The sequence below is a fragment of the Agromyces larvae genome, assembly GCF_022811705.1.
GTDB classification, from domain to species: Bacteria; Actinomycetota; Actinomycetes; order Actinomycetales; family Microbacteriaceae; genus Agromyces; species Agromyces larvae.
In genome coordinates this window covers 398,639-455,437 of record NZ_CP094528.1, presented here as the reverse complement: position 1 = coordinate 455,437, position 56,799 = coordinate 398,639, and the positions used below count along the sequence as shown (strand labels likewise).

The following is a 56,799-nucleotide window of genomic DNA, read 5'->3' as shown; positions in this document are numbered from 1 at the left end:
GAAGCGCTTCGGCGGGTAGAGCGCCGACGCGTCGACACCGCCCGACAGCACGCGGCCCGAGGCCGGTGCCGCGAGGTTGTACGCGCGGCCGAGGCGGGTGATCGAGTCGAGCAGCACGACCACGTCGTGGCCGAGCTCGACGAGACGCTTCGCCCGCTCGATCGCCAGCTCGGCGACCGTGGTGTGGTCTTCGGCCGGGCGGTCGAAGGTCGAGGCGATGACCTCGCCCTTCACCGTGCGCTCCATGTCGGTGACCTCTTCGGGGCGCTCGTCGACGAGCACGACCATGAGGTGCACCTCGGGGTTGTTGATCGAGATGGCGTTCGCGATCTGCTGCAGCACGATCGTCTTGCCGGCCTTGGGCGGCGCGACGATGAGGCCGCGCTGGCCCTTGCCGATCGGGGCGACCAGGTCGATGATGCGCTGCGTGAGCTTGGTGGGCTCGGTCTCGAGGCGCAGGCGGTCCTGCGGGTAGAGCGGCGTGAGCTTCTGGAACTCGACGCGCGTCTGCGCCTCGTCGGGGGTCTGGCCGTTGATCGAGTCGATCTTCACCAGCGCGTTGTACTTCTGCCGACCGGGCTGCTCGCCGTCGCGCGGCTGCTTGATCGAGCCGACGACCGCGTCGCCCTTGCGCAGGTGGTACTTCTTCACCTGGCCGAGCGAGACGTACACGTCGCTCGGGCCGGGCAGGTACCCGGTGGTGCGCACGAACGCGTAGTTGTCGAGGACGTCGAGGATGCCCGCGATCGGGATGAGCACGTCGTCGTCGAGGATCTCGGGCTCGACCTCGTCGGTCGGGCCGCCCTGACCGCGGCGCTTGCGGTCGCGGTAGCGGCTGCGGCGGCCGCCCTCGCCCTCGGCCTGCTGGCCGTCGCGGGGCTGCTGGCCGTCGCGGGACTGGTTCTGGCGACCGCCCTGGCGCTCCGCATCGGTCTCGACGTCGCCGCGGCGCTCGTCGCCCTTGCGCTCGTCGGACTTGCGCTCGTCGGACTTGCGCTCGTCGGACTTGCGGTCATCCGCCTTGCGGTCATCCGCCTTGCGGTCGTCGACCTTGCGGTCGTCGCCCTGGCGACGGCCGGCGTCCTGACCGTTGTCGGACTTCTGCGCTTCGCGGTCGCCGTTGCCGCCGTTGCCGCCGCGGCGGCCACGACGGTTGCGGCCGCCCTGGCGCGGCTCGTCGTTCGACGGCGTCTCGGGCTGCTCGGCGTCGGCGCGACGCGGCGCCTCGCCGGTCGCCGCGGCGAGCTCTTCGCGCACTGCGGCGCGCGCGGCCTCGCGGGCTTCGTCGCGGCTCTCGTCGGCCGCGGGCACGAGCGCGACGCCGGCTCCGGCGCCGTTCACGTGCTGCGCGGCGGCGGTCGACGCGCTCGTGGCGCGACGCGGCTGACGGCCGCGACGGGCCGGCGCGACGGGTGCGTCGGCCACCGGCTCGGCCGCTGCGGCGGGCGCGTCGGGCTCGGAGGCGTCACCGGGCGTCGGTTCGGCGGTCGGTGCGACCGGCTCGGACGGAGCGGATGCCTCGTCGAGCGCCGATTCGACGGCTGCCGCCGACTCGGGCGAGGCCGACTCGGGCGAGGCCGACTCGGGCGACGCCGACTCGGCCTCGGCATCCGCGGCCGGTGCGGCGGCGGGCTCGGCCGACTCGACGGCACCGGATTCGGCGGCGGCGGCCTGGTGCGCGGAGATCAACTCGACGAGTTCGCCTTTTCGGCGCTTCGCGGCGCCGGCGATGCCGAGGGTGGCGGCGAGCTCCTGGAGCTCGGCGACCTTCAGGGTGCCGAGGCGCGCGGAATCGAGCGCTCCCTCGACGTGTTCGGGTGCGTTGGTCACTGGGATGTGGTCCTTTCCCCTGGCGAACATCGGGGGTACCGGCCAGGAGAGCTGGTCGCCCGGCGCTGGGAATGAACGCGCGACGAGCGCGCGGGCCCGCGCAGGGCGAGAGCATTGAACTGCTGGGAATCGCACAATGGGCAGTGACGCGTTCGATGCGTCGTCTACCGGGTGCGCGGCCAGTCTAACACCGCGTCAGCCGACGAATGCCCGCATGACACGGATGTCACGCACACGAGCGTCGCGTGCATGACCCGGATGTCACGAGCCGCGTGCCGGCGCGGGTCGCGTCATCCGTCGACCGGGGCGACCGTCGCGCCCTTGAAGTCGACCGCGAGCGGAAGCGCCTGCCATACCGTCTCGGCCTCGGCCTCGACGAGCCGCACCGCGTCGGCCCGCTCGCTGGGGTCGCTGGCGAGCACGAGGATCGACGGCCCGGCGCCCGACACGACCGCGGGGTGGCCCGCGGCGCGCAGCGCGCGGATCAGCCGATCGGTCTCGGGCATCGCCGCGGCCCGGTACGCCTGGTGCAGCTTGTCCTCGGTGGCGGCGAGCAGCAGCTCGGGCGACTGCACCAGTGCGGCGACGAGCAGCGCCGAGCGCGACACGTTGAACACCGCGTCGGAGTGCGGCACCGACTCGGGCTGCAGCGACCTGGCGAGCGCGGTCGACATCTCGTGCTCGGGCACGAGCACGAGCGGCGAGACGCCCCGGTGCACGATGAGCTTCTTGTGCCGCGGCCCCTCGGGCGTGACCCACGCGATCGTGAGGCCGCCGAACAGCGCGGGCGCCACGTTGTCGGGGTGACCCTCGAGTTCGGTCGCGAGCTCGAGCAGGTCGTCGGCGTCGAACGCCTCGACCCCCTCGAGCAGGCCCTTGGCGATCATCACGCCCGCGACGATCGCCGCGCCCGAGGACCCGAGGCCGCGCCCGTGCGGGATCGCGTTGCGGGCCACGAGCCGCAGCCCGGGCAGCCCGAGACCGCGGCGCGCGAAGGTGTGCGCGATCGAGCGGACCACGAGGTGCGAGGCATCCAGCGGCACCTGGCCTTCGCCGACGCCGTGCACCTCGACCTCGAGCGCACCGCCGGGCAGCACCTCGACCTCGAGCTCGTCGTAGCGCGCCAGCGCGAGCCCGAGCGTGTCGAAGCCGGGGCCGAGGTTGGCGCTCGTCGCGGGCACCTTGACCTGCACCCGGCGGCCGACCAGGTCGGGCACCGGCCCCGCGCTCATGGCGGGGTCGGCGACCTGCGCGGTCATGACGTGAGCCCGAGCACCGCGGCCACCTGGGCCGTGTCGACGGGCACCACGGTCGGCTGCACGTCGGCGCCGTCGGCGCCGCGCAGCGCCCACTGGGGGTCCTTCAGGCCGTGGCCGGTGACGGTGAGCACGACGCGCGAACCCTTGGGCACCGCCCCGGCCTCGGCGCGCTCGAGCAGGCCGGCGACCGAGATCGCCGAGGCCGGCTCGACGAACACGCCGACCTCGGCCGAGAGGATCCGCTGCGCCTCGAGGATCTTCTGATCGTCGATCGCACCGAAGTACCCGTCGGTCTCGTCGCGCGCCTCGAGCGCGAGCTGCCACGACGCGGGGTTGCCGATGCGGATCGCGCTCGCGATCGTGTCGGGGTCCTTCACGGGCTCGCCGCGCACGATGGGCGCCGACCCGGCCGCCTGGAACCCGAGCATGCGGGGCATCCGCGTCGAGTTGCCGGCCGCGAGGTCTTCGCGGTAGCCGCGGGTGTACGCCGTGTAGTTGCCGGCGTTGCCGACCGGGATGAAGTGCAGGTCGGGTGCGTCGCCGAGCACCTCGACGACCTCGAACGCGGCGGTCTTCTGCCCCTCGATGCGGTCGTTGTTCACCGAGTTGACCAGGTGCACGGGGTAGTTCGCGGCGAGCTCGCGGGCCAGGTCGAGGCAGTCGTCGAAGTTGCCCTGCACCTGGATGAGCTGCGCGTTGTGCGCGATGGCCTGGCTGAGCTTGCCCATCGCGATCTTGCCCTCGGGCACGAGCACGGCCGCGCCGATGCCCGCGTGCGTCGCGTACGCTGCGGCGGAGGCCGAGGTGTTGCCGGTGGAGGCGCAGATCACGACCTTCGCGCCGTGCTCGACGGCCTTGGTGACCGCCATCGTCATGCCGCGGTCCTTGAACGAACCGGTGGGGTTCATGCCTTCGAACTTCACCCACACGTCGGCGCCGGTGCGACGGTTCAGCGCGGGCGCGGGGATGAGCGGTGTGCCGCCCTCGCCGAGGGTGACGACCGGCGTCGCGTCGGTCACGTCGAGCCGGTCGGCGTACTCGCGGATGACGCCGCGCCACTGGCGCGAACCGGTCTTGGGTGCGGGGTGGTTCACACTGCTCCTTCGATTCGGAGGACGGATGCCACGGATGCCACGACTGGGCTCTCGGCGAGGGATGCGACGGTGTTCGCGAGGGCGGACTCGGCCGCCTCGTGCGTTCCGATGACCAGCGTAGCCCGACCGGTCGACGCCTCGACCGTCTGCTGGAGCTGCTCGACCGACACGCCGTGCTCGGCGAACACGTGGGCGACGGTCTCGAGCACGCCGGGCTCGTCGGTGACCTCGAGGGTCACCGAGTAGCGGGTGGTGATGCGCCCGATGGGCAGCAGGGGCAGGTCGGCGTGGGTCGACTCGCTGGTGCCCGGTCCGCCGATGACGTGCCGGCGGGCGATCGCGACGAGGTCGCCGAGCACGGCCGAGGCGGTCTGCACGCCGCCGGCGCCGGCGCCGTAGAACATGAGCGGGCCGGCCGCCGACGCCTCGACGAAGACCGCGTTGTTCCCCCCGCGCACCGCGGCGAGCGGGTGCGTGCGGGGGACGAGCGCCGGGTAGACGCGGGCCGAGACGCCCTCGGCGCCGGACTCGGCGTCGGCGAGCCGTTCGCAGATGGCGAGCAGCTTCACGACGTAGCCGGCGCGTTTGGCCGACTCGACCTGGTCGGCGGTGACGCCGGTGATGCCCTCGCGGTGCACGGCGTCGACGGGCACGGTGGTGTGGAAGGCGAGGCTCGCGAGGATCGCCGCCTTCTGCGCCGCGTCGTACCCGCCGATGTCGGCGGTCGGGTCGGCTTCGGCGTAGCCGAGCTCGGTGGCGGTGGCCAGGGCGTCCTCGAGGGTCGCCCCGGTGGAGTCCATGCGGTCGAGGATGAAGTTGGTGGTGCCGTTCACGATGCCGAGGATGCGCTCGACCCGGTCGCCCGCGAGGCTCTCGCGCAGCGGCCGGATGATCGGGATCGCGCCGGCCACGGCCGCCTCGTACGAGAGCTGCGCGCCGACCTGCTCGGCGGCGGCGAACAGCTCGGCGCCGTGCGAGGCGAGCAGCGCCTTGTTGCCGGTGACGACGTCGGCACCCGAGTTGATCGCCTGCAGCACGTACTCGCGGGCCGGTTCGATGCCGCCCATCAGTTCGATGACGATGTCGGCGCTCACGATCAGCGAGGCCGCGTCGGCGGTGAAGAGGTCGCGGGGCAGGTCGACGTCGCGTTTCGCGTCGAGGTCGCGCACCGCGATGCCGACCAGTTCGATCGGCGCGCCGATGCGCTTGGCGAGCTCGTCGCCGTGCTCGAGCAGCAGCCGGGCGACCTGCGAGCCCACCGAGCCGGCTCCGAGCAGGGCGACGCGGATGGCACGGTACTCGATCATGCGTGGGCTCCTTCGGTGGGGTCGTGGTCGGCGGATGCCTCGAGGCCGGCGTCGCGCGCCAGCAGATCGTCGACGGTCTCGCCGCGCACGATGACGCGGGCCCGCGCATCGCGCACCGCCACCACGGCGGGCCGCGGCTGGTGGTTGTAGTTGCTGGCGAGGGACCAGCAGTACGCGCCCGTCGCGGCCACCGCCAGCAGGTCGCCGGGTGCGGTGTCGGCGGGCAGCAGCTCGCGGTCGACGACGATATCGCCGGACTCGCAGTGCTTGCCGACCACGCGCGACAGCGCGGCCGGGGCGTCCGAGCTGCGGGACGCGATGCGCGCCGTGTACGCCGCGCCGTAGAGCGCCGTGCGCGCGTTGTCGCTCATGCCGCCGTCGACGCTCACGTACCGCCGCTCGCCGCCCTCGATCGGCACGGCCTTGACTGTGCCGACGGTGTAGAGCGTGACGCCCGCCGGGCCGATGACCCACCGGCCGGGCTCGAACGCGAGCTTGGGCACCGGCACGCCGAGGCGTGCGCAGGTCTCGGCGACCCGCCCCACGATGCGCTCGGCGATCTGCTCGATCGGGTCGGGGTCGTCGGCCTCGGTGTAGGCGATGCCGAACCCGCCGCCCAGGTTGAGCTCGGGCACCGGGGCGGTGCGGCTGAGCTCGGCGTGCGCGGCGAGCAGGCGCTCGGCCGATTCGGCGAACCCGGATGCGTCGAAGATCTGCGACCCGATGTGGCAGTGCAGCCCGACGAACTCGAGCGACGCGTGCGAGCGGATCCGTTCGCCGAGCTCGACGGCGCGCGCGAGCGGCAGCCCGAACTTCTGGTCCTCGTGCGAGGTGGCGAGGAAGTCGTGCGTCGACGCGTGCACCCCGCTGTTCACGCGGAGCCGCACGCGCTGGATGCGCCCGGCGCGCGCCGCGGCATCCGCGACCCGCTCGATCTCGATCTCGCTGTCGATGACGATCGTGCCGACGCCGACCGCGACTGCGCGCTCGATCTCGGCGACCGACTTGTTGTTGCCGTGGAAGCCGAGCGCGGTCGGCTCGGCGCCCGCGGCGAGCGCCACCGCCAGTTCGCCGCCGGTGCACACGTCGACCGCGAGGCCCTCGGCGCGCATCCAGCGCACCATCGCACCCGAGAGGAACGCTTTGCCGGCGTAGTACACGGCGACCTCGGTGCCGGCCTCGGCGGCGGCGCGCTCGAACGCCGCGCGGATGCGGGCGGCGCGCCCGCGCACGACGGATTCGTCGACGACGTACAGCGGGGTGCCGAACCGTTCGGCCAGCGCCGTCGCGTCGACGCCGCCGATCACGAGCCGGCCCGCGGCGTCGCGGTGCGCTCCGGCCGGCCACACGACCGGGGCGAGCGCGTCGGGATCGACGGTCGCGCGCGGGTCGTCGGGCGCGACCGACGTCGATGGACGGGAGACGTTGGATGCCACGGGAACCTCACGGGACGAGTCGAGGAGCACGAGTCGGCGAGCGAACCCGGGTCGGTTCCTGAAGCCTGTGCGGATCCGCCGAAGCGGACTGGCTGATTCTACCGGCGGGTCATGCGCGGGCGGGAATCCGTGACGTCACCCGCAGTCACCCGTGCGTTCGAGCGACTCGGCCGCCATCGGCACATCGGCCGCCGACGCCTCGATGCGCACCCGTTCGGGCGTGACCTGCACGCTCGTGAGCTTGGCGCCCTCGGGCAGCCGGTCGGCCACGCAGACCTCCAGCGGATCACCGCCCAGCAGGCGCGATACGAGATCGCCGGCATCGACGGACACTCCCCCGGCGCCGATCTCCACGCCGACGGGCGTGAGCAGCACGCGATCGCCCGCGGCCTCGGCCCGCGCGGTCGCCTCGTACGACACCGTCACGCCGAACACGTCGAGCGTGCCCCGGTATCCGACGGTGCCGTCGCCGAGCGAGAATCCGCCCGGTGCGTGCTGCGCCCGCACGAGGGCGTTCAAGGAGTCCTCGTCGAGCGTGAGGGTCGCATCGACGGTGTCGATCACGCCCTCGCCGCGCAGCGGCACCCCGCGGGCGACGACCTCGACTCCGACGGGGGCGCCCTGCACGGTGAGCCCCTCGGAGGTGAGCGCGACCTCGGTGGCGGTGCCGGTGACGAGCTGCCAGAGCACCGACGCGCCGCCGACCTGCGCCCGCACGTCGCCCTGCACGGTGGCGGGCAGCCGACGCTCGATCGTCTCGGCGAGCTGCGCCTCGGTGGCCGACCTCGCGAACGCGTCGGCCGCTGCGAGCAGCACGGCGATCACGACGACGACGACCGCCGCGACGATGACGGCCCTCGCGCCGCGGCGCGGCCGTTTCGGGCTCGGCTCGCCCCAGCCGTCGGGGATGACCGCGGTGTCGGCGGCACCGGCGTTCGGGTCGCTCGTCGCAGCCACCGGCTCACATCCGCTCGGGAGCGGAGACGCCGAGCAGGTCGAGGCCGTTGCGGATGACCTGACCGGTGGCGTCGTTCAGCCAGAGCCGGGTGCGCTGCAGGTCGCCGATCGGCTCGTCGCCGAGCGGCAGCACCCGGCAGTTGTCGTACCAGCGGTGGTAGAGGCCCGCGAGCTCTTCGATGTAGCGGGCGACGCGGTGCGGCTCGAGCAGCTCGGCGGCCTGGGCCACGATACGGGGGAACTCCTGCAGCGCGCCGAGCAGCGCCGACTCGGTCTCGTGCTCGAGCAGCTCGGGGGCGAAGCTCGAGCGGTCGACGCCGACGGACGCCGCGTTGCGGTCGACGGCGGCGGTGCGCGCGTGCGCGTACTGCACGTAGAAGACGGGGTTGTCGTTGGTGCGGCGCTGCAGGATCTCGGGGTCGATCGCGATCGGCGAGTCGGCGGGATACCGCGCGAGCGTGTACCGCAGCGCGTCGGTGCCGAGCCAGGCCTGCAGGTCGTCGAGCTCGATGATGTTGCCGGCGCGCTTGGAGAGCTTGGCGCCGTTGATGCTCACGAGCTGGCCGATGAGCACCTCGATGTCGCGCTCGGGGTCGTCTCCGGCGGCGCCCGCGAGCGCCTTCAGCCGGTGCACGTACCCGTGGTGGTCGGCGCCGAGCAGGTAGATCTTGTGCGTGAACCCGCGGTCGCTCTTGTCGAGGTAGTACGCGGCGTCGGCGGCGAAGTACGTGTACTCGCCGTTGCTGCGACGGATCACGCGGTCCTTGTCGTCGCCGAAGTCGGTCGTGCGCACCCACACGGCGCCGTCGGCGTCGAACACGTGCCCCTGCGTGCGCAGCCGTTCGACCGCGGTGTCCACGTCGGAGAGGCCGTCGTCGCCGCGCTGCTGCAGGCGGCGTTCGCTCGTCCACACGTCGAAGTGCACGTTGAACCGCTCGAGCGATGCGCGGATCTCGGCGAGCTGCAGCTCGTACGCGATCTCTTTGGCGGTGTGCAGCGCCACCTCGTCGGGGAACTCCAGCAGGTGCGGCTCGCGCTCGAGCACGCGCTGCGCGAGGTCGGCGACGTACTGCCCCGGGTAGCCGTTCTCGGGCGTGGGCTCGCCCTTCGCGGCCGCGAGCACCGACGCCCCGAAGTTGTCCATCTGCGTGCCGGCGTCGTTGATGTAGTACTCGTTCGCGACCTCGGCGCCCGCCGCGCGGAGCACACGGCTCATGGCGTCGCCGAGCGCCGCCCACCGGGTGTGGCCGATGTGCAGCGGGCCGGTGGGGTTGGCCGACACGAACTCGAGGTTGATGTGCCGGCCCGCCTGGGTGGTGCCGTGGCCGTACGCGTCGCCCGCCTCGACGATGGTCTTCGCGAGCGCACCCGCGGCCGCGGCATCCAGCCGGATGTTGATGAAGCCGGGCCCGGCGACCTCGGCGCTCGCGACGCCCTCGACGGCGGCGAGGCCCTCGGCGAGCTCGCCCGCGAGCTCGCGCGGGTTCGTGCCGAACTGCTTCGCGATGCGCAGTGCGATGCTCGAGGCCCAGTCGCCGTGCTCGCGCAGCTTCGGGCGCTCGAGGACGATCTGGTCGGGTGCGAGCTCGAGCGAGACGGATGCCCCGGACGCGCGACGCCGCTCCGCCGAGGCGGTCACGAGGTCGAACAGGGCACGCGAGAGATCGGCTGGAGTCACTCCCCGATCCTACCCGGGCGTGCCGGTGCCCGGTGATGCCGGAGCCCGTTGGTAGGGTGCCTGCATGTTCCGCTCCGCCCGTCGCCGTCTCCGCCCGCCCCTGGTCGTCGCGGCGGCCGCCGGAGCCGCGATGCTGCTCGCCGGCTGCACGCCCGCGTCGCCGACGCCGACCGGCTCGGCGTCGGCCACGGAGCATCCGACCGAGACGACCCCCGCGACCGGGGACCCGACGCCGGGCGAGACGACCGCGCCCGAAGAGACCTCGCCGCCGTTCGCGATCGGGTGCGACGAGCTGCTCACCCCCGACCAGGTCTACGCGTTCAACCCGAACTTCGGCGCGGCGCCCGGCTACGAACCGGCGTCGGCGGGCATCCGCGCGGTGGTCGACGCCGGCGGCACCGCGTGCGGGTGGCTCAACCAGACCAGCGGCGAGCTCATCGAGGTCGCCGTGGCCACGCCGTCCGCCACCGCGATCGCCGCGGCGGCGAACGGCGCCGCGAGCCGACTGCAGGCGGTGCCCACGTACGGCACGCCGCCCGACGTGGAGGGGTACTTCGGCCGCTCGGGCCAGGCCGGCTCGGCGCAGGTGTTCTCGGGCCGGTACTGGGTCGTCGTCGAGTCGGACGCGCTGTTCGAACCCGGCGATGCGACCGCGCTCGTCGGCTCGGTGCTGGGCAATCTGCCGGCCGCCTGACGCGCACGGAGCACCGAGTCCGAAGTGATAGTGTCTCTAGCTGTGCGCCTCCGTAGCTCAGGGGATAGAGCGCCGGTTTCCGGTACCGTAGGTCGGGGGTTCGAATCCCTCCGGGGGCACGCTTCGACGCCGTAGGGCGTCGCGAACGGCTGGATCCGCGGCAACGCGGATCCAGCCGTTTTCCGTCGCACCGCCGCGACCCCAACCGAATCGGTGCGTCGGTCGTCTGAAGAGATGACGGCGCAGACGGCGCCGTCGCGGAGGAGGAACGTGAGCGGCACCTGGGACGCGATCGCGACGACGCTCGTCGCCGAACGCGGCGACGCGCTGAACCGGTACGCCTACCTGCTCACCGGCAGCGCCGACGACGCCGCCGACCTGGTGCAGGAGGCGCTCGTGCGCACCTTCGGACGACCGCGGATGTCGCTCACGCTGCCGCGCGCCGAGGCGTACGTGCGACGCGCGATCCTGAACCTGGTGATCGACCGCTCGCGGCGCGACGGCCGGTGGCGCGACGTGCGTCACCTGGTCGCCGAGCCCGACCGCGCCGATGCACCGGACCGGGCCGTCGACGACCGCATCGACGTCGCGGCGCGCGTGCGCGCGCTGTCGCCGCGGCAGGCGGCCTGCGTCGTGCTGCGCTACTACGACGACCTGCCGGTCGAGCAGATCGCGCGCACGCTCGGCATCAGCTCGGGCGCGGTGAAGCGGTACCTCAGCGACGCCCTGCGATCGCTCTCCGCCCAGTTCGACGCCGCCGACGGCGGCACGCCCACGGGAGGCGATCATGTCCGATCCTGACGACCGCATCGGCGAAGCCCTGCGGCACGACGCCGACCGCTCCGCGCCCCGGCCGATCGACCTGGACGCGGTGCTGGCCGGCAGCCGTGCGGCCAGGCGTCGCCGCCGCCGCACGATCGTGGGCGGCTCGGTCACGGCGGTCGCGTTGGTCGCGATCGTCGGCATCGCGATGGGCCCGCCGCTGGGCTTCGGCACGGCGAGCATCTCGGATGCCCCGGCGTCGGAGACCGCGACCGGCGAAGCGGCGACGGATGCCTCGGGCGACCGCGGCGACGATGCCGCCCCCGATGCGGTCGCCCCGCAGGACGGGCCCGAACCGGGCGACGTCGCGCTCGGCACCCTCGAGCAGGCGACCGCGTGCGGTCGTCCGGCGCCGCAGGCGGCGAGCGTCGACGGACTCGAGCTCGTCGTGACGTCGGCCGTGCTCGATGCCGAGGGCGTCGGCGAGGTCACCGCCGAGCTGTCCACCGCGCTGGGCGCCGCCCGCACGGTGCGGATCTCGGGCGCCCCGTCGGCGATGGTCGCCGCCGACGGGTCGGTCGTGTGGCTCGCCTCGGGCGCCGGGGTCGAGGAGGTCGTGCTCCGGCCCGGGTCGCCCGCCGTGATCTCGGTGCCGGTGCAGGCGGCCGACTGCACCGCCGGCGACGAACCGCTCGCACCCGGCGCGTACGACGTGGTCGTCGTGGTCGACGTCGCGATCGACGGGCGCGTGAATCCGGTGCGGCTCGTGTCCGCAGCGGTGCCGGTGGCCTGGGCGGGCAACTGAGCCGGGCGGGCGCCGGGGCGGGCGGGCACCGGGGCGGGCGGGCCCGGCGTGGACGAGGTGGCGGACTCCCCCTAGACTCGGCAGCATCCGGGCTGGAACGGGGGATGCGCTGGTGCTGACGGTTCGACACCGGATTCCGGTCGTGGTGGCACTCGTGCTCGGTGCCGTGCTCTGGGCCGGCACGCCGGCCGCCGCCGAGGATCCGGTCGATTTCGGGTCCTCCCCCGTCGTCGACACCGTCGGCGCGCTCGGCGACCGCGTCGACGAGGTCGAACAGGCCATCGACCAGGCGGCCGACCGCAGCGGGCGCCAGCTGTTCGTCGCGTACGTATCGGAGTTCACGAACCCCGAGCGGGCCGACCAGTGGGCCGCCGACACCGCGATCTCGAACAACATGGGCACCGAGGACTATCTGCTCGCCGTCGCCGTCGACGGTCGCGCGTACTTCCTCTCCCGAGACGACAACGCGTCGCTGTCCGCGGGCGAGATCGAGCGCATCAGCCAGGACGTGATCGAGCCGCACCTGCGCGACGAGGACTGGGCGGGCGCCGCGATCGCGGCGGCCGACGCGATCGGCGGAGGTGCCGGCGGCGGCTTCCCGTGGGGGCTCGTGTGGTTCCTGCTCATCGCCGCGGCGATCGTGGTCGTCGTGGTGATCGTGCTCGCGCGGCGGCGCAAGCGGGGCGGGTCCGGCGGCGGCGGTGCGGGCACCGGGGCTCCCCCGGTGTCGATCGAGGAACTGCGCCGGCAGGCCGGCAGCGCGCTCGTCGCCGTCGACGACGCGCTGCGCACCAGCGAGGACGAACTCGGTTTCGCGGTCGCCTCCTACGGCGACGAGGCCACCGAACCGTTCCGGGCCGCGCTCGCTGAGGCGAAGGCGAAGGTGGCCGAGGCCTTCACGCTCCAGCAGAAGCTCGACGACGCCGACCCCGACACCGACGAGCAGCGCCGCGAGTGGTACGGGCGCATCATCGCCCTCGCCGGCGAGGCCGATGCCCTGCTGGACGAGCAGGCCGACCGGTTCGACGACCTGCGCGGGCTCGAGCAGAACGCGCCGGCCGAGCTCGAGCGCGTGCGGGGGCTCGCCGCACAGCAGCAGGCCGCCCTTCCCGCGATCGGCGAGCGGCTGACCGCGCTCGGCGCCGTGTACGCGGCATCCGCCCTGTCCACCGTGGCCGACAACCCGGCCCAGGCGGCGGCGCGCGTGTCGTTCGCGCTCGCGGCCGTCGACCGCGCCGGGGCCTCGCTCGACGCGGGCGAGACGGGGCCGGCCGCGGTCGCGATCCGCGGCGCGGAGGAGGCGGTCGATCAGGCGAAGCTGCTCGCCGAGGCCGTCGACCGGCTCGGCGCCGACCTGGAGCAGGCCGACCAGGCGATCGCCGCAGGCGTCGCCGACCTCGACGCCGACGTGCGCACCGCCCGGTCGCTCGACGCGGCGAATCTCGGCTCGATCGCCGACGCGACGCAGGCCGAGGCATCCGCGCTCGGCGCCGCCCTGGCGCAGCCGGGCCGCGACCCGCTCGCGCTCGGCGCCCGCCTGAAGCAGGCGAACGACGCGATCGACCAGGCCATCGGCGCCGCCCGCGACGCCGCCGAGCGGGCCGCGCGCGCCGCCGCCGAACTCGACCGCGCCCTGCTCAGCGCCCGCAGCCAGGTCGATGCCGCCGAATCGTATCTGACCGCCCGTCGCGGCGCCGTCGGCCCCGAGGCGCGCACCCGACTCGCCGAAGCGGCGCGCCTGGCCGCACTGGCCGAGCAGCAGCGCGCGGCCGACCCCGCGGCGGCGCTCCAATCGGCGCGTCGGGCCGAGCAGCTGGCCGCCGAGGCGAGCCGGCTCGCCCAGCAGGACGTCGGCGGGTTCGACGCCGGCTTCGGCGGCGGCGCCCAGGGCCGCAGCAGCGGCGGCGGCGACATGCTCGGCGCGGTGCTCGGCGGCATCGTCATCAACTCGGTGCTCGGCGGCGGCGGGGGCGGATTCGGCGGCCTCGGCGGCGGCGGTTCGCGACGCAGCTCGGGGGGCGGCTTCGGCGGATTCGGCGGCGGCCGGTCCACCGGCGGCTTCGGCGGCGGCCGGTCCACCGGCAGCTTCGGCGGCAGCAGCACCCGCGGGCGGCGGAGCGGCGGCAGCGGCGGCAGGTTCTGACCGCCGCGCATCCACTCGAGCGACGGCACGACCCACGACGTCACGACTCACAGAACGACCAGCGAAGAAAGGGAACCACCATGGCAAAGCAGTCCATCTTCGGGCGCATCTCGCAGCTCGTGCGGGCGAACGTGAACGCGCTCATCGATCAGGCCGAGGATCCGCAGAAGATGCTCGACCAGATGGTGCGCGACTACACCAACTCGATCGCCGACGCCGAGGCCGCCATCGCCGAGACGATCGGCAACCTGCGGCTCCTCGAGGACGACCACCGCGAGGACGTCGACGCCGCCGCCGAGTGGGGGCAGAAGGCGGTCGCGGCCAGCCGGAAGGCCGACGAGCTGCGGGCCGCCGGCAACACGGTCGACGCCGACAAGTTCGACAACCTCGCCAAGGTCGCGCTCGGCCGTCAGATCGACGCCGAGCGTGAGGCGAAGGCGGCCGAGCCGCAGATCGCGTCGCAGACCGAGGTCGTCGACAAGCTGAAGGCCGGCCTCAACGGCATGAAGGAGAAGCTCGAGCAGCTGAAGAGCAAGCGCAGCGAGCTCATCGCGCGCGCGAAGACCGCGCAGGCGCAGCAGCAGGTGCACGACGCGGTGAAGTCGGTCGACATCCTCGACCCGACCAGCGAGATCAGCCGCTTCGAGGACAAGATCCGCCGCGAAGAGGCCAAGGCCCGCGGGCAGGCCGAGCTGGCGGCGTCGAGCCTCGATGCGCAGTTCAACGAGCTCGACGACCTCGGCGAGCTCACCGAGGTCGACGCGCGGCTCGCGGAGCTGAAGGCCGGCAACGCGGGCCAGTCCGCGATCGGCGGCTGATCCGCGGATGCCGGCGAGATTCATCGTCGTTCCGGTCTGGCAGGGCGGGGGTTCGGCGCGGGCGATGAGTCACGCCGACGGGGCGTCGGCCATCCAGGGCGACCTGCCCGCCTCGGCGACCATCGCGGTCGAGGTGCCCGTCGAGGCGGGCGAGGCGCTCGGCACCGGGGTGCGGCGGTACAGCTCGCTGCGGCGCGTCCGGGAGCGCACCGAGGCGGCGCTGGCCGGCGTCACCGGGCTGGCGATCACGATCGGCGGCGACTGCGCGGCGGCGGTCGCCGCCGTCGCGCACGCCGCACGATCGGGCGACGGCCCGCTCGCGGTGCTCTGGCTCGACGCGCACCCCGACCTGCACACCCCCGAGACCTCGCCGTCGGGCAACTTCGGCGGCATGGCGTTGCGCGCCGTCACGGGCGAGGGCGCCGATGGACTCGCGCTCGGCCCCGATGAGCGCGTGGAACCCGGGCGCATCGTGCTCGGCGGCGCCAGGTCGATCGACGACGAGGAACGGCGCTTCATCGACGAGCACGGCATCGCCGCGCTCACCGTCGGCCAGCTCGGCGACCCCGCCACGGTGATCGCCGCGCTCGAGGCGACCGGAGCGGCCCGGGTGTTCGTGCACGTCGACCTCGACGTGCTCGACCCCTCGGCCCTCGCCGGGCTGTCGTACCCCCTTCCCTTCGGCGTCGACACGCCCGAGCTCGTCGCGCTGCTGCGCGCGGTGACGGGGCGATTCCCGCTCGCGGGGGCCGCGATCGCCGGGTTCGCGCCGGGTTCGCCGGCCGCGGCGGGCGACGATCTGCCCGCGATCCTGCGCATCGTCGGTGCGCTCTCGTCGGCGCCGCAGGCGACGACGGGCTGAGTCGCCCCGGGGGCCGAAGACCAGGGCACTGGTCGTGCCCGCAAGGCCTGTCCCCCGTCGCAGCCGGTGCCTAGGCTGGCGACGGCGGCTGCGTGGGCGACTGTCGGGAAGGAACGGGTGATGGTGCGCGAGGTCGATGTCGTGGTGATCGGAGCCGGGCCGGTGGGCGAGAACGTCGCCGACCGGGCGAAGGCCGGCGGGCTCGACGTGGTGATCGTCGAGCGCGAACTCGTCGGCGGCGAGTGCTCGTACTGGGCGTGCGTGCCGTCGAAGACGCTGCTGCGCAGCGCCGCCGCACTGCGCGCCGCGCAACGGGTGCCGGGGGCCGCCGAGGCGGTGACCGGCGAGCTCGACGTCGCCGCGGTGCTCCGCCGACGCAACGAGTGGGTCTCCGACTGGAGCGATGCGGGCGGCGAGGAGTGGCTGCGCGGCGCGGGCATCGGGCTCGAGCGCGGGCACGCGCGGCTCGCGGGGCTCCGCCGTGTCGTGGTCGAGCACGCCGACGGGTCCACGACCGAGCTCGCCGCGCGGCACGCCGTGGTGATCGCGACCGGCACCGACGCCGCCGTTCCCGATCTGCCCGGGCTCGCGGACGCGCGGCCGTGGACGAGCCGTGAGGCCACCAGCGCCCAGACCGCTCCCGCCCGGCTCGCGATCATCGGCGGCGGAGTCGTCGCGGTCGAGATGGCGACCGCCTACGCGGGGTTCGGCTCCGAGGTGACGGTCCTCGCCCGCAGCAGCCTGCTCGGCGGTATGGAGCCGTTCGCCGGCGAGGCGGCGGCCGACGGATTGCGGGGGCTCGGAGCATCCGTGCATCTCGGCGCACGACTCGTCTCGGCGGCGCGCGACGACCGCGACCAGGTGGTGATCGAGGTCGAAGGCGGCGAGCCCGTCGTGGCCGACGAGGTGCTCGTCGCGACCGGCCGCGCACCGCGCACCGCGGACCTCGGCCTCGACACGGTCGGACTCGCGCCGGGCGACTGGATCGAGGTCGACGACACCCTGCTCGTCGCGGGCGAACCCGCAGGCGAGGCCGGCTGGCTGTACGCGGTCGGCGACGTGAACCGCCGCGCCCTGCTCACCCACCAGGGCAAGTACCAGGCCCGCGCCGCGGGCGACGTGATCGCGGCGCGCGCCGCGGGCGGCCTGGTCGACGACGCCGACTGGGGCGTGCACGTCGCCACCGCCGACCATGCCGCGGTGCCGCAGGTCGTGTTCGCCGAACCCGAGTGCGCGTCGGTCGGGCTCACCGAGGCCGCCGCCGAGCGGGCGGGGCGACGCACCCGGGTGCTCGACGTGCCGCTCGGCTCGGCGTCGGGCTCGGGCATCCACGGCGACGGCCCCGGCGGCCGAGCCCGCCTGGTCGTCGACCGTGATCGCGAGACGGTGATCGGCGCGACGTTCGTGGGACCGGATATCGCCGAACTGCTGCACGCCGCGACGATCGCGATCGTCGGCGAGGTGCCGATCCGTCGGCTCTGGCACGCGGTGCCCGCGTTCCCGACCGTGAGCGAGATCTGGTTGCGGCTGCTCGAAGCGCTCGGGCGACCGGATGCTCCGGGCGACCGGGGCGCTTCGGCCCCCGACGAGGGCGCGGCCGCATGAACCGCACCGTCCGCGTGCGACCGCTGGACTCGTGGATCAGCCGGGTCGGCTACTGGTGGGCGACCGCCGTCGGTTTCGTGTGGGGGTTCGTGTGGAGCACCGGTCGCATCGAGGTGCGCCACGGGCTCATCGTGTTCACGGGGATGCCGAAGTGGACGTTCGGTCGCGGCGGGGCGTGCGTGGGCCGCTGCTACCTCACCGACCGCAACACCGGCGAGCGGGTGCTCGGCCATGAGGCGGTGCACCGGCGCCAGTGGCAGCGGTACGGCATGCTCTTCCCGCTGCTGTACCTGGCCGCCGGACGCGACCCGTTGCGCAACCGGTTCGAGATCGAGGCCGGGCTCGAGGCCGGCGGCTACGTTCGGGCGGACGGGACCCCGAGGGTTCCCGCCCGCCCGCGACGCCGCTGACCGGAGCGGTGCGTCAGCCCGCGAGCACCGAGGCGATGTCCGCGACGAGCGTGGGCCACCCCGCCTGCCAGCCGAAGCTGAGCGCGGTCGGCGGCGAGACCGACGACACGGTGACCGGGTCGACGACCTGCACGACCTTGCCGGCCGCGACCGCGGGGATCGCCTGGAGCTCCGGCTTGGCGAGCGAGGCCGCCGCCGCGTCCTCGCTGGCGGCGAAGAGGATCACGAAGTCGGCGTCGAGCTGGTCGACCTGCTCGTAGCTGAGGTCGTAGTAGAAGCCGCCGTCGCTCGAGTCGAGCTCGGCGACGGACGGCGCGACCTCGAGTCCGAGGCCGGTGAGCACCGAGACCCGGGCATCGGCCTCGGTGTAGACGGAGACGACGCCGTCGCCGTCCCAGATGCTGACGAAGGTCGCGCCCTCGAACTCGGGGTGGGCGGCCGCGTCGTCGGCGATGCCCTGTTCGATGTCGCGCAGCACCTGGTCGCCCGCGGCCGAGCGGCCGAGCGAGTTCGCCGTGATCGAGATGGTGTCCTGCCAGCTCGTCGTCCATGGCGCGTCGGGGTACGCGACCACGGGGGCGATGTCGCTCAGCAGGTCGTACTGCTCTTCGGTGAGGCCCGAATACGGCGCGACGATCAGGTCGGGGTCGGCCGCGACGAACTCCTCGTAGGGCATGGTCGCGCCGCCGTCGGCGTCGGTGAGCACGGCGGGCTTCGGGATGCCGGCCTCGTCGTAGGCCTCTTCGACCCAGGGCAGCAGGTTGCCCTCGCCGACCGTCCAGCTCTGCTCGGCGACGGCGACCGGGTAGACGCCGACCGAGATGGCCGCTTCGGTCGATCCCCAGCCCCACGTGGCGACCCGCTCGGGCGCTTCGGCGACCTCGGTCTCGCCGAACGCGTGCTCGATCACCAGCGGGAACTCGTCGGTCGCCTCGGTGGTGGTGAACCCGCCCGACTCGGGCGCGGCTGCGTCGTCGCCCGAGGCGGTGCCGGCGCACGCGGTGAGCAGGGTCGCGGCGGCGGCGAGGCCGGCGATGGCGGTCAGGGATCGGCGAAGACGCACGGATGCTCCTTGTTCGAAGAGTTGGGATTGAGGAAAGCCTAACCTAACTCATCGCATCAGTGCAGCGCGGCGATCGGCCCGACCGGCACCACGCCCGGTCACGCGCCGTCGTACCGCTGCTGGTTCGCGGTCACGGCGTCACGATTGGCTTCGGCCCAGCGCTTCAACTCTCGCACGGTGCGGTGCAGGGAGAGCCCGAGATCGGTGAGCTCGTAGCTGACCGTGACCGGAACCGTCGGCGTCACGGTTCGGGTCACGAGCCCGTCGCGCTCGAGGGATCGGAGCGTCTGGGAGAGCATCTTCGGGCTGACGCCGGCCAAGATGCGGGCGAGTTCGGAGTTGCGCAGAGGACGCGGCTCGCCGTCGCAGTCGGGGCCGCTGCCGAGGGCGGAGAGCACGAGCGCGACCCATTTGCCGGAGATGCGGGCGAGGAGCCGCTGGCTCGGGCACGCGGCCAGGAACGCGTTGTACTGCGTCTTGGCGTGCGCGCGTCGGTCGGCGGCGGTGGTCGTGGTCACAGAGCGCTCCTCGAATCGAGAGTTAGGCACCTTCAGGTAACTCCTTCCGAAAGGGTAGCGGCGAGCCCAGAGTGGAGGTCATCCGATTCCGTTCCCCTCACGAAAGGCTTCAGATGAGCTCGACCCTCGTCCTCCCCGGCGGCACCTGGACCCTCGGCGACCGGACCGTGACCCGCTTCGGTTACGGCGCCATGCAGCTCGCCGGCCCCTGGGTGATGGGACCGCCGAAAGACCGCGACGAAGCGCTGGCGGTCCTGCGCGAAGCGGCGAACAGCGGCATCACCCATATCGACACCGCCGAGACGTACGGACCTCGCGTCGTCAACGACCTCATCCGCGAAGCGCTCCACCCCTACGCAGCCGATCTCCTCATCGCGACGAAGGTCGGCGGCCGTCGTGACGCACAGGGAGGATGGCCGGCCGCACGCACGCCCGACGAGTTGCGCCGGCAGATCGACGACAACCTCGAAACCCTCGGCCTGGACGCGCTCGACCTGGTGCACCTGCGCCTGGGCGACGCGAGCGGCACCGTGCCGGAGGACATCGAGGAAGCCTTCGGCACCCTCGTCGACCTGCAGCGACAGGGAGTCATCCGTCATCTCGGCGTCAGCAACGCCACCGCGGAACAGGTCGCTCAGGCGCAGTCGATCGCGCAGATCGTCTCGGTGCAGAACCGGTACAACCTCGCCAACCGGGGTGACGACGACCTGATCGACCGCCTCGCTGCGAAGGGGATCGCGTACATCCCGTTCTTCCCGCTGGGCGGCTTCAGCCCGCTGCAGTCCGACGCGCTCAGCGGTGTGGCGACGCGGCTCGGATCCACGCCGCTGTCGGTGGCGCTGGCCTGGCTGCTGCACCGCTCCCCCAACATCCTCCTCATCCCCGGCACGTCGTCGACCGCGCACCTGCGCGAGAACATCGCCGGCTCCCGGCTCACCCTCGTCGAAGAGGATCTGCGCGAGCTCGACGGCATCGCCGGCTGAGCCCCGGTCGAGCGGATCCGGTGGGCGAGGTTCACGCGGGAACGCCGCGTTGCGCGGCGATCGGCCCGACCGGCACCACGAGCGGCGACCCGCTCACCGGGTCCACGACGATCTGCGCCTCGAGGCCGAACGCGTCGGCGACCGTACGGTCGGTGATGACCTCGGCAGGCGCCCCCTCGGCGACCACGCGCCCCTCGCACATGACGACCATGCGGTCGGCGTAGCGGGCGGCGAGGTTGAGCTCGTGCAGCACCATCACGACCGTCGTGCCGCGCTCGCGGTTCAGCGTGCGCAGCAGGTCGAGCAGTTCGATCTGGTGCGTGAGGTCGAGGTAGGTGGTCGGCTCGTCCAGCAGCACGATGTCGGTCTGCTGCGCGAGCACCATCGCGATCCAGACCCGCTGCCGCTGGCCGCCCGAGAGCTCCTCGAGCCTGCGGTCGGCGAGGTCGGCGATCCCGGTCGCGGCGAGCGCCTCGGCGACCACCGCGTCGTCGTCGCTCGAGTGCCGGCCGAACCAGCCCTGGTGCGGGAACCGACCGCGGGCGACGAGTTCGGCGACCCGCACACCGTCGGGGGCGACCGAGGTCTGCGGCAGCACGCCGACGAGCTTCGCGAAGCGTCGCCGGCCGAGCGACCGCGCATCGGCGCCGCCGACCGTGACCCGCCCGGCCTCGAGCGGGTGCAGCCCGGCGAGCCCGCGCAGCAGGGTCGACTTGCCGCACGCGTTCGGTCCGACGATGACGGTGACCCGGCCCTCGGGGATCTCGAGGTCGAGCCCCTCGATCACCCGGCGCCCGTCGTACCCGATCGAGACGGCGTGCGCGCGCAGGGTGCGGTCGCCGTCAGAGGCGGGCGCGGATGACTCGGCGTTCGCGTTCATGCGCGTCGCCTCCTCTCGGTGGTGGCCAGCAGCCACAGCAGGTAGGGGGCACCGATCACGCCCGTGACGATGCCGACGGGGGCCACGATGCCGGGCAGGGCGTACTGGCCGATCACGTCGGCGGTCAGCGTGAGCGCGGCACCGGTCGCCGCGGACGCCGCGAGCGCGGCGCCCCCGCCGGTGAGGGCGCGGGCGATCGCCGGGGCGACGAGGGCCACGAACGCGATCGGGCCCGCGGCAGCGGTCGCGAGCGCGACCAGTGCGACCGCGACCAGCAGCAGCACGATGCGGGTGCGGTCGGCGGCGACGCCGAGCCCGCGCGCATGATCGTCGCCGAGTGCGAGCACCCCCAGCCGGCGGGCGAGCGCCGCCACCACGATGCATCCGACCGCGACCGCGGCCGCCAGCCATCCGAGCTCGTCGCCGCGCACGTCCGCGACGCTGCCGACCGTCCACGCGAGCGCGGACTGCGCCTGGCGCACCTCGGCGCGGGTGAGCAGCCACGCGACGAGCGACCCGGTGACGTACGCGAAGCCCACGCCGACCAGCACGAAGCGGATGCCGTGCAGCCCCTGACGCCAGGCGAGCGCCCAGATGGCGACCGCGACGGCGAGCGCCGCGACGAACGCGATGCCCGACACCGCGGCCCCGCCGAGGCCGAGGACGAGCAGCGCCCACACGGCGCCGAGACTCGCGCCGCCCGAGATGCCGAGGATGTCGGGGCTCGCGAGCGGGTTGCGCAGCACCGCCTGGAAGACCGCGCCCGCCAGGGCGAACGCCACACCGCACACGATCGCGGCGAGGATGCGCGGCACCCGCAGCCGCATCACGACGAACCGGTCGCCCTCGTCGCCGAGCCCGATGAGGGCGAGGAAGACCCGGTCCGCCGAGACGTCGGCCGCGCCGAGCACGAGGGCGATCGCGCCGACCGCGAGCAGCAGCGCGAGGCATCCGGCGAGCACCCAGGAGACCCGCCGGCGCCGGGCGCGACGCACCGCGGCGATCGTCGCGAGCGTCTCGGACGCCCCGGGCCGGGCCGCATCGGAGATCGCGCCGGGTGCGCCTCCCGACGGCCGCGTCGAACGCGGCGCAGGAGCGATCGGTGCCGTCATCTCACACCCCCACCACGCTGCGGCTGCGGGCGACCGCGATGAGCACGGGGGCGCCGATCACCGCGGCCACCACACCGGCCTCGAGCTCGCCCGGCGCACCGACGAGGCGGCCGACGACGTCGGCGATGAGCAGCATCGCAGGCCCGAGCACGATCGAGCAGGCGATCACCCAGCGGGCATCCGACCCGACGAGCCGACGGGCGGCGTGCGGCACGACGAGCCCCACCAGTGCGATCGGGCCGGCCAGGGCGGCCCCGGTGCCGGCCAGCACGACGATCGCGACCGCGGCGACGGCCCGCGTCGTGCCGACCCGCTGCCCCAGCCCGCGCGCGACGTCGTCGCCCAGCGCGAGCCCGTTGATGCGGTGCGCGAGCGCGATCGCCAGCACCGCACCGACCACGACGAACGGCCACAGCACCGCGGCCGTCGACAGGCCCCGCCCGGTGAGCGAGCCCACGACCCAGAACCGGTACTGGTCGAACGTCTCGATGTCGCCGAGCAGCACGAGCGTCGTGAGCGGGGTGATGAGCGCGGTCATCGCCGCACCGACCAGCGCGAGCCGGTCGGGGCGGGCGGCGCCGATCGCGAACACGGCGGCGGCCGCCGCCGCGGCACCCGCGAACGCGAACCACACGTACGCGGCCGGCTCGGTGAGCCCCAGCAGCTGGATCGCGAGCACCACGGCGAACGCGGCGCCCGAGTTGATGCCGAGCAGACCGGGGTCGGCGATCGGATTGCGGGTCACGCCCTGGATGAGGGCCCCGGCGAGCGCGAACGCGACGCCCGCGAGCAGGCCGATGACGGTGCGCGGCACGCGGAGCTCGAGCACGATCTCGTGCGCCCGATCGCCCTCGACGGGGGCGACCAACGCCTGCCAGACCGCGCCCGGGTCGATCGCGCGCACGCCGAACGCGAGGCTCGCCCACACGGCGGCCACGAGCACGACGAGCGACAGCGCCACCGCGAGCAGTCGCCGCGCCGCGCGGGGGGTCCGGCGGGCGCGACCCGGCGCCGCTGCGGCGCCCGGCGCGGAGACGGGATCGAGGGTGCGGGACATCCGCTCAGTCGAGCTCGGAGCGCCCGAGCCGCCAGTAGCCCATGAACGCGACGCGGCGGCGGTCGAGGCCCGCCTCGGAGACCAGGTAGCGGCGGATCGATTTCACGACGGATGCCTCGCCGGCGACCCAGGCGTAGACGCCGCCGTCGAGGCTGCGCCCCTCGGGCACGTCCCACAGCAGTTCGGCGTCGACGTCGACGTCGTCGAGGTCGACGACCTCGCCGGGTGCGCTCATGATGCGGGCCGCGCCGTCGCGCACCGCCGGCACGAGCCGGTCGCCGTGGGCCGCGTGCTCGCCGCGCGGCAGCCAGCGCACCGAGACGCCGTCGGGTGCGTCGACGTCGAGCACGTCGCCCTCGCTCGGCACCTCGATGAACGCGCAGCCGCGCGCGTCGCGCGGCAGAGCTTCGAGGATCGCGCAGATCGCGGGCGCGGCGGTCTCGTCGCCGGCCATCAGCACGGTCTCGACCTCGCCGGGCCGCCAGTCGATGCCGAGCGCGCGGCCCGTCGAACGCTCGTCGGGGCCGATCAGCACCGCCTCGTCGCCGGGCTGCGCCCGGGAGACCCACCGCGACGCCGGGCCGGTCTCGCCGTGCAGCACGAAGTCGACGTCGACCTCGCGCTCGGCGGGCCGTACCGCGCGCACCGTGTAGGTGCGGAACGTGTTGCGCCGCGCCTCGGGCAGTTCGCGCCAGCGCGTGTACCAGTCGTCGCCGGTCGGGAACGACGCGAACCCGTCGCCGGTGGCGACCAGGTCGTCGGGCAGCGGCAGCACGACTTTCACCCGCTGGTCGAGCCCCGCGGTGCCGAAGAGCCCGAGTTCGTCGCCCGTGAACGTGACGCGGACGAAGCTCGGCGCGATGCGCTCGGCACGTCGCACGGCGACGCGGTACGAGCGGTAGGCGGGACGAACCTCGGTGCCGACGGCGAGTGAGGTGAGCATTACCTAAGTGTCGCACACGCGGTGCGTGGGTCGCATCGTCGTTCGCCGCCGACGCGCACGGGCGGGCGCCGCCCGCTCACCGCAGGAGCCGACGCCGCCGCTCACCGCATGAGCCGACGCCGCCCGCTCACCACACGGGCGGGCGCCGCCCGGCGAGCCGCGCCACCCGCTCGAGCTGCGCGGCGAGCGCGAAGAGGGTCGCCTCGCCGCCCGGGCGCCCGATGAGCTGCACCGACATCGGGAACCCCGTCGCGGTCGTGTGCACCGGCAGCGAGATCGCCGGCAGCCCGGCGACGTTCACGAACGAGGTGAACGGCGTGAACTGCACCTGCTGGGCGAAGTTGCGCTCGCCGTCGGCCGCGTCGTACCAGCCGACCGGCCGCGGGGTGAGCGCGAGCGCCGGCGTGAGCACCGCGTCGTACGCCGCGAACCGGCCGATGGTGCGGCGCTCGAACCCCGCGAGCCAGGCGAGCGCGTCGGCGAGATCGCGGGCGCCGAGCGCGCGGCCCCGATCGACGAGCCAGGCGGTGAGCGGTTCGACGAGCCCCAGCGCCTCGCCCTCGAGCGGGATCGTCGCCGCCGACGCCTGCCAGATCGTGCGGAACGCCGCGGGGTACCCGGGCTCGGGCGCGCGCACGAGCTCGTCGACGCCGTGCCCGAGCCGGTCGAGCAGGGTGACCGCGTGCGCGAGCGCGTCGCGCGACTCGGGGGCGATCTCGATGTCGTAGGCGTCGTCCCAGGGTGAGTCGGTCAGGACCCCGATCTGGAATCGCCCCTCCCCGCACAGCGCGTCGCCGAGGTACGGCCCGTCGCTGCCGGGCGCCCGCACCGCGAATCGGTGCTGGACGGGGTATCCGGCCGGCGCCATCACGCCGTCGAGCAGCAGGGCCGCGTCGGCGACCGTGCGGGCGAGCGGCCCGACGACGCTGAGGCCCGCCAGCCCGCCCAGCCCCGAGCCCGACGGGACGCGACCGCGCGACGGCTTCACCCCGACCAGGCCGCAGGATGCGGCCGGGATGCGCACCGACCCGCCGCCGTCGGAGCCGGTCGCGAACGGCAGCAGGCCCGCCGCGACGGCGGCGGCCGCTCCCCCGCTCGACCCGCCGGCGCCGAGCCGCGCATCCCACGGCGAGCGCGCCGGCGGCGCGCCGACGGGCTCGGTGTACGAGGGCAGGCCGAACTCGGGGGTGGCGGTCTTGCCGAGGCTCACCGCGCCCGCGCGATCGAGATCGAGCACGAGGTCGTCGGACTCGTCGGGCACGTGGTCGGCGAACGCCCGCGACCCGAACCGGGTCGGCACGCCCGCGCGCGAGTGCAGGTCCTTGTCGGCGAGCGGCATGCCCCACAGCGGCGCGGCCTTCGGCACCTCGCGTTCGACGTGGCGGGCGCGCTCGAGCGCCCGCTCGGGGGTGATCTCGGCGAACGCGCCGACGTCGTCACCGAGCCGGTCGATGCGCTCCAGGAACCATTCGGCGACCTCGGTCGGCGACAGCCGGCCGCGCTGCAGCGCGGTGTGCAGGTCGAGCGCGGTCCGCTCGTGCGGCGCGGCGGCGCCGGGTGCGCCGGGCGCAGCGCCGGCGCCGGCCGCGGCGCCGGTCGCACCGCGCACGTCGTCGCTCACTTCAGCGACCGCTGCATGAGCACCGTGCCGAGCCACCGGTCGAACTTGAAGCCGACCTTGCCCATGCGGCCGATCTCGGTGAACCCGAACTTCTCGTGCAGCCCGATGGACGCCTCGGCGCCCTGGTCGGCGATGACGGCGATCATCTCCTTCAGCCCGGCGGCCTTCGATCGGGCGATGAGCTCGGCGAGCAGCGCCTTCCCGAGTCCCTTGCCCGAGGCCGCGGGGCCGAGGTAGATCGAGTTCTCGACGGTGAACCGGTAGGCGCGCTTCTGCTTCCACGGCTGCACGAGCGCGTAGCCGAGCAGCTGCCCGGTGGGCGACTCGGCGACGAGGAACGGCATGCCGAGCTTGTGCAGGTACGCGAATTTCTGCTTCCACTCGCGCAGGGTCATCGCGTCCTCGTCGAAGGTGACGGTGGAGTTGGCGACGTAGTAGTTGTAGATCTCCCGCACGCTCGGCAGGTCGGCGGCGACGGCGTCGCGGATCGCGAACGCGAACGGCCGTTCGGCCGGCTCGGGCGCGCGCAGGTGGGGCGGCAGCACCCGGCGCTCCTGGTATTCCTCCTCGAGCATGGCGCCCACCCTACTCCGGACGGCCGGCCCGGCAGGCGGCCGGGCCGGCGGGGGCGATCGGATGCTCCGCGGTCACGGTTCCAGGCTCCAGTCCACGGGTCGCCCGCCGCGCTGGGCGAGCAGCGCGTTGGCGCGGCTGAACGGCCGGGATCCGAAGAAGCCGCGCGAGGCCGACAGCGGGCTGGGGTGCACCGACTCGATCGCGGGCGTGCCGTCGAGCAGCGGCTTCAGCGACTGCGCGTCGCGCCCCCAGAGGATCGCGACCATCGGCGTGCCTCGCGCGACGAGGGCGCGGATCGCGTGGTCGGTCACGGCCTCCCATCCGGCGCCGCGGTGCGAGGCGGGCGCACCCGGCCGCACGGTGAGCACGCGGTTCAGCAGCATGACGCCGTTGCGGGTCCAGGCCGACAGGTCGCCGTGCGCGGGCGGGTGCACGCCGAGGTCGTCGGCGAGTTCGCGATAGATGTTCTGCAGGCTCCGCGGGATCGGGCGCACGTGCTGCTCCACCGCGAAGGACAGGCCGATCGGATGCCCCGGGGTGGGGTACGGGTCCTGGCCGACGATGAGCACCCGCACGTCGGAGAACGGCGCCGCGAACGCACGCAGCACGTGGTCGCCCGCGGGCAGGTACCCGCGGCCGGCGGCCGTCTCGGCGCGCAGGAAGTCGCCCATCCGGGCGATGTCGCCCGCGACCGGAGCGAGGGCGTCGGCCCAGCCGGGATCCATGAGCCCGGCCTCGGCGAGCTCGGGCAGCGTCTTCGGCACGCCTCAGGCTCCCATCGTCGCGACGACCACGCCCTGCTCGCCGGGCAGCACCCGCCAGACGCTCCCGGCCCCGACGACCCGCAGCCCGCCGTCGCCGACGACGAGCGCGGTGTCCTCGTCGATGCCGAGCCCGCCCTCCACGAGCCCGGCCTCGACCGCGGCGACGAGGCGCGAGAGCGCGCCCCACTGGGCGACGTGCACCTCGATCGCGACGTCGACGAGCCCGATGCCGGGCGCGATCGTGACCTCGTCGAGTTCCTGATCGCCCGGCTCGGGCGAGACGACGACCCCGCCGATCCGGCGCCCGCCGATGATCGCACGCTCGGCGGCGATCATCGCACCCGCCGAGAAGCCCAGGTACGGCACGCCGGCGGCGACCTGGCGGCGCAGCTCGCCGAACACCGGCTCGACCGCCGCACGATAGCTCGGCGCATGCCCGCCGCCGACCACGACGCCGTCCACGTCGGCGAGCGCTGCGGCCGACACCGCCGCCTCGGCGGCCAGGACGACGGTGGTGCGCGCCTCCACCGGCCCCGCGCCCTCCAGCAGGGCGACGATCTTCACCGCCTGCGCGGCCGGGTCGCCGCTGCGCGCGGTGATCACCGCGATCCGCGGCACCTCGCGCCCGGCCCGGGCGGCGTGCGCCGCCGCCTCGTCGCGGAATCCGGCCCAGATCGGCGCCGTCGCATCCGTCGGTTCGAACGTCCCGCCGCCGACCAGATGCACGCTCATGCCCGACCCGCCGATCGCACGGTGAGCGGGCCCTTGGCCACCAGGTGCGGCGCCGACTGCGCGACCGGCTTCACGACGATCAGGTCGAGGTCGACGTGCCGGGGCTTCGTCGCAGCATCCACGATGATCTCGGCGATGTCCTCAGCGACCAGCGGCTCGGGGACATCCGAATAGACCGCGTCCGCCCGCTCGCGGTCGCCGCCGAACCGCACCAGCGCGAACTCGTCGGTCTTGACCATGCCCGGCGCGACCTCGATCACCCGGATCGGCTCGCCGTTCAGCTCGAGCCGCAGCACCGCGGTGAGGGCGTGCTCGGCGAACTTCGCCGCGTTGTAGCCGCCGCCGCCCACGTATGCGACGTGCCCCGCGATCGAGGTGAGGTTCACGATGTCGGCGACGCCGCGCTCGACCGCGCCCTCGCGCAGCAACGGCAGCAGCGCGCCGATGACCCGCTTCGTGCCGAGCACGTTCACCTCGAACATCCACCGCCAGTCCTCGGGGTCGGACGCCTCGACGCTGTCGAGACCCTTCGCCCCGCCCGCATTGTTCACCAGCGCATGGATCGGGCCGATCTCGCGCAGCCGGTCGCGCAGCGCGTCGACGTCGCCCTGGTCGGTGACGTCGGCGACCACGACGGATGCCCCGGTCTCGGCCGCGAGCACCCGCAGGCGCTCCTCGCGGCGGGCGACCGCCACCACCTCCCATCCGGCTGCGCGGAAGGCGCGCACCGTGGCGGCCCCGATCCCCGAACTGGCTCCCGTCACCACGGCTCGCAACTGCGTCATGCGCCCATTCTGCCGCGCACGGTGGGGATCGCGCGTCCCGGCCGGTCAGGGAAGAATGGTCGGATGCACCACCCAGCGCCGACCGCACGACCGATGCCGAAGCGGCGCGTCCCTCTCTGGGACAACGCGCGCTGGATCGCGATCACCCTCGTGGTCATCGGGCACGGCATCCTGCCCCTCATCGGCGAGGACGACGCGGCCTACAGCGCGTACCTCTTCATCTACTCCTTCCACGTCGCCGTGTTCGTGACGGTGTCGGGGTACTTCGCCAAGTCGGGGCCGCCGACGGCGCGGGCGCTGAAGCAGATCCTCACCGAGATCGTGTTCCCCTACCTCATCTTCGAAACCATCTGGACGGTGATCCGATGGGTGCTCGGCGGCGAGTTCGCGCTCGACTTCACGACCGCCTCGTGGACGCTGTGGTTCCTCATCGCGCTCGCGATCTGGCGCATCGTGCTGCCGTACCTGGTGCTGCTGCGCTGGCCGCTGCCGATCGCGATCCTCATCTCGATCGGCGCCGGCTACACCGAGACGATCGACTCGACCCTCGCGCTCAGCCGCACGTTCGGCATGCTGCCGTTCTTCGTGTTCGGCTGGCAGCTGCGGCAGTGGCGCATCACCGGGCGCTGGCTCGCATTGTCGACCGCGGCGGCCTGGCGCTGGCGCGCCGGGGCGATCGCGCTGTTCGCGGTGCTGCTGGCGGTCATGCCCGCCGCGATCGAGACCTGGCGCGACCTCAAGCTGCGCCGGTTCATGCTCTACGACGAGTCGTACGTCGCGATCGGCTACGAGGAGCCGTGGTCGGGACTGATCCGGCTCGGGCTGCTGCTGCTCGCCATGGTGCTCGCGGTGGCCTTCCTCGTCCTCATGCCGCGCGGCCACCGCTGGTTCACCGCGTTCGGCGGAGCGACCATGTACATCTACCTCCTGCACTCGTTCGTGCTGTACCCGCTGCGCGAGACCGAACTGCTCGCCGGGCAGCAGCCGTGGTGGGTGCTGCCGGCCATGATCGTCTTCTGCATCGGGGTGTCGATCGTGCTGTCGCTGAAGCCCGTGCGGCGCGTGTTCCGCCCGCTCGTGCAGCCGCGCGCACGGTGGCTGTTCCGCCCCGCACCGGCCACCCCGACCGGCACCATCGTGCTCCCCCACGACGACCGGCCGAACTGAGCGACGCGCGTCGCGGCATCCGACCGCCCTCGAACCGTTCCACCCGGTGACCGGCGGTTACGCCCCGTGACCGGCCGCGTTGCCGGGCATCCGACCCCCTCCTACCGTGGTCGGATCACGACGCCGCCGCGCGCCGCACGAAGGAGACCACACCCATGAGCCGCAACCCCGCCGACTGGCAGTTCGAGACCAAGCAGGTGCACTCGGGCGCCGCACCCGACCCGGTCACGAAGGCCCGTGCCACGCCCATCTACCAGACCACCTCGTACGTGTTCGACAACGCCGAGCACGCGCAGAACCTGTTCGCGCTCGCCGAGTTCGGCAACATCTACACCCGCATCCAGAACCCGACCCAGGCGGTCGTCGAAGAGCGCATCGCCGCGCTCGAGGGCGGCACCGGGGCGCTCCTGCTCGCGTCCGGCCAGGCGGCGTCGACGTTCGCGGTGCTGAACATCGCGCAGGCCGGCGACCACATCGTCTCCTCCTCGTCGATCTACGGCGGCACGTACAACCTCTTCAAGTACACGCTCGCCAAGCTCGGCATCGAGACCACGTTCGTCGAGAACCAGGACGACGCCGACGAGTGGCGTCGCGCGATCCGCCCGAACACGAAGCTGTTCTTCGCCGAGACGATCGGCAACCCGAAGATCAACGTGCTCGACATCCGCGGCGTGGCCGACATCGCGCACGAGGCGAACATCCCGCTGATCGTCGACAACACCATCGCCACGCCGTACCTGATCCGCCCGTTCGAGCACGGCGCCGACATCGTGGTGCACTCGGCGACGAAGTTCCTCGGCGGGCACGGCACCACCATCGGCGGCGTGATCGTCGACGGCGGCACGTTCGAGTGGTCGAAGCACGTCGACAAGTTCCCGGGGCTGACCGAACCCGACCCCTCGTACCACGGCGCGAGCTACACGACCGCGGTCGGCGACGGGCTCGCCTACATCATCAAGGCGCGCGTGCAGTTGCTGCGCGACCTCGGCTCGGCGATCTCGCCGAACAGCGCGTGGCTGCTGATCCAGGGCATCGAGACCCTGTCGCTGCGGGTCGAGCGCCACGTCCAGAACGCGCAGGAGATCGCCGAGTGGCTCGACTCGCACGCCGACGTCGCGAGCGTGAACTACTCGGGGCTGCCGTCGAGCCCGTGGTACGCGGCCGCGAACACCTACGCGCCGAAGGGCGTCGGCGCGGTGCTGTCGTTCGAACTGAAGGGCGGGGTCGACGCCGGCCGCGCACTCGTCGACAACCTGCACCTGTTCAGCCACCTCGCGAACATCGGCGACGTGCGTTCGCTGGTCATCCATCCCGCGTCGACCACGCACTCGCAGCTCACGCCCGAGCAGCAGCTGACCACCGGGGTGACCCCGGGCCTCGTGCGCCTCTCGGTGGGCATCGAGAACATCGACGACCTGAAGGCCGACCTCGAGCAGGCGTTCGCGGCCGCGCGGGCCGCGACGGAGGCGGCGCGCGTCTAGCCGGTCGCCGACAGAATCGACGGATGCCACGGGCCCTCGCCCGTGGCATCCGTCATGTCCCCCCGCCCCGCCGCCCCGCCCCGCCCTCCCGATGTACGCAATTCAGGTCGCCACCGGCGTGTCGCCCGCCCGGAACGGCGTGTCGGGCCCGCGACACGCCTCCCGACCTGAATTGCGAACCTGGAGCGGGGGCGGGCGGGACGGGCGGGCGGGACCGGCGGGCGGGCGGGCGGGACGGGCGGGCGTAACAATGGCCTGCGGCGGGGCCGGCTCGGGAAGAATCGGATGCATGGACTGGCAGTCGACCGCCGAGACGGCGCCCGCTCGGGTGATCCCCGATTTCCCGGCGACCCAGCTGCCGGGTCGGGCCCCCGCGACCGGCGCGTGGCGGGTGGGCGACCATCCCGGTGACCGCCGGTTCGTACGCATCGGCGAGGTCGCGCTCGAATCGGGCGGCGTCGTGCCCGACGCCGTGATCGCCTACGAGACCTGGGGCGAGCTCTCCCCCGCGCGCGACAACGCGGTCCTCGTGCTGCACGCGCTCACCGGCGACAGCCACGTGCGCGGGCCGGCGGGTCCGGGCCACGCGAGCGCGGGCTGGTGGGGCGGGGTGGTCGGCCCGGGCCTGGCCGTCGACACCGATCGCTGGTTCGTCGTCGCCCCGAACGTGCTCGGCGGATGCCAGGGCTCGACCGGTCCGGCCTCGCTCGCCGCCGACGGGGTCGAGTGGGGCTCGCGGTTCCCGTTCCTCACGATCCGCGACCAGGTCGCCGCACAGCTCGCCTTCGCCACCGCGATCGGCGTCGACCGGTTCGCCGCGGTCGTCGGCGGGTCGATGGGCGCCATGCACGTGCTCGAGTGGGCGATCATGGCGCCCGACCGGGTCGAGCGCATCGCGGTGCTCGCGGCGCCCGCGGCGGCCACCGCCGACCAGATCGCGCTGAACTCGGTGCAGCTCGAGGCGATCCGCGCCGACGCGGCGTTCGAGGGCGGCGACTACTACGACCTGCCCCACGGCGAGGGGCCCACCCGCGGTCTCGCCCTCGCGCGGCGCATGGCGATGCTGAACTACCGGTCGGCGGCCGAGCTGAACGCCCGGTTCGAGCGCTCCTGGCAGTCGGGCCTCGACCCGCTCGGCGGCGGCGGCCGGTTCGCCGTCGAGAGCTACCTCGACTTCCACGGCAACCGGTTCACCAGGCGCTTCGACGCGAACAGCTACCTCGTGCTCACCGAGGCGATGAACTCGCACGACGTGGGTCGCGGGCGCGGCGGGGTCGCGGCCGCGCTCGGGCGCATCCGTGCGAAGACCCTCGTGCTGGGCATCGACAGCGACCGTTATTTCGGGCTCGACGGGCAGCGCGAGATCGCGGCGCACGTGCCCACCCTCGTGCACGGGTCCGAGCCGGTGCTGCTGTCCAGCGAGTACGGGCACGATGCGTTCCTCATCGAGGACGCGTTCGTCGGCGAGCAGATCGCACGCCTGCTCGCCGCCTGACGCCCCCAGCTCGGGGGGTGCGGAGCCTTCACTCTCGGATCGGCGCGCCGCAACGCGGTACGCTTCCTGCGAGAGGCCGCCCCGGCCGCACCGATCGGGTCGGCCCGGAGGAACATGAAGCGGATCCTGAAGGAACGCGACCGCCTGTTGCGGCGTGTCGCGCGCGTCGCCGGCATCACCGGAGCGGCCGGCGCCCTCGCCGGTCTCGTCGTGCCCGGCACCGCGCCGGTCCCCGCCCAGATCGCCGGCGCCGGGCTGCTCGTCGCGCTCGGCGGCCTGCTCGTGTTCGCGACCCGCCGCGGCGGAGTCGTGCCGCTGCTCGGCGTCGTGGTGGTGGCGCTGATGACCGTGGTCCTGATCGCCCCCGATCGCACGGCCGACCCGATCGCCTCGACGGTCGCGGCGGCGGTCGGCGGCGTCGCGGCCGCGTCGACCGCGATCATGCTCATCGTCCGCCCGCACGGCGGGTGGATCGTCGCGGGTGCCCTCGCGGGGGTGCTCGCGGTCTACGGGGTGCTCGCGCTGGTCGGCCGCCCGACGGGTGCCGCGGTGCTGGCCGTCGCGGTCGGATGGCTCGCCGCCGCCTCGCTCGGGCGTTGGCTGGATCTCGCCATCGAGCGCACCGCGGAACGCATCGAGGAGGTCGGTCGCGCGCATCAGGCCGAGCGGATGGCGAGCGAGCTCGCCGCCCAGCGCCGGCAGGACGCGCGTGTGCTGCACGACACGGTGCTGGCCACCCTGAGCCTGCTCGCCCACTCGGGGGTCGGCGTGGGCACGGCGGCGCTGCGTCAGCAGGCGAGCGACGACGCGCGGCTGCTGCGGATGCTCCGGCTCGGCGCCCCGCTCGACGCGGGCACGTCGGCGGTGTTCTCGCCCGACGCCGAGGTGGGCAGCCTCAGCACGACGTTCGAGTCGGTGCGGCAGCGGTTCTCGCGGATGGGACTCGATGTCAGCTGGCACGGCACCGGCCAGCTGGCCCTGCCCCGCGACACGCTCGATGCGCTCGTCGGCGCCCTCGGCGAGTGCCTCGAGAACGTGCGCCGGCACTCCGGCGTCACCGAGGCCGATGTCACGGTGACCGACGACGACCGCACCGTCCGCGCGATGGTCACCGACTCGGGCGCCGGGTTCGAGCCGGGCTCGGTCGACCGGGCGCGGCTCGGGTTCGCCGAGTCGGTCGTGGGCCGGCTCGACGCGGTCGGCGGGCGGGCCCGCGTGTTCTCATCGCCGGGCACCGGCACCACCGTGATGCTCGAGGTGCCGAAGCCGTGACCGCCGCTTTCGACGAGACCGCCGCCCGCCCCGGACGCGAGCGCGGCTTCCGTCGCCCCGCCCGGTCGGCCGAGGCCGCCGGCAACGTGCACGCCGGCCACGGCGGTCGGCGGCTGGCCACCGGCATCGCGGTCGCCGCAGGGTTCCTCGCCGCGGGGCATCTGGTGCATGCGCTCATCCAGGCGCCCGTCTTCCCGCCCGGCACGGGGTCGTGGCCGGCGTGGATCCTGCTCGCGACGCTCGGCGTGGCGGCCGCGATCGCGGTCGTCGCGAGCGGCTTCGCCGTGCCCACCTGGTTGCTGGCGGGCGCGCTCGTGGGGCTCGCGGCGGTCGTCGCCCTCGACGTGTCGGCGACGGCGGGCCGGCTGCACCTCGGCATCACGCCGACCGCGGCCGTCGCGGCCGCCGCCGCGCTGCTGCCGATCGCGGCCATGCGCCGCACCCGCACGCCGCTCGTCGCCGCCTGCGCGGTCGGTGTCGTGCTCGCCGTCGAGGCGTTGTGGCAGCCGGATGCGGGTCGCGCCCTCGTGCTCGGTCTCGCGATCGCGGCGTCGGCGGTGCTGCCGATGGTGCTCGGCGTGACGGCGATCGAGGGGTTCCGCCGCCTGGTGCGCCGGGAGGTCGACCTGAGCCTCGTGCAGAGCACGGTCACGACGCCCGAGTCGGCGGTCGGCATGCGCGCCTCGGAGGAGCTCGTGAACCTCGACCGCGACGCCGAGGACCTCTTGGAGGACGTCGGGTCGGGTCGGGTCGCGATCCCCCTGCCGCCCGAGGCGTCCGAGCTGGCCGGCGAGCTGGCCGCCCGGCTGCGCGTGCGCCTGATCGAGGGTCGCACCGACACCTGGCTGCGCCATGCCGTGACCGAGTCGGCGTACCTCAGCGGACACGTCACCGTCGACGACCCGACCGGACTGGCCGCCCAGCTCACCGCGACCCAGCGCGAGGGCCTGCTCCTCGTGCTGTGGATGCTCGTGGGCGCCCGGCCGCGCCGTGCCACCGCGCGCGTCGTGGTGCAGATCACCGCCGACGACGGTGACGACGATCCGCGCCCCGAGGGCCTCCGGGTCGTCGTCACGGTGTCCGACGTCCAACCTCGTCATCTCGATCCCGCGATCTGGGAGGCGGTGGGTACGGTTGGTAGCCACCGCACGTTCGCTGCATCCGACGGATTCGGGATCGAGATCGACGGACGAATCGAACCGCACCACCGTGTACCGAACGCGCCCCCCCAGGGCGCCCGACACCGAGGAGCCTAGATGCCCTCCCCTGCTCCCATCCGTCTCGCGATCGTCGACGATCACCGCATGCTGCTCGGCGCACTGAGCGAGTGGCTGCGCACCGCTGCCACCGACATCACGGTCGCCGCGGCGGTGCCGTCGTGGTCCGAGTTGCTGGCCAGTCCCGAGTTCCCGGTCGACGTGGTGCTGCTCGACCTCGACCTCAAGGACAACATCCCGGTGCAGATCAAGCTGCCCACGCTGAAGGCGGCGGGGGCGCAGACGCTGCTCATCAGCACCTACTCCGAGCCCGAGCAGGTGCGCGGCGCCCTCGCGGCGGGAGCGCTCGGGTATCTGCCGAAGTCCGAGCCGGTCGAGACCATCGTCGAGGCGATCCGGGCCGCGCACTCGGGCGACCTGTTCCTCACCCCCGAGGTCGAGGCGACGCTGGCCGACGGCGCGCAGTCGCCGAAGCTGTCGGCGCAGGAGCGCCGGGTGATGGCCCTGTACGGCGCCGGGCAGCCGGTGAAGGCGGTCGCGTTCCAGCTCGGCATCTCGGAGGAGACGGCGAAGAGCTACCTGAAGCGCATCCGCGAGAAGTACCGGGTCGCCGGCTACGACGTGGGCACGAAGGTGGCGCTGCGCAAGCGCGCGATCGCCGACGGCATCCTGCTGCAGACCGACTGACGCGCGCGGCTCGCGTCTCGCGCGCCACGAGGGCGGTCATGGCCGGATGCCTCGCGGCGACGCATCCGTTCCCGCTCTGCCGCTCAGCCCTCGACGACGGCGATGGCGGCGGTCACGCCGGGCACGTCCACCCCGCGGCGGCGTCGTGCACGGTCGAGTGCGAAGCTCGCGAGCGCGAGCACGATGCCCGCGCCGGTGAGCGCGAGGCCGATCCAGACGGGGGCGACGTAGCCGAAGCCGGCCGCGATCGCCGCACCGCCGAGCGCGGCGCCGAGGCTGTTGCCGATGTTCAGCGCCGAGTGGTTGAGCGCGGCGGCGATCGACTGGCTGTCGCGGGCGACGTCCATCAGCCGGGTCTGGATGGTCGGCGAGAGCGCAGCCGACGACGCCCCGACGAGGAACACCCCGGCGCCGAGGCCGACGACGGTGGTCGCGGCGAACCCGAGCAGCACGAGCGCGGCGGCGAGCACCGCGAAGAACAGGTACATCGAGCGGCGCACGCTCCAGTCGGCGAGCCGGCCGCCGATGAGGTTGCCGACCGTCATGCCGAGGCCGATGACGACGAGCACGACGGGCACCGCCGCGGCGTCCAGCCCGGTGACCTCGGTCGCGAGCGGCGCCACGTAGGTGTAGACGGCGAACAGGCCGCCGAACCCGATCGCACCGATCGCGAGCGCGAACCAGACCTGGAGCCGGCTGAACGCGCGCAGTTCGCGCGCGATCGTCGCGTCGGGGTCGCCGGGCTGCCAGGGCACGGCGACGAGCACGGCGAGGAAGGTCGCGGCGAAGATGCCGGCGACCGCGAGGTAGGCGATGCGCCAGTCGGTGACTTGGCCGAGCCAGGTGATCGCGGGCACGCCGACGACGTTCGCGATCGTGAGGCCCGAGAGCACGAGCGCGACGCCCTGGCCGCGTTTGCCCGGCCCCATGAGGCTCGCGGCGACGAGCGAGGCGATGCCGAAGTACGCGCCGTGCGGCAGGGCCGCGACGAACCGGGCGACGAGCACGAGCCCGAAGGTGGGCAGCAGCGCGGACGCCACGGTGCCGAGCGTGAACGCGGTCAGCAGTGCCAGCAGCAGCCGGCGGCGCGGCCAGCGGGCGGCGGCCGCGGCGATGGTGGGCGCGCCGACGACCACGCCGAGCGCGTATGCCGAGATCAGCCAGCCGGCCTGTGCGTTCGCGTGCTCGGGCGACGACGCGTGGACGCCGGGCAGCAGGTCGGCGGCGATGTCGGGCAGCAGCCCCATGGCGACGAACTCGGTCGAGCCGATGCCGAAGCCGCCGAGGGCGAGCGCGAGGAGCGCGAAGCGGATGCGGGCCGGCGACAGCGTCGCCTGCCCGTCGTCGGAATGGGTCACCCGATCGATTCTGTCAGAGAAATCGAATCGATTCGAGCCCCGTCGCGCGAACGAGGGTCAGTCGCCCGCGTCGATCGCCCGTTCGAGCCGTTCCACCTTGGCGTCGAGCTCGCCCGAGTACCCCGGGCGGATGTCGGCCTTCAGCACGAGCGACACCCGCGAGCCGTACTCGCCCACCGCCTCGGTCGCGCGACGCACCACGTCGAAGACCTCGTCCCACTCGCCCTCGATCTCGGTGAACATCGACGTCGTGCGGTTGGGCAGCCCCGACTCGCGCACGATCTTCACGGCCGCCGCGACGGCGTCGTGCACCGAGCCATCCGCTCGACCGGTGCCGCTCGGGGCGACCGAGAACGCAACCAGCATCATTCCTCCCCTGCCGAACGGCCGGCGCCGACCGGGCGATCGGCGCGCCGTCCCGGCGCGGATCCAGCCTGCCACACCGCGCGCACCGCCCAGGCGAGCAGCAGCATCAGCAGCGCCACCTTCAGCGTGAGCACGAGCACGAGGGCGGGGTCGGCGATCAGCAGCCAGCCGTAGAGGTACGGGTAGACGAGGTGGGTCGACAGCGCCACGCCCAGGCCCGCGAGGGCCGGAACCAGCGCGCGCCGGCGATCGAGCACCGTCTGCAGCACGACGGGTGCGATCAGCCAGGTCGCGAACTGCGGCGAACCGACCTTGTTCGCCAGCACCAGCACCGTCACGAACGCGAGCGAGAGCGGGGCGAGGAGGCGCCCGGCGCTCGCACCGCGCCGCACCGCCCGCACGCCCACGACGACGACGGCGGCCACGGCGACGACGAGCGCGGGCGTCGACCACCACGCCACGTCGGCGGTGCCCGGTCCGAGCAGCTGATAGGTCAGGATGTCGCGGTCGTAGTACACCCGGTGCGTCGCGTCGCCGGCGGCGATCATCCAGAGGAACGGCACCGCGCCGGGCGACTCGACCTGCAGCCCCCGCCCGGTCTGCTCGCCGATGAAGCCGAGCGCGTTCAGCCCCGAACCGGCCAGCAGCGACACGCCGAGCACGCCCGCGCTGAGGGCGACGGCGATGACCGCCACCTCCGCGCGACGCCGCACCGCCACCATGAGCGCGCCGATCAGGGCGGCGGGCCACACTTTGATCCACGCGCCCACGGTGAGCAGGGTCGCGGCGACGCGGGGGCGGCCGAGCGCGACGAGCAGCCCGACGACCGCGAACGGCACGGTGACCGCGTCGATGCGGCCGAGCGCGACCGGGCCGAGCAGCACCGCGAAGCCCATCCACCACCACGCCGCGGCCCGTCGACCCCGCGTGAGCACGCCGCGGCCGAGCAGGATCGCGAACGCGATCGCGTCGAGGCCGGTGACGATCGCCAGCCACGCCTGGTCGTACCATTCGTGGCCGAGCGCGAGCGCTGCCGCCATCGGCGCGAACGCCAGGATCGGGTACACCCACGGCACGTCGATGCCCATCCGCACCGCGCCGAAGTCGGCTTCCTGCGCCCACGCCCGGTAGGTCGCGAGGTCGCCGAGCGGCCAGCCGAAGCCCCAGAGCCCGAGCAGCGCCACGAGGAGGTGGGCGACGGCGAAGGCGATCCAGAGCGCCGCCCGCCCGCCCAGCGCCCGGCGCGCGGCTCCCACCGTCATGCGAGCGAGCCTATCCGAGGCTCGAGCCGCGCCCCTCGAACGTCATGCTCCGACACGTCCGCGACCGCGCGGGTCGTGTCGAGGCATCCTTGAATGACCCCGACCCCATCCGTTCCGGAGGCCACCATGTCACGTCGACCGCTCCTCGTCCTCGCCGTCGCCGCTGCGGCGGCGCTCGCCCTGACCGGCTGCACCGCGGGCGGCGACTCCGCCGACACCGGGTCCGGGGGCGACTTCGTCACCGAGGGCAAGTTCACCGTCGGCACCGGCGAGCCGGCGTACTTCCCGTGGGTCATCGACGACACCCCCGAATCGGGCGAGGGCTTCGAGTCGGCGGTCGCGTTCGCGGTCGCCGAGCAGCTCGGCTTCGCGAAGGAGGACGTCGTCTGGGTGCGCACCACCTTCGACCAGGCGATCGCCCCAGGGCCGAAGGACTTCGACATCAACCTGCAGCAGTTCTCGATCACGCCCGAGCGGGCCGAGGCGGTCGACTTCTCGTCGCCGTACTACGAGACCACGCAGGTCGTCATCACCGTCGAGGGCTCACCGGCGGCGGGCGCGACGTCGATCGCCGACCTGAAGCCGCTGCTCATCGGCGCCCAGACGGGCACCACCAGCTTCGACGCGATCGAGCAGGCGATCGCGCCCGACCAGGGTGCGCAGGTGTTCAACACGAACGACGACGCGAAGCTGGCGCTGCAGTCGGGCACGGTCGACGCGATCGTGGTCGACCTGCCGACCGCGTTCTACCTGACCGGCGCCGAGCTCGACGGCGGCCTCATCATCGGCCAGCTGCCCACGGCGGGGGCCGGCGACGAGTTCGGCCTGGTGCTCGCCAAGGGCTCGCCGTTGACCGAGCGGGTGACCGCCGCGGTCGACGCGCTCCGCGAGGACGGCACCCTGGACGCGCTGGCCGAGCAGTGGCTGGGCAGCGACGACACCGCGCCGGTGCCGCGGTGAGCTGCGGCGGTCGCGGCGGCGTGGCATCGGATGCTCCGCCGCGCGCGTGCGCGAGCATGGGCGCGTGACCGCCGCCACGACCGACCCGCCGCACGGCTCCTCAGCCGGCCCGAGCGAGGTCGAGTTCGCGCGGCGCGCGTACCGGCGTCGGCAGACCGGCCGGTCGGTGCTGATCAGCGCGGCGAGCACGCTCGTGTTCGCCGTGGTCGTGATCGGGGCGGTGCTGCTCTCACCCGGTTGGAGCCGGGTGCAGCAGACCTTCTTCGACTGGGATGTCGCGGTCGCCTCGTTCCCGCGCATCATCGCGGGGCTCTGGCTGAACCTCCAGGTGCTCGTGTTCGCCGCGGTCGGCGTCGCGCTCGTCGGCCTGCTGCTCGCGACGCTGCGCACGCTGCGCGGGCCGGTGTTCTTCCCGCTGCGCGCGCTCGCGACCGGCTACACCGATCTGTTCCGCGGCGTGCCGCTGATCATCATGCTGTACCTCATCGGCTTCGGCGTGCCGGCCCTCGAGTTCTTCCCGCGCGTGCCCGTCGCCGTGTGGGGCACGGTCGCGATCGTCATCGTGTACTCGGCGTACGTGTCCGAGGTGCTGCGGGCCGGCTTCGAGGCGGTGCATCCGTCGCAGCGGCTCGCCGCGCGCGCCCTCGGCCTGACGCACGGGCAGACGATGCGCCGGGTGGTCGTGCCGCAGGCGCTGCGCAAGGTGACCCCGGCGCTCATGAACGACTTCGTCGCCATGCAGAAGGACGTCGGGCTCATCTCGGTGCTCGGCGCGGTCGACGCGGTGCGGGGTGCGCAGATCGAGGTCGCGCACTTCTTCAACTACACGCCGTACGTCGTCGCCGGCCTGCTGTTCGTGCTGCTGGCGTGGCCGACGATCCGGCTGACCGACTGGCTGAGCGCGCGCATGCGCGATCGCGAGCAGGTCGGGAGCCTGGTATGACCGAGTCGGTGCTCCACCTCACCGGCATCCGCAAGTCGTTCGGCGACTCCGAGGTGCTGCGCGGCATCGACCTCGAGGTCGCCGCCCACGAGGTCGTCGCCCTCATCGGCGCCTCGGGGTCGGGCAAGTCGACGCTGCTGCGCACCGTGAATCTGCTCGAGCGCATCGACGACGGGGTGATCCGGCTGCGCGGCGAGGACATCAGCGATCCGCGGGTGAATGCCGACCGGGTGCGCGCGCGCATCGGCGCGGTGTTCCAGCACTACAACCTGTTCCCGCACCTGTCGGTGATCGACAACGTGACGCTCGCGGCTCGGTTGGTGCACCGGATGCCTCGCGCCGACGCCGAGCGGCGGGGCCGCGAGCTGCTCGCCTCGATCGGGCTGGCGGAATTCGCCGGCGCGTACCCCGACCGGCTCTCGGGCGGGCAGCAGCAGCGGGTCGCGATCGTGCGCGCGATCATGACGGAGCCCGAGCTGCTGCTGCTCGACGAGGTGACGAGCGCACTCGACCCCGAGCTGGTCGGCGAGGTGCTCGCGCTCGTGCGGTCGCTGGCCGACGGCGGCACCACGATTCTGATGGCCACGCACGAGATGGCGTTCGCACGAGACGTGGCCGACCGGGTCGTGTTCCTCGACGGCGGGCGGATCGCCGAGCATGGGCCGGCGCACGAGGTGTTCACCGCACCGCGCGAGCCGCGTACGCGCGAGTTCCTGGCGCGGATGCTGCACGGCTGAGGTCAGTGCCGGCGCGCCAGCCCGCCGACGACGGCCGGCACGGCGCCCGCGACGTCCATCGCGGTCACCGGCCCCCCGTCGACGGCCTCGCTCGCCCGGCGTCCGGCTTCGGCGTGCACCCACGCGGCGCTCGCGGCGATCTTCGCGAGCGCGGACCGGTCGTGCGCGAACCGCGCGTGGTTGGTGGCGACGAGCGCGCCCAGGATGCCGCCGAGCACGTCGCCCGTACCGGCGGTCGCGAGCCGGTGGGTCGCGGCGGTCACGGTGAACCGGCTGCCCTCGGGGTCGCAGATGCGGGTGACCGCGCCTTTCAGCAGCACGGCGGTGCCGAGTTCACGAGCCGCACGCACGGCCCACCCGGCGGGGTCGGCGCGCACCTCCTCGACCGAGGAGCGCAGGTCGCGCGAGGCGAGCAGGTTCGCGAGCTCGCGGGCGTGCGGGGTGACGATCGTCGGCCCGGTGTGGCTGCCGACCAGGTCGAGGGCGCCGGCGTCGAGCACGATCGGCACGCCCGAGGCGAGCGCGTGCTGCAGTTCGCCGGCGAGCACGAACGAGCGGCGCGTGGCATCCATGCCGCTGCCCAGCAGCCAGGCCTGCACCCGCCCCGCGACGCGCACGGTCTCGGGCCGGCGGAGCAGCACCGCGGCGGCGACCCGGCGCGGGCCGATGTACCGCACCATGCCGACGCCGGCGCGCGACGCGGCCTCGACGCCGAGCACCGCGGCGCCCGGGTAGTCGAGCGACCCCGTGATCACGCCGAGCACGCCTCGCGCGTACTTGTCGTCGTCGGGCCCGGGCTCGACGATCCACTCGGCCGCGTCCGCGGCCGTCCACTCCCGCCAGCCGTTCGGCTCCATGCTCCAACGATAGGTTGGAAGGCATGCCCTGGCCACACCTCGCCCCCATCTCGCTCGCCCCGCGCGTCGTCGTGTTCGACTACGGCGAGGTGATCTCGCGCGAACCGTCCACGGCTGATCGCGCCGTGCTGCTCGAGCGCGCCGGCGCCGAGTCCGAGCCGTTCTGGGCGGCGTACTGGGCGCACCGCGAGGGGCTCGATCAGGGCACGCAGTCGATCGCCGAGTACTGGGCGGCGGTGGGCCGCGACCTCGGGCGCGACTACTCGCCGATCGACGTGCACGAGCTGTGGGCGATCGACCACCGCAGCTGGTTGAGCGTCGACCCGGCGACGCTCGCGGTGCTGCACGCGCTGCGCGCGGGCGGCACGCGCCTCGGTCTGCTCTCGAACGCGGGCGCCGACTTCGCGGGCTGGCTGCGGTTCGGCTCGTTCGCGCCGCTGTTCGAGCGGGTCTTCATCAGCGGCGAGCTCGGGCTCGTCAAGCCCGGCCGCGAGATCTACGAGCACGTGATCGCCGACCTCGGCATCGAGGCATCCGATCTGGTCTTCATCGACAACAAGGCCGAGAACGTGGAGGGGGCGAAGGCGATCGGCGGCGACGGCCACGTCTTCACCGACGCGGCCGCCCTCGAGGCCTGGCTGCGCGGAGTCGCCTCGTGAGCACGCTCGCCCAGGCGACGACGACGGATGCCGCGGCGCGCGCCGAGGCGTCCTCGCCCGCGCTGTTCCGCCCGATCACGATCCGCGATCTCGAGATCCGCAACCGGATCTGGGTGCCGCCGCTCTGCCAGTACTCGGTGACCGCGCGCGACGGCGTGCCGACCGACTGGCAACTCGTGCACCTCGGGTCGTTCGCCGCGGGCGGCGCGGGCCTCGTGATCGCCGAGGCGACGGCGGTCAACCCGGTCGGGCGCATCTCCGACTACGACACCGGCATCTGGAACGACGAGCAGGTCGCCGCCTGGCGACGCATCACCCGGTTCATCCGGTCGCAGGGCGCCGCATCGGGCATCCAGCTCGCGCACGCGGGCCGCAAGGCGTCGGTCTGGCCCGAGCCGCTGCGCCGGCCGGGGTCGCAGCCGCTCGATGCGGGCGGCTGGCCGACGGTGTCCGCGTCGCCGATCGCGTTCGAGGGGTACCGCGCGCCCGTCGCGCTCGACGAGGCGGGCATCCGCGCGACGATCGACGACTTCCGGCAGGCGGCGCGGCGCGCCGTCGCCGCGGAGTTCGACCTGGTCGAGGTGCATGCCGCGCACGGCTACCTGCTGCACCAGTTCCTCTCACCGCTGTCGAACCGTCGCGACGACGCGTGGGGCGGCGACCTCGCCGGGCGGGCGCGGCTGCTGCTCGAGATCGTGCGCGCGGTGCGCGCCGAGATCGGCGAGCGGATGCCCCTGTTCGTGCGGTTCTCGGCGACCGACTGGGTCGACGGCGGGTGGGACGAAGCGCAGACCGCGACCGTCGCCCGCTGGGCGCAGGAGGCGGGCGCCGATTTCTTCGACATCTCGACCGGCGGACTCGTCGCCGACGCGCACATCCCGACCGGCCCCGGCTATCAGGTGCCGCATGCCGAGCGGGTGCGCGACGCGGGCGGGGTCGCCGTCTCGGCGGTGGGTCGCATCACGTCGCCGGCGCACGCCGAGGAACTGGTCGCGTCGGGCCGGGTCGACGCCGTGATGTTCGGCAAGGCGATGATGCGCGACCCGCACTTCGCGATGCGCGCCGCGCACGAACTCGGCGCCGACACCTCGATGTGGCCGGTGCCGTACCTGCGTGCCCGGCCCGCCGTCAACGACGGCGAGTGGTGATCGGCGGGCGACTCACCCCGTCCCGGCCGACGACGAACGCAGCTTCGTCGCGAGTTCTCGCATCTGCGCGGAGGGTTGGCCGAGGGCGATGATGTTGCCCTCGCTGTCGCTGAACCACGCGGTGCGCTCCTCGCCCGTCTCGGCTACGCCGTCGACGGTCGTCACGCCGGGCAGGTCGTAGTCGTGGAACACGACGCCGCGGGTCCGCAGGGCGGTCATGTCCCGGTCGAGGTCGTCGGTCATGAGGTTGAGCGCGGTGTTCCGGGCGGTGCCGGCGTAGTCGGTGCGGTACACGAGGACGACGGTGCCGCCGATGTCGTAGAAGGCGATCTCGCCCTCGTCCTCCGACCACACGGGGTCGCGGCCGAGCACGTCGTGCCACCACTGCTTCGCGCGATCGAGGTCCGCCGCCGGAAGCACTGCCGTCGCCATGAGCTTCTCGAACATGATGATTCCTCGGTTCTTGGTCGGCGGCAGTCTACGCCGGCCCTGCCGGCCGGATCCGCGGCGGCGGACGGACGGCTCACCCGCGCCGGGTCGCGTCCTGCACCTCGCCGACGAGCTCCTCGATGATGTCCTCGAGGAAGATCACCCCGGTCGTCTCGCCGGCTTCGTCGAACGCCCGCGCCACGTGCGTGCCGAGCCGGCGCAGCGTCGCGAGCGCGTCCTCGAGGTCGGTGCCGTCGAAGATCGAGACCAGCCGCCGCACCCGCTTGGCCGGGATCGGATCGTCGAACTCGTCGTCGTCGAGATCGATCACGTCCTTCAGGTGCACGTAGCCGTGCGGCTCGCCGTCGGCGTCGAGCAGCACGTACCGGCTGAAGCCGTGCCGCGCGACGGCGCGCTCGACATCGGCCGGCGTCGCATCGGACGGCAGGCTGACGAGCCCCGACGCCGGCACCGCGACATCCCGCACGCACTTCGAGGTGAACTCGAACGCGGCCGTGAGCGTGCCGCTCGCGTCCTCGAGCACGCCCTCGCGACGCGACTGGTCGACGATGGTCTGCACCTCCTCGAGCGTGAACGTCGAGGTCGCCTCGCTCTTCGGCTCGACCCGGAACAGCCGCAGCACGCCGTTCGCGGTCGCGTTCAGCGCCACGATCACCGGCCGGAACACGCGCGCGAGGAACACCAGCGGCGGCGCGAGCAGCAGCACCGCCCGGTCGGGCACCGAGAACGAGAGGTTCTTCGGCACCATCTCGCCGAACACGACGTGCAGGTACGAGACCAGCACGAGGGTGATGACGAACGCGATCGTGCCGACCGCATCCTCCGACCAGCCGGTGAGGTGCAGCGGCGCCTCGAGCAGGTGGTGGATCGCCGGCTCGGACACGTTCAGGATGAGCAGCGAGCAGATCGTGATGCCGAGCTGGCTCATCGCGAGCATCAGCGTCGCGTGCTCCATCGCCCACAGCGCCGTCTTCGCGCTGCGCCGGCCCTGCTCCGCGAGCGGCTCGATCTGGCTGCGGCGCGCCGAGATCACCGCGAACTCGGCGCCCACGAAGAACGCGTTGCCGATCAGCAGCACGACGAGCCACGCGAGGCCCGCCCAGTCGCTCATCGCCGGCCCTCCTCGTGCACGTCGTCGACGCGGTCGGCGACCGGCTCGGCGGTCGGCTCGAACCGCAGGCGGTCGATGCGCCGGCCGTCGAGCCGCTGCACGCGCAGCGTGCCCTGCTCGATCGAGACCTCGTCGCCGACGACGGGCAGCGCGCCGAGCTCGGCCATCACGAATCCGGCCACGGTCTCGTAGTCGCCGTTCTCGGGGACCCGGATGCCGGTGCGCTCGAGCAGCTCGTCGGGCCGCAGGATGCCGGGGAAGCTCACCACGTCGCCGCGGCGCACGATGCCGGCCCGGGTGCGGTCGTGCTCGTCGGCGACCTCGCCGACGAGCTCCTCGACCAAGTCCTCGAGGGTCGCGACGCCGGCCGTGCCGCCGTACTCGTCGACGACGACCGCCATCTGGAACCCGCGCCCGCGCAGTTCGCCGAGCAGCGTGTCGAGCTTCATCGTCTCGGGCACGCGCAGCGCCTCGGACTGCAGCGCCGACGTCGGCACGTCGCCGCGTCGTTCGCGCGGCACCGCGACCGCCTGCTTCACGTGCACGATGCCGACCATGTCGTCGAGGTTCTCGTCGTAGACCGGGAACCGCGAGTACCCGGTCCTCCTGGCCAGCTCGAGCACCGCGGAGGCGGGCTCCAGCCGCTGCACCGCGGCCAGTCGCGGGCGGGGCGTCATCACGTCGCCCGCATCGTGCTCGCTGAACCGCAGAGTGCGGCCGAGCAGCGTCGCCGTGTCCTCCTCGAGCAGCCCGGCGCTGGCCGACCGGCGTACGAGCGAGGAGAGCTCCTCCGCGCTGCGCGCCCCCGACAGCTCCTCCTTCGGCTCGATGCCGACCGCGCGCAGGATCCCGTTCGCGCTGCCGTTCAGCACGGCCACGGCGGGGCGGAACACCCACGAGAACGCGGTCTGGAACGGCATGACCGCCTTCGCGGTGGCCAGCGGCAGCGCGAGGGCGAAGTTCTTCGGCACCAGCTCGCCGAGCACCATCGACAGCAGCGTGGCGATCACCACCGCGGTGGTCGCGCCGATCGGCCGCACGAGGGCGTCGGGCACGCCGACCGCCGCGAGCGACGGCGCGAGCAGCGACGAGATCGCCGGCTCCATCGTGTAGCCGGTGAGCAGGGTCGTGAGCGTGATGCCCAGCTGCGCGCTCGACAGGTGGGTCGAGGTGATCTTCAGCGCGGCGATGGTCATGCCGAGCCGGGTCTCGCCGCGCTCGCGGCGCGCCTCGAGGTCAGCACGATCGAGGTTCACCAGCGCGAACTCGCTGGCGACGAACAAGCCCGTGCCGATGGTCAGCAGGAGGCCGATGCCGAGCAGGATCCACTCAGACATCCGCACCTCCCCGATCGGTCACGGGCGAGGGTCTGTGGGAGGCCGGATTCGCAGAGGGAGGATCGTCCATGGTCGGCTCAGTATATCGACGCGGGGCGGGCCGATCCCGCCCTCACCAGCTCACCGGGAGCGCCTTGCCCTCCTCGTATCCGGCGGCCGATTGGATGCCCACGAGCGCCCGCTCGCGGAACTCCGCGAGGGTGCGAGCGCCGGCGTAGGTGAACGAGCTGCGCACGCCCGAGGTGATCATGTCGAGCAGGTCCTCGATCGAGGGCCGCTGGGGGTCGAGGTAGATCGACGACGACGAGATGCCCTCGGCGAACAGCTCGCGCCGGGCGAGCTCGTACGCGCTCAGGCGGTCGAAGCGCTCGCGGACGGCCTTCGTCGAGGCCATGCCCCAGCTCTCCTTGTACAGGCGGCCGGATGCATCGGAGCGCAGTGTCCCCGGAGCCTCGATGGTGCCCGCGAACCACGACCCGATCATCACCGCGTCGGCGCCGGCCGCCAGCGCGAGGGCGACGTCGCGGGGGTACCGCACCCCGCCGTCGGCCCAGACGCGGGCGCCGAGCTCGCGCGCGGTGTCGGCGGCCTCGAGCACGGCCGAGAACTGAGGTCGGCCGACGGCGGTCATCATCCGGGTCGTGCACATCGCGCCCGGACCGACCCCGACCTTGAGGATCCCGGCGCCCGCCGAGACGAGATCGCGCACGCCGTCGGCGGTGACGATGTTGCCCGCCGCGATCGGCAGGCCGAGGTCGAGGTCGGCGACCGCGGCGATCGCCCGCAGCATGCCGTCCTGGTGCCCGTGGGCGGTGTCGATCACGAGCAGGTCGACTCCGGCCTCGGCGAGCGCCCGAGCCTTGGCCGCCGCGTCGCCGTTGATGCCGATCGCCGCGGCGACGCGCAGGCGCCCCTGCCCGTCGAGGTTGGGCTCGTACACGGTGCCGCGCAGCGCGCTGCGCCGGCTCAGCGTGCCGACCACCCGGCCGTGCTCGAGCACCGGCGCGAACTCGAGGCCGGCGTCGGCCATCAGGTCGAACGCCCGGCGCGGGGATGCCACGTCCTCGGCGTCGATCGAGGGCATCGCCGAGTGCACGAGATCGCCGAGCCGGGCGTCGGGCAGGGCCGTGGCCAACCGTTCGGCCACGATGCATCCGACGTACTCGCCGGCGTCGTCGCGCAGCACGATGCCGTGGCCCGCGACCGGCGGCAGCGCGACGAGCGCGTCGGCCGCGGTCGCGTCGGGCGAGAGCTCGAACGGCGTGTCGAACCGGGGCGACTGGGCCTTCACCCATCGGATCGCGTCGGCGAGGTCCTGCAGGTGCAGATCCTGCGGCAGCACGCCGAGACCGCCGCGCCGGGCCAGCGAGGCGGCCAGCCGCGGCCCGGTCACCGAGTTCATGTTCGCCGACACGATCGGGATCGTCGCCCCCGACCCGTCGCTCGTGGCGAGCGAGACGTCGAGGCGGCTCGTCACCGCCGACCGACTCGGCACCAGGAACACGTCGGAGTACGTGAGATCGTGCGACGGAGAGGTGCGGTAGAACTCCATGGTGCAACGCTACCCGCGGCGTGCTCCCGCGCGGGTACGGCGTGCTCCGGCGCGGGCGGCGGCGCGGCGCGCATGTCCCTCGCCGCTTCGGCGGGGGTTTAGGCTGGTACGGGTGATCCGCGCGCTTCTGTGCGCGCCGATCTGAAACGCAATCAACGGAGAGAGTGGGCGAACGGCTGTGTCGAGCCAACTGACGGGAACCGGTGCCGACGAGACCTCGTCGGCCGAGTTCGGAGCCAACGAATGGCTCGTCGACGAGATGTACCAGAAGTACCTCGTCGACCGCGATTCCGTCGATCGCACGTGGTGGCCGGTGCTCGAGCAGTACCGGCAGACCCGCGAGGCCCAGGCCGGGCAGCCCGCGGCGAGCCCCGAGGCATCCGCGCCGTCGGCCCCCGAGGCGTCCGCGCCGTCCGCCGCCGACGCCGCACCCGCCCCGGCGCCGGTGACCGCACCCGCACCCGTCATCGGCCAGGCCCCCGCGGCGCGCACCACGTCGGTGGCGCCGCGACCCGAACCCGTGCCCGCCGACGTGCCGATCACCAGCCCGCAGCCGGTCGTCGCCGACACCGACGAGGCCGTCGACGAGGTCGTGCCGCTGCGGGGCATGCCGAAGACGCTCGCCGCGAACATGGACGCCTCGCTCACCGTGCCCACCGCCACGAGCGTGCGCACCGTGCCGGCGAAGCTCATGATCGACAACCGCATCGTGATCAACAACCACCTCCGCCGCACCCGCGGCGGCAAGGTGTCGTTCACGCACCTCATCGGGTGGGCGCTCATCCAGGCCCTGAAGGACTTCCCCAGCCAGAACGTCGCCTACGCCGAAATCGACGGCAAGCCGAGCCTCGTCAAGCCCGCCCACATCGGTCTCGGCATCGCGATCGACATCCCGAAGCCCGACGGCACCCGTGCGCTGCTCGTGCCCGCCATCAAGCGCGCCGAGACGATGACCTTCAACGAGTACCTCGCGGCCTACGAAGACCTGGTCTCGCGCGCCCGCCAGAACAAGCTGAAGGCCGACGACTTCCAGGGCGCGACGATCTCGCTCACCAACCCGGGCGGCATCGGCACCGTGCACTCGGTGCCGCGCCTGATGAAGGGCCAGGGCTGCATCATCGGCGCGGGCGCCCTCGAGTACCCGGCCGAGTTCCAGGGCGCGAGCGAGAAGACGCTCTCGAACCTCGCCATCGGCAAGACGATCACGCTCACCTCGACCTACGACCACCGCGTCATCCAGGGCGCCGGGTCGGGCGAGTTCCTGAAGAAGGTGCACGAGCTGCTGATCGGCGAGCGCCGGTTCTACGAGGACATCTTCGCCGCGCTGCGCCTGCCGTACGAGCCGATCCGCTGGGCGCCCGACATCTCGGTCGACATCGCCAGCGCCATCGACAAGACGGCGCGCGTGCAGGAGCTCATCAACGCGTTCCGCGTGCGCGGCCACATGATGGCCGACACCGACCCGCTCGAGTACGTGCAGCGTTCGCACCCCGACCTCGACATCGCCAGCCACGGCCTCACCTTCTGGGACCTCGACCGCGAGTTCGTCACGGGCGGCTTCGGCGCCACCCGGACGGCGAAGCTGCGCGACATCCTCGGCGTCCTGCGCGACTCCTACTGCCGCACCATCGGCATCGAGTACATGCACATCCAGGACCCGGTGCAGCGCAAGTGGATCCAGGAGCAGATCGAGCGCCCGTACGAGAAGCCGACGCACGACGAGCAGATGCGCATCCTCGGCAAGCTCAACGAAGCCGAGGCGTTCGAGACCTTCCTGCAGACCAAGTACGTCGGCCAGAAGCGGTTCAGCCTCGAGGGCGGCGAGTCGATGATCGCGCTGCTCGACGAGGTGCTCCAGGGCGCCGCGAAGGCCGGCCTCGACGAGGTCGCGATCGGCATGGCGCACCGCGGCCGCCTGAACGTGCTCACCAACATCGCCGGCAAGACGTACGGGCAGGTGTTCCGCGAGTTCGAGGGCACCGCGAGCGCGCACGGCTCGGGCGACGTGAAGTACCACCTGGGCACCCAGGGCACCTTCACCGCCGACGACGGCCAGCAGGTGCCCGTCTCGCTCGCCGCGAACCCGTCGCACCTCGAGGCCGTCGACGGCGTGCTCGAGGGCATCGTGCGCGCCAAGCAGGACCGCAAGCCCATCGGGTCGTTCTCGATCCTGCCGATCCTCGTGCACGGCGACGCGGCGATGGCCGGTCAGGGCGTGGTCGTCGAGACCATGCAGATGTCGCAGCTGCGCGGGTACCGCACCGGCGGCACCATCCACCTCGTCGTGAACAACCAGGTCGGCTTCACCACCGTGCCGGGCGACGCCCGCTCGTCGATCTATTCGACCGACGTGGCCAAGACGATCCAGGCGCCGATCTTCCACGTGAACGGCGACGACCCCGAGGCGGTCGTGCGGGTGGCCGAGCTGGCCTTCCGCTACCGCCAGGAGTTCAAGCGCGACGTCGTGGTCGACCTCGTCTGCTACCGCCGTCGCGGCCACAACGAGGGCGACGACCCCTCGATGACGCAGCCGCTGATGTACAACCTCATCGAGGCCAAGCGCAGCGTCCGCAAGCTCTACACCGAGGCCCTCGTCGGCCGCGGCGACATCACCGAGGCCGAGTACGAAGAGGCGCACCGCGACTTCCAGGACCGGCTGGAGCGGGCGTTCGCCGAGACCCACGCGGTGCAGACCGGTGCGATCCAGGTGATCGGCGCGACCGACACCGACCAGAGCCCCGAGCCCGCGACCGGCGAGCTGGCCACGACCGGCGTCTCGGTCGAGGTCGTGCACGCCATCGGCGACGCCTTCGCGAACAAGCCGGCCGGCTTCACCGTGCACCCGAAGATCCAGCAGCTGCTCACCAAGCGTCAGGACATGAGCCGCAACGGCAAGATCGACTGGGGCTTCGGCGAGCTGCTCGCGCTCGGCTCGCTGCTCGTCGAGGGCACGCCCGTGCGCTTCGCCGGGCAGGACGCCCGCCGCGGCACGTTCGTGCAGCGCCACGCGGTGCTGCACGACCGGGTGAACGGGCAGGAGTGGCTGCCGCTGCAGAACCTGTCCGAGAACCAGGCCCGGTTCTGGATCTACGACTCGCTGCTCAGCGAGTACGCCGCGATGGGCTTCGAGTACGGCTACTCGGTGGAGCGGGCCGACGCGCTCGTGCTCTGGGAGGCGCAGTTCGGCGACTTCGGCAACGGGGCGCAGACCATCATCGACGAGTTCGTCTCGTCGGCCGAGCAGAAGTGGGGTCAGCGCTCGAGCGTCGTGCTGCTGCTCCCCCACGGCTACGAGGGGCAGGGCCCCGACCACTCGTCGGCCCGCATCGAGCGCTACCTGCAGCTCTGCGCCGAGAACAACATGACGGTCGCCCGCCCGTCGACGCCGGCGTCGTACTTCCACCTGCTGCGCCGCCAGGCGTACGTGCGGCCGCGCCGCCCGCTCGTGGTGTTCACGCCGAAGGCGATGCTGCGCCTGCGCGGCGCGACCAGCGAGGTCGCCGACTTCACGCAGGGCAGGTTCGAGCCCGTCATCGACGACGCCCGCATCACCGACAAGTCGGCGGTCAAGCGTGCGCTGTTCATGTCGGGGAAGATCTACTACGACCTGCTCGCCGAGCTCGACAAGCATCCGAACCCCGAGATCGCGCTCATCCGCATCGAGCAGCTCTACCCGCTGCCCGGCGACGAGCTGAAGGCGATCGCCGACTCGTACGAGAACGCCGAGTTGACCTGGGTGCAGGACGAGCCCGAGAACCAGGGCGCTTGGCCGTACTTCATCTTCGAGACGAACAAGCTCGGGCCGCGCCCGGTCTCGGTCGTCTCGCGGCCCGCGGCGGCGTCGCCCGCGACCGGTTCGGCCAAGCGTCACGCAGCCGAGCAGGCCGACATCATCCAGCGCGCGCTCACCCTGTAGGCGGTCGCGCGGACACGGACGAGCGGATGCCCCGCGGGGCATCCGCTCGTCTCGTTCCCGCCCATCGCGGCGCGAGGGGGGCGGCCGCGAAGCGCCGACGCGTGTCGAGACCTCCGCGACCCACCCGCGCGGCTCGGCCAGGCCCGACTCGGCCCCAGCTCAGCCCCGTCGACCTCAGTCGATGACGACGGCGCTGTGCGCCTGCACCTCGCGGATGCGAGTCAGCACGGCCAGCCGCAGCTCTCCGGGGGCGTTCTCCCGGCAGGCGCGCTGCACGACCTCGGTGATCGTCCGCCCGACGTTCAGCTCGGCCGAGCACTCGGGGCAGTTGGCCACGTGCTCGCGGATGTCTGCGGCATCCTCACGGCACAGCTCGTTGTGCAGGTACTCCTCGAGCTCCTGCCGTGCCTTCTCGCAGCCGCAATCGGTCATTTCCTGCTCCTGGTGGGTTTGGGCGCCGTGTCGTAGCCCTGGCTACCGGCGTACTCGGCGAGGGATTCGCGCAGCAGCCGACGGCCACGGTGCAGCCGGCTCATCACGGTCCCGATGGGGGTGTGCATCATGTCGGCGATCTCCTGATAGGAGAAGCCCTCGACGTCGGCGAAGTAGACCGCGAGACGGAAATCCTCGGGCAGCGCCTGCAACGCGTCCTTGACGGCGCTGTCGGGCAGGTGGTCGATCGCCTCGGCCTCGGCCGATCGGCTCGAACTCGACGTCGTCGACTCGGCGCCGCCGAGCTGCCAGTCCTCGAGATCGTCGATCGTGCCCTGGTAGGGCTCCCGCTGCTTCTTGCGGTACGAGTTGATGAAGGTGTTGGTCAGGATGCGGTACAGCCACGCCTTGAGGTTCGTGCCCTGGGTGAACTGGCCGAAGGCCGCGTAGGCCTTCACGAAGGTCTCCTGCACGAGGTCTTGCGCGTCGGCGGGGTTCTTCGTCATGCGCAGGGCGGCACCGTACAACTGGTCGAGGAACGGCAGCGCCTGCTCCTCGAAGAGCTCCCCCAGCGGACGTTCGGTTTCCGGTGCCGCTGCACCGGTCTCGTCGGCAGTCATCACCGGCCATCCTAGGACCTCGACCGCACCGCCCACTCCGACCGCCGGGGTCGCCGGGCGGTCCATCACCACCGAGGTCACACGCACCAGCTCCTTCCCGCCGTCGGCACTACTGTTGGTAACCGATGCAGATTTCGAGGTATTCCGAACCCGAGTTCGACCCCTACGGCGACGCCCGCGAGACCGAGCCCCGGGGCGGATGGCTCGCGCCCACCGCGATCCGTCCGCTCGACGCCGCGCTGACGCTGCCGGGGTCCAAGTCGCTCACGAATCGCGAACTCGTGCTCGCGGCGCTCGCCGACGGTCCGTCGACGCTTCGCGCGCCGCTGTTCTCCCGTGACAGCGAGCTGATGATCGAGGGGCTCCGCGCGCTCGGCACGACGATCGAGCGGATCCCCGGTCGCGGCGACTTCGGCGGAGACCTGCGGGTGACGCCCGCCGACGAGCTCACCGGGTCGACGACCATCGACTGCGGGCTCGCCGGAACCGTGATGCGGTTCCTGCCGCCGGTCGCCGCGCTCGCGCTCGGCCCGACCACGTTCGACGGCGACGAGTACGCGCGCAAGCGCCCGATGGCGGGGGTCGTGCACGGATTGCAGGCGCTCGGCGTCGACCTCGACGACGACGGGCGGGGCACCCTGCCGTTCACGGTGCACGGCACCGGTCGGGTCGGCGGCGGCCCCCTCGAGATCGACGCATCCGCGTCGAGCCAGTTCGTCTCAGCGCTGCTGCTGTCGGCGGCCCGATTCGAACGCGGCCTCGACCTGCGGCACACCGGCGATCGGCTGCCGTCCATGCCGCACATCGAGATGACCATCGCGTCGCTCGCGGCCCGCGGGGTCGCGGTCGCCTCCCCCGAGCGCGGCCGGTGGGTCGTCTCACCCGGCCCGATCGCCGCGATCGACGTCGACATCGAACCCGACCTCTCGAACGCGGCGCCGTTCCTCGTCGCCGCGATCGTCGCCGGCGGATCGGTGACCATCGGCGGCTGGCCCGCGACGACGACCCAGGTCGGCGCGCAGCTGATCGAGCTGCTTCCGCGGTTCGGCGCGAGCGTCCGCCGCGACGGCGACCGACTCACCGTGCAGGCACCGGCGCGGCCCGCCGGCGGCGGTCGCGGCATCCGCGGGGTCGACCTCGACCTGTCCGAGGCCGGCGAGCTCGCACCCAACCTGGTCGCGCTCGCAGCCCTGGCCGACTCGCCGTCGACGATCACCGGCATCGAGCACATCCGCCACCACGAGACCGACCGCATCGCCGCGCTCGCGACCGAGCTGAACGGGCTCGGCGGGCGCGTGACCGAACTGCCCGACGGGCTGCGCCTCGAGCCCGCTCCGCTGCACGAGGGCGCCTGGCGCGCGTACGCCGATCACCGCATGGCCACGTCGGGGGCGATCATCGGGCTGGCCGTGCCCGGCGTCGTGGTCGACGACATCGGCAGCACCTCCAAGACGCTGCCGCAGTTCACCGAGTTGTGGGGCAAGCTGCTGGCATGAGCTGGTGGGACACGGACGACGACGACGAAGACGACGACGCCTTCGGGTACGACGAAGCCGACGTCCGTGTGCGCCCGAACCCCCGCGGCAGCCGCCCGCGCACCAAGGTGCGCCCCGAGCACGCCGATGCGGTGACCGGCACCGTGCTCGGCGTCGATCGCGGGCGCTACTCGGTGCTGCTCGACGACGGCCTCGACACCGAGCGCGAGGTCACCGCCGCCCGAGCGCGCGAGCTGCGCCGCAAGTCGGTCGTGACAGGCGACCACGTCGACCTGGTGGGCGACGTGTCCGGCGAGCCCGGCACGCTCGCCCGCATCGTGCGCATCGGCGAGCGGTCGACGCTGCTGCGGCGCAGTGCCGACGACACCGACGAGGTCGAGCGGGTCATCGTCGCCAACGCCGACCAGATGCTCATCGTGATCGCCGCCGCCGACCCCGAACCGCGCACCCGACTCGTCGACCGGTACCTCGTCGCGGCCTACGATGCCGGCATCGAGCCGCTCGTCTGCATCACGAAGACCGACCTCGCCGACCCGGGCACCTTCCTCGAGAACTTCGCCGGCCTCGACCTGCCCGTGTTCCGCAGTGCGCCCGACCACATCCCGCTCGACGAGATCACCGCTGCGCTGGTCGGGCACCGCACGGTGTTCGTCGGGCACTCGGGGGTCGGCAAGTCGACGCTGGTGAACGCGCTCGTACCCGGCGCCGACCGTGCGACCGGCGACGTGAACGCGGTCACCGGGCGGGGGCGGCACACCTCGTCGTCGACGGTCTCGCTCCGGGTGGAGTCGCCCGACGGACACGGCTGGGTCATCGACACGCCGGGCGTGCGTTCGTTCGGCCTCGGGCATGTGAAGCCCGACAGCATCCTCGCCGCCTTCTCGGACCTCGCGGTGGTCGCCGAGCGCTGCCCCCGCGGCTGCACGCATCTGCCCGACGCGCCCGATTGCGCCATCGTCGAGGCCGTCGAGGCCGGCGAACTCGGGCCGACCGGCCGCGCCCGCCTCGACTCCCTGCAGCGCCTGCTCGCGACCTTCGCGCCCGCCCCCGGCACCGCCGCCGACTGACCCGCCAGCCCGGCCGCGCCCCGGGCTGTGCCCCGGCCGCGCCCCAGCTGTGCCCCGCCGCACCGTCTGCGCGCCTGTGTACGCAATTCAGGTCCGCACCCGGCGTGTCGCGACATCCGGGGGTCTGGGCACCCGCGACACACCTCCGCACCTGAATTGCGTACCGCTCTGGGCGGGACGGCGGGCGGCGGGACGGCGGGTGGGTGGTGCGGGGAGGGGCGGGGACGTGCTTAGCATGGGACGCATGACCGATGCACGACTCGCCCCCGGCGACCTCGCCCCCGACTTCACGCTCCTCGATCAGGACGGCACGCCCGTCACGCTCTCGGAACTGCGCGGAGCCAAGGTCGTCCTGTACTTCTACCCCGAGGCCATGACGCCCGGATGCACCACCGAGGCGTGCGACTTCCGCGACAGCCTGAACTCGTTCGCCGCGGCCGGCGTGCGGGTGCTCGGCGTCTCGAAGGACGACGTCGACAAGCTGAAGCGCTTCGCCGAGCGCGACCGGCTCACCT

52 protein-coding genes and 1 tRNA gene (2 of these 53 only partly in view) are annotated in these 56,799 nt (G+C 73.2%); 25 read left to right on the top strand and 28 right to left on the bottom strand.

Annotated features, from left to right (window positions below; genetic code table 11):
- The 7 genes from rho to argS form a co-directional block, all read right to left on the bottom strand.
- Nucleotides 1–1,830, bottom strand: partial view of a transcription termination factor Rho gene (rho, locus tag MTO99_RS02020; RefSeq protein WP_243556517.1) — the 5' portion only. It extends 414 nt beyond the left edge of the window; 1,830 of the gene's 2,244 nt are visible here — the first part of the coding sequence; it begins with the start codon at nt 1,828–1,830; its stop codon lies beyond the left edge, outside the window.
- Nucleotides 1,831–2,120: 290 nt separating this feature from the next.
- On the bottom strand, nt 2,121–3,089 hold the full coding sequence (gene thrB, locus MTO99_RS02015) for a homoserine kinase (RefSeq protein ID WP_243556515.1): 969 nt from the start codon (nt 3,087–3,089) through the stop codon (nt 2,121–2,123).
- Nucleotides 3,086–4,183 (bottom strand): threonine synthase, encoded by a 1,098-nt coding sequence (thrC, locus tag MTO99_RS02010; RefSeq protein ID WP_243556513.1) that lies wholly within the window; start codon nt 4,181–4,183, stop codon nt 3,086–3,088. The genes thrB and thrC overlap by 4 nt, the downstream gene beginning before the upstream one ends.
- The gene (locus tag MTO99_RS02005; RefSeq protein ID WP_243556511.1) at nt 4,180–5,490 is read right to left on the bottom strand and encodes a homoserine dehydrogenase; all 1,311 of its coding nucleotides are present in this window, start codon (nt 5,488–5,490) and stop codon (nt 4,180–4,182) included. Before MTO99_RS02005 ends, thrC begins: the two co-directional genes overlap by 4 nt.
- Entirely contained in the window at nt 5,487–6,926 is a 1,440-nt protein-coding gene (gene lysA / locus MTO99_RS02000; protein ID WP_435520786.1) for a diaminopimelate decarboxylase, read from the bottom strand. Before lysA ends, MTO99_RS02005 begins: the two co-directional genes overlap by 4 nt.
- Before the next feature lie 135 nt (nt 6,927–7,061).
- Nucleotides 7,062–7,883 carry an LmeA family phospholipid-binding protein gene (locus MTO99_RS01995; protein ID WP_243556509.1) on the bottom strand — a complete coding sequence of 274 codons (822 nt, stop codon included), beginning with the start codon at nt 7,881–7,883 and terminating at the stop codon, nt 7,062–7,064.
- 4 nt (nt 7,884–7,887) lie between these two features.
- A complete protein-coding gene (argS, locus tag MTO99_RS01990) occupies nt 7,888–9,561 on the bottom strand; it encodes an arginine--tRNA ligase (protein ID WP_243556507.1) in 1,674 nt (557 codons plus the stop codon).
- A 64-nt stretch (nt 9,562–9,625) separates the two neighbouring features.
- Here argS and MTO99_RS01985 point away from each other — a divergent pair, with 64 nt between their 5' ends.
- From MTO99_RS01985 to MTO99_RS01945, 9 genes are all read left to right on the top strand, one after another.
- Nucleotides 9,626–10,255, top strand: a complete 630-nt coding sequence (locus tag MTO99_RS01985) for an iron ABC transporter ATP-binding protein (RefSeq protein WP_243556505.1) — start codon at nt 9,626–9,628, stop codon at nt 10,253–10,255.
- A gap of 46 nt (nt 10,256–10,301) precedes the next feature.
- A tRNA-Arg gene (locus tag MTO99_RS01980) sits at nt 10,302–10,374 on the top strand.
- 151 nt (nt 10,375–10,525) lie between these two features.
- A complete protein-coding gene (locus MTO99_RS01975; RefSeq protein ID WP_243556504.1) occupies nt 10,526–11,056 on the top strand; it encodes a SigE family RNA polymerase sigma factor in 531 nt (176 codons plus the stop codon).
- The gene (locus MTO99_RS01970; RefSeq protein ID WP_243556503.1) at nt 11,043–11,822 is read left to right on the top strand and encodes a hypothetical protein; all 780 of its coding nucleotides are present in this window, start codon (nt 11,043–11,045) and stop codon (nt 11,820–11,822) included. Before MTO99_RS01975 ends, MTO99_RS01970 begins: the two co-directional genes overlap by 14 nt.
- A 112-nt stretch (nt 11,823–11,934) precedes the next feature.
- Nucleotides 11,935–13,965 (top strand): TPM domain-containing protein, encoded by a 2,031-nt coding sequence (locus MTO99_RS19070; RefSeq protein ID WP_290428395.1) that lies wholly within the window; start codon nt 11,935–11,937, stop codon nt 13,963–13,965.
- 80 nt (nt 13,966–14,045) lie between these two features.
- The gene (locus MTO99_RS01960) at nt 14,046–14,783 is read left to right on the top strand and encodes a PspA/IM30 family protein (RefSeq protein WP_243556502.1); all 738 of its coding nucleotides are present in this window, start codon (nt 14,046–14,048) and stop codon (nt 14,781–14,783) included.
- Between the two features lie 7 nt (nt 14,784–14,790).
- Complete coding sequence (locus MTO99_RS01955) at nt 14,791–15,645, top strand: arginase family protein (RefSeq protein ID WP_243556501.1); 855 nt, start codon at nt 14,791–14,793, stop codon at nt 15,643–15,645.
- 120 nt (nt 15,646–15,765) lie between these two features.
- Nucleotides 15,766–17,250, top strand: coding sequence for a dihydrolipoyl dehydrogenase family protein (locus MTO99_RS01950; RefSeq protein WP_243556500.1), 1,485 nt, complete (start codon nt 15,766–15,768; stop codon nt 17,248–17,250).
- Nucleotides 17,247–17,660, top strand: coding sequence for a Fe-S oxidoreductase (locus tag MTO99_RS01945; protein WP_243556498.1), 414 nt, complete (start codon nt 17,247–17,249; stop codon nt 17,658–17,660). Before MTO99_RS01950 ends, MTO99_RS01945 begins: the two co-directional genes overlap by 4 nt.
- A 13-nt stretch (nt 17,661–17,673) precedes the next feature.
- Here MTO99_RS01945 and MTO99_RS01940 read toward each other — a convergent pair whose 3' ends face one another.
- Nucleotides 17,674–18,723, bottom strand: a complete 1,050-nt coding sequence (locus MTO99_RS01940) for an ABC transporter substrate-binding protein (RefSeq protein WP_243556496.1) — start codon at nt 18,721–18,723, stop codon at nt 17,674–17,676.
- Between the two features lie 98 nt (nt 18,724–18,821).
- Complete coding sequence (locus tag MTO99_RS01935) at nt 18,822–19,241, bottom strand: winged helix-turn-helix transcriptional regulator (protein ID WP_243556494.1); 420 nt, start codon at nt 19,239–19,241, stop codon at nt 18,822–18,824.
- A gap of 113 nt (nt 19,242–19,354) precedes the next feature.
- Between MTO99_RS01935 and MTO99_RS01930 the strand changes: the two genes are divergently transcribed.
- Nucleotides 19,355–20,224 carry an oxidoreductase gene (locus MTO99_RS01930; RefSeq protein ID WP_243556492.1) on the top strand — a complete coding sequence of 290 codons (870 nt, stop codon included), beginning with the start codon at nt 19,355–19,357 and terminating at the stop codon, nt 20,222–20,224.
- A gap of 31 nt (nt 20,225–20,255) precedes the next feature.
- Here the strand turns inward: MTO99_RS01930 and MTO99_RS01925 are convergent, their stop codons facing one another.
- The 9 genes from MTO99_RS01925 to MTO99_RS01885 form a co-directional block, all read right to left on the bottom strand.
- On the bottom strand, nt 20,256–21,104 hold the full coding sequence (locus tag MTO99_RS01925; protein WP_243556490.1) for an ABC transporter ATP-binding protein: 849 nt from the start codon (nt 21,102–21,104) through the stop codon (nt 20,256–20,258).
- Nucleotides 21,101–22,216, bottom strand: a complete 1,116-nt coding sequence (locus MTO99_RS01920; RefSeq protein WP_243556488.1) for a FecCD family ABC transporter permease — start codon at nt 22,214–22,216, stop codon at nt 21,101–21,103. Before MTO99_RS01920 ends, MTO99_RS01925 begins: the two co-directional genes overlap by 4 nt.
- A gap of 1 nt (nt 22,217) precedes the next feature.
- Nucleotides 22,218–23,273 carry a FecCD family ABC transporter permease gene (locus MTO99_RS01915; protein ID WP_243556487.1) on the bottom strand — a complete coding sequence of 352 codons (1,056 nt, stop codon included), beginning with the start codon at nt 23,271–23,273 and terminating at the stop codon, nt 22,218–22,220.
- 4 nt (nt 23,274–23,277) lie between these two features.
- A complete protein-coding gene (locus tag MTO99_RS01910) occupies nt 23,278–24,216 on the bottom strand; it encodes a siderophore-interacting protein (RefSeq protein WP_243556486.1) in 939 nt (312 codons plus the stop codon).
- Between the two features lie 127 nt (nt 24,217–24,343).
- On the bottom strand, nt 24,344–25,735 hold the full coding sequence (locus MTO99_RS01905) for an amidase (RefSeq protein ID WP_243558889.1): 1,392 nt from the start codon (nt 25,733–25,735) through the stop codon (nt 24,344–24,346).
- A 98-nt stretch (nt 25,736–25,833) separates the two neighbouring features.
- Nucleotides 25,834–26,412 carry a GNAT family N-acetyltransferase gene (locus MTO99_RS01900; RefSeq protein ID WP_243556485.1) on the bottom strand — a complete coding sequence of 193 codons (579 nt, stop codon included), beginning with the start codon at nt 26,410–26,412 and terminating at the stop codon, nt 25,834–25,836.
- A gap of 72 nt (nt 26,413–26,484) precedes the next feature.
- Entirely contained in the window at nt 26,485–27,177 is a 693-nt protein-coding gene (locus MTO99_RS01895) for a uracil-DNA glycosylase (RefSeq protein ID WP_243556484.1), read from the bottom strand.
- Between the two features lie 3 nt (nt 27,178–27,180).
- Nucleotides 27,181–27,909, bottom strand: a complete 729-nt coding sequence (locus tag MTO99_RS01890; protein WP_243556483.1) for a Type 1 glutamine amidotransferase-like domain-containing protein — start codon at nt 27,907–27,909, stop codon at nt 27,181–27,183.
- Nucleotides 27,906–28,694, bottom strand: a complete 789-nt coding sequence (locus tag MTO99_RS01885; protein ID WP_243556481.1) for an SDR family NAD(P)-dependent oxidoreductase — start codon at nt 28,692–28,694, stop codon at nt 27,906–27,908. Before MTO99_RS01885 ends, MTO99_RS01890 begins: the two co-directional genes overlap by 4 nt.
- 63 nt (nt 28,695–28,757) lie before the next feature.
- Between MTO99_RS01885 and MTO99_RS01880 the strand changes: the two genes are divergently transcribed.
- From MTO99_RS01880 to MTO99_RS01855, 6 genes are all read left to right on the top strand, one after another.
- Nucleotides 28,758–29,861: an acyltransferase family protein gene (locus MTO99_RS01880; RefSeq protein WP_243556479.1), complete on the top strand. Its 1,104-nt coding sequence runs from the start codon at nt 28,758–28,760 to the stop codon at nt 29,859–29,861.
- Between the two features lie 155 nt (nt 29,862–30,016).
- Nucleotides 30,017–31,342, top strand: coding sequence for a bifunctional o-acetylhomoserine/o-acetylserine sulfhydrylase (locus MTO99_RS01875; RefSeq protein ID WP_243556478.1), 1,326 nt, complete (start codon nt 30,017–30,019; stop codon nt 31,340–31,342).
- A gap of 289 nt (nt 31,343–31,631) precedes the next feature.
- Nucleotides 31,632–32,837, top strand: a complete 1,206-nt coding sequence (gene metX, locus MTO99_RS01870) for a homoserine O-acetyltransferase MetX (protein WP_243556477.1) — start codon at nt 31,632–31,634, stop codon at nt 32,835–32,837.
- 114 nt (nt 32,838–32,951) lie between these two features.
- Entirely contained in the window at nt 32,952–34,109 is a 1,158-nt protein-coding gene (locus MTO99_RS01865; RefSeq protein ID WP_243556476.1) for a sensor histidine kinase, read from the top strand.
- Nucleotides 34,106–35,365 carry a hypothetical protein gene (locus MTO99_RS01860; protein ID WP_243556475.1) on the top strand — a complete coding sequence of 420 codons (1,260 nt, stop codon included), beginning with the start codon at nt 34,106–34,108 and terminating at the stop codon, nt 35,363–35,365. The genes MTO99_RS01865 and MTO99_RS01860 overlap by 4 nt, the downstream gene beginning before the upstream one ends.
- Nucleotides 35,366–36,013 (top strand): response regulator transcription factor, encoded by a 648-nt coding sequence (locus tag MTO99_RS01855; protein WP_243556474.1) that lies wholly within the window; start codon nt 35,366–35,368, stop codon nt 36,011–36,013. It abuts the gene before it with no gap.
- Between the two features lie 83 nt (nt 36,014–36,096).
- Here the strand turns inward: MTO99_RS01855 and MTO99_RS01850 are convergent, their stop codons facing one another.
- Genes MTO99_RS01850 through MTO99_RS01840 form a run of 3 tightly spaced genes read right to left on the bottom strand, consistent with a single transcriptional unit; the run spans nt 36,097 to nt 38,999 of the window.
- Nucleotides 36,097–37,371, bottom strand: coding sequence for an MFS transporter (locus MTO99_RS01850; RefSeq protein ID WP_243556473.1), 1,275 nt, complete (start codon nt 37,369–37,371; stop codon nt 36,097–36,099).
- Between the two features lie 57 nt (nt 37,372–37,428).
- Nucleotides 37,429–37,737, bottom strand: coding sequence for a thiamine-binding protein (locus tag MTO99_RS01845; protein WP_243556471.1), 309 nt, complete (start codon nt 37,735–37,737; stop codon nt 37,429–37,431).
- Nucleotides 37,737–38,999 (bottom strand): hypothetical protein, encoded by a 1,263-nt coding sequence (locus tag MTO99_RS01840; RefSeq protein WP_243556469.1) that lies wholly within the window; start codon nt 38,997–38,999, stop codon nt 37,737–37,739. Before MTO99_RS01840 ends, MTO99_RS01845 begins: the two co-directional genes overlap by 1 nt.
- 126 nt (nt 39,000–39,125) lie before the next feature.
- On the opposite strand from MTO99_RS01840, the gene MTO99_RS01835 reads away from it, so the two are divergent.
- From MTO99_RS01835 to MTO99_RS01825, 3 genes are all read left to right on the top strand, one after another.
- A complete protein-coding gene (locus tag MTO99_RS01835; RefSeq protein WP_243556467.1) occupies nt 39,126–39,959 on the top strand; it encodes an ABC transporter substrate-binding protein in 834 nt (277 codons plus the stop codon).
- A 64-nt stretch (nt 39,960–40,023) separates the two neighbouring features.
- On the top strand, nt 40,024–40,902 hold the full coding sequence (locus MTO99_RS01830; protein ID WP_243556465.1) for an amino acid ABC transporter permease: 879 nt from the start codon (nt 40,024–40,026) through the stop codon (nt 40,900–40,902).
- The gene (locus MTO99_RS01825) at nt 40,899–41,639 is read left to right on the top strand and encodes an amino acid ABC transporter ATP-binding protein (RefSeq protein ID WP_243556463.1); all 741 of its coding nucleotides are present in this window, start codon (nt 40,899–40,901) and stop codon (nt 41,637–41,639) included. The genes MTO99_RS01830 and MTO99_RS01825 overlap by 4 nt, the downstream gene beginning before the upstream one ends.
- Nucleotides 41,640–41,641: 2 nt before the next feature.
- Here MTO99_RS01825 and MTO99_RS01820 read toward each other — a convergent pair whose 3' ends face one another.
- Nucleotides 41,642–42,496, bottom strand: a complete 855-nt coding sequence (locus MTO99_RS01820; RefSeq protein ID WP_243556461.1) for an ADP-dependent NAD(P)H-hydrate dehydratase — start codon at nt 42,494–42,496, stop codon at nt 41,642–41,644.
- A gap of 23 nt (nt 42,497–42,519) precedes the next feature.
- On the opposite strand from MTO99_RS01820, the gene MTO99_RS01815 reads away from it, so the two are divergent.
- Together MTO99_RS01815 and MTO99_RS01810 are read left to right on the top strand one after the other, a co-directional pair.
- Complete coding sequence (locus MTO99_RS01815; protein WP_243556460.1) at nt 42,520–43,155, top strand: HAD family hydrolase; 636 nt, start codon at nt 42,520–42,522, stop codon at nt 43,153–43,155.
- Nucleotides 43,156–43,217: 62 nt separating this feature from the next.
- Nucleotides 43,218–44,303 carry an NADH:flavin oxidoreductase/NADH oxidase gene (locus MTO99_RS01810; protein WP_243558887.1) on the top strand — a complete coding sequence of 362 codons (1,086 nt, stop codon included), beginning with the start codon at nt 43,218–43,220 and terminating at the stop codon, nt 44,301–44,303.
- Between the two features lie 12 nt (nt 44,304–44,315).
- Here MTO99_RS01810 and MTO99_RS01805 read toward each other — a convergent pair whose 3' ends face one another.
- The 4 genes from MTO99_RS01805 to guaB1 all read right to left on the bottom strand — a co-directional run bounded on the left by MTO99_RS01805 (nt 44,316) and on the right by guaB1 (nt 48,753).
- A complete protein-coding gene (locus tag MTO99_RS01805; protein ID WP_243556458.1) occupies nt 44,316–44,750 on the bottom strand; it encodes a VOC family protein in 435 nt (144 codons plus the stop codon).
- A 76-nt stretch (nt 44,751–44,826) separates the two neighbouring features.
- Complete coding sequence (locus MTO99_RS01800) at nt 44,827–45,864, bottom strand: hemolysin family protein (protein WP_243556456.1); 1,038 nt, start codon at nt 45,862–45,864, stop codon at nt 44,827–44,829.
- Entirely contained in the window at nt 45,861–47,201 is a 1,341-nt protein-coding gene (locus MTO99_RS01795; RefSeq protein ID WP_243556454.1) for a hemolysin family protein, read from the bottom strand. The genes MTO99_RS01800 and MTO99_RS01795 overlap by 4 nt, the downstream gene beginning before the upstream one ends.
- A 112-nt stretch (nt 47,202–47,313) precedes the next feature.
- On the bottom strand, nt 47,314–48,753 hold the full coding sequence (gene guaB1, locus MTO99_RS01790; RefSeq protein WP_243556452.1) for a GMP reductase: 1,440 nt from the start codon (nt 48,751–48,753) through the stop codon (nt 47,314–47,316).
- 178 nt (nt 48,754–48,931) lie between these two features.
- Here guaB1 and MTO99_RS01785 point away from each other — a divergent pair, with 178 nt between their 5' ends.
- Nucleotides 48,932–52,669, top strand: coding sequence for a multifunctional oxoglutarate decarboxylase/oxoglutarate dehydrogenase thiamine pyrophosphate-binding subunit/dihydrolipoyllysine-residue succinyltransferase subunit (locus MTO99_RS01785; RefSeq protein ID WP_243556450.1), 3,738 nt, complete (start codon nt 48,932–48,934; stop codon nt 52,667–52,669).
- A 174-nt stretch (nt 52,670–52,843) separates the two neighbouring features.
- Here MTO99_RS01785 and rsrA read toward each other — a convergent pair whose 3' ends face one another.
- Both rsrA and MTO99_RS01775 read right to left on the bottom strand, forming a co-directional pair.
- The gene (gene rsrA / locus MTO99_RS01780; RefSeq protein WP_243556448.1) at nt 52,844–53,101 is read right to left on the bottom strand and encodes a mycothiol system anti-sigma-R factor; all 258 of its coding nucleotides are present in this window, start codon (nt 53,099–53,101) and stop codon (nt 52,844–52,846) included.
- Nucleotides 53,098–53,721 (bottom strand): sigma-70 family RNA polymerase sigma factor, encoded by a 624-nt coding sequence (locus tag MTO99_RS01775; protein ID WP_243558886.1) that lies wholly within the window; start codon nt 53,719–53,721, stop codon nt 53,098–53,100. The genes rsrA and MTO99_RS01775 overlap by 4 nt, the downstream gene beginning before the upstream one ends.
- Before the next feature lie 125 nt (nt 53,722–53,846).
- Between MTO99_RS01775 and aroA the strand changes: the two genes are divergently transcribed.
- The 3 genes from aroA to bcp form a co-directional block, all read left to right on the top strand.
- Complete coding sequence (aroA, locus tag MTO99_RS01770) at nt 53,847–55,217, top strand: 3-phosphoshikimate 1-carboxyvinyltransferase (protein WP_243556446.1); 1,371 nt, start codon at nt 53,847–53,849, stop codon at nt 55,215–55,217.
- Nucleotides 55,214–56,284 carry a ribosome small subunit-dependent GTPase A gene (gene rsgA / locus MTO99_RS01765; RefSeq protein ID WP_243556444.1) on the top strand — a complete coding sequence of 357 codons (1,071 nt, stop codon included), beginning with the start codon at nt 55,214–55,216 and terminating at the stop codon, nt 56,282–56,284. The genes aroA and rsgA overlap by 4 nt, the downstream gene beginning before the upstream one ends.
- A gap of 244 nt (nt 56,285–56,528) precedes the next feature.
- On the top strand, nt 56,529–56,799 hold the 5' portion of the coding sequence (gene bcp / locus MTO99_RS01760; protein WP_243556442.1) for a thioredoxin-dependent thiol peroxidase. It continues 206 nt past the right edge of the window; only the first 271 of its 477 coding nucleotides appear in the window; it begins with the start codon at nt 56,529–56,531; its stop codon lies off the right edge, out of view.

Bases quoted from the DNA above. Each gene is read 5' to 3' on its own strand.
- MTO99_RS01925 (WP_243556490.1), bottom strand. From the start codon at position 21,104: ATGAACGCGAACGCCGAGTCATCCGCGCCCGCCTCTGACGGCGACCGC.
- MTO99_RS01820 (WP_243556461.1), bottom strand. From the start codon at position 42,496: ATGGAGCCGAACGGCTGGCGGGAGTGGACGGCCGCGGACGCGGCCGAG.
- metX (WP_243556477.1), top strand. From the start codon at position 31,632: ATGGACTGGCAGTCGACCGCCGAGACGGCGCCCGCTCGGGTGATCCCC.
- MTO99_RS01910 (WP_243556486.1), bottom strand. From the start codon at position 24,216: ATGCTCACCTCACTCGCCGTCGGCACCGAGGTTCGTCCCGCCTACCGC.
- MTO99_RS01855 (WP_243556474.1), top strand. From the start codon at position 35,366: ATGCCCTCCCCTGCTCCCATCCGTCTCGCGATCGTCGACGATCACCGC.
- MTO99_RS01805 (WP_243556458.1), bottom strand. From the start codon at position 44,750: ATGTTCGAGAAGCTCATGGCGACGGCAGTGCTTCCGGCGGCGGACCTC.
- MTO99_RS01885 (WP_243556481.1), bottom strand. From the start codon at position 28,694: ATGACGCAGTTGCGAGCCGTGGTGACGGGAGCCAGTTCGGGGATCGGG.
- MTO99_RS01900 (WP_243556485.1), bottom strand. From the start codon at position 26,412: ATGCTCGAGGAGGAATACCAGGAGCGCCGGGTGCTGCCGCCCCACCTG.
- thrB (WP_243556515.1), bottom strand. From the start codon at position 3,089: ATGACCGCGCAGGTCGCCGACCCCGCCATGAGCGCGGGGCCGGTGCCC.
- MTO99_RS01845 (WP_243556471.1), bottom strand. From the start codon at position 37,737: ATGCTGGTTGCGTTCTCGGTCGCCCCGAGCGGCACCGGTCGAGCGGAT.
- MTO99_RS01775 (WP_243558886.1), bottom strand. From the start codon at position 53,721: ATGACTGCCGACGAGACCGGTGCAGCGGCACCGGAAACCGAACGTCCG.
- MTO99_RS01915 (WP_243556487.1), bottom strand. From the start codon at position 23,273: ATGTCCCGCACCCTCGATCCCGTCTCCGCGCCGGGCGCCGCAGCGGCG.
- MTO99_RS01865 (WP_243556476.1), top strand. From the start codon at position 32,952: ATGAAGCGGATCCTGAAGGAACGCGACCGCCTGTTGCGGCGTGTCGCG.
- MTO99_RS01985 (WP_243556505.1), top strand. From the start codon at position 9,626: ATGTTCCGCTCCGCCCGTCGCCGTCTCCGCCCGCCCCTGGTCGTCGCG.
- MTO99_RS01875 (WP_243556478.1), top strand. From the start codon at position 30,017: ATGAGCCGCAACCCCGCCGACTGGCAGTTCGAGACCAAGCAGGTGCAC.
- MTO99_RS02005 (WP_243556511.1), bottom strand. From the start codon at position 5,490: ATGATCGAGTACCGTGCCATCCGCGTCGCCCTGCTCGGAGCCGGCTCG.
- MTO99_RS01880 (WP_243556479.1), top strand. From the start codon at position 28,758: ATGCACCACCCAGCGCCGACCGCACGACCGATGCCGAAGCGGCGCGTC.
- rsrA (WP_243556448.1), bottom strand. From the start codon at position 53,101: ATGACCGATTGCGGCTGCGAGAAGGCACGGCAGGAGCTCGAGGAGTAC.
- MTO99_RS01800 (WP_243556456.1), bottom strand. From the start codon at position 45,864: ATGAGCGACTGGGCGGGCCTCGCGTGGCTCGTCGTGCTGCTGATCGGC.
- MTO99_RS01945 (WP_243556498.1), top strand. From the start codon at position 17,247: ATGAACCGCACCGTCCGCGTGCGACCGCTGGACTCGTGGATCAGCCGG.
- MTO99_RS01950 (WP_243556500.1), top strand. From the start codon at position 15,766: ATGGTGCGCGAGGTCGATGTCGTGGTGATCGGAGCCGGGCCGGTGGGC.
- MTO99_RS01840 (WP_243556469.1), bottom strand. From the start codon at position 38,999: ATGACGGTGGGAGCCGCGCGCCGGGCGCTGGGCGGGCGGGCGGCGCTC.
- MTO99_RS01815 (WP_243556460.1), top strand. From the start codon at position 42,520: ATGCCCTGGCCACACCTCGCCCCCATCTCGCTCGCCCCGCGCGTCGTC.
- MTO99_RS01795 (WP_243556454.1), bottom strand. From the start codon at position 47,201: ATGTCTGAGTGGATCCTGCTCGGCATCGGCCTCCTGCTGACCATCGGC.
- MTO99_RS01930 (WP_243556492.1), top strand. From the start codon at position 19,355: ATGAGCTCGACCCTCGTCCTCCCCGGCGGCACCTGGACCCTCGGCGAC.
- rsgA (WP_243556444.1), top strand. From the start codon at position 55,214: ATGAGCTGGTGGGACACGGACGACGACGACGAAGACGACGACGCCTTC.
- MTO99_RS01955 (WP_243556501.1), top strand. From the start codon at position 14,791: ATGCCGGCGAGATTCATCGTCGTTCCGGTCTGGCAGGGCGGGGGTTCG.
- MTO99_RS01960 (WP_243556502.1), top strand. From the start codon at position 14,046: ATGGCAAAGCAGTCCATCTTCGGGCGCATCTCGCAGCTCGTGCGGGCG.
- MTO99_RS01920 (WP_243556488.1), bottom strand. From the start codon at position 22,216: ATGACGGCACCGATCGCTCCTGCGCCGCGTTCGACGCGGCCGTCGGGA.
- MTO99_RS01890 (WP_243556483.1), bottom strand. From the start codon at position 27,909: ATGAGCGTGCATCTGGTCGGCGGCGGGACGTTCGAACCGACGGATGCG.
- MTO99_RS01835 (WP_243556467.1), top strand. From the start codon at position 39,126: ATGTCACGTCGACCGCTCCTCGTCCTCGCCGTCGCCGCTGCGGCGGCG.
- aroA (WP_243556446.1), top strand. From the start codon at position 53,847: ATGCAGATTTCGAGGTATTCCGAACCCGAGTTCGACCCCTACGGCGAC.
- MTO99_RS01825 (WP_243556463.1), top strand. From the start codon at position 40,899: ATGACCGAGTCGGTGCTCCACCTCACCGGCATCCGCAAGTCGTTCGGC.
- guaB1 (WP_243556452.1), bottom strand. From the start codon at position 48,753: ATGGAGTTCTACCGCACCTCTCCGTCGCACGATCTCACGTACTCCGAC.
- MTO99_RS01970 (WP_243556503.1), top strand. From the start codon at position 11,043: ATGTCCGATCCTGACGACCGCATCGGCGAAGCCCTGCGGCACGACGCC.